General features: G+C 66.1%; 53 protein-coding genes and 1 tRNA gene (1 of these 54 running past the window's edge). 28 read left to right on the top strand and 26 right to left on the bottom strand.

Translation table 11 applies throughout. The features are described from left to right. On the top strand, window positions 1-564 hold the 3' portion of the coding sequence (locus SE92_RS17995; RefSeq protein WP_198172688.1) for a tetratricopeptide repeat protein. The gene continues 738 nt to the left of window position 1, outside the view; the window shows 564 of its 1,302 coding nt (coding positions 739-1,302); the start codon falls outside the window, past its left edge; the stop codon is at window positions 562-564. Between the two features lie 91 nt (window positions 565-655). After that, window positions 656-1,534 (top strand): DUF4231 domain-containing protein, encoded by an 879-nt coding sequence (locus SE92_RS17990; protein WP_063197083.1) that lies wholly within the window; start codon window positions 656-658, stop codon window positions 1,532-1,534. 475 nt (window positions 1,535-2,009) lie between these two features. Here the strand turns inward: SE92_RS17990 and SE92_RS17985 are convergent, their stop codons facing one another. The 3 genes from SE92_RS17985 to SE92_RS17975 all read right to left on the bottom strand — a co-directional run bounded on the left by SE92_RS17985 (window position 2,010) and on the right by SE92_RS17975 (window position 4,057). Further along, window positions 2,010-2,351: a hypothetical protein gene (locus SE92_RS17985; protein ID WP_063197081.1), complete on the bottom strand. Its 342-nt coding sequence runs from the start codon at window positions 2,349-2,351 to the stop codon at window positions 2,010-2,012. 119 nt (window positions 2,352-2,470) lie between these two features. Next, window positions 2,471-3,385, bottom strand: coding sequence for an OmpA family protein (locus SE92_RS17980; protein ID WP_063197079.1), 915 nt, complete (start codon window positions 3,383-3,385; stop codon window positions 2,471-2,473). Window positions 3,386-3,529: 144 nt separating this feature from the next. Continuing rightward, window positions 3,530-4,057: a hypothetical protein gene (locus tag SE92_RS17975; RefSeq protein ID WP_063197077.1), complete on the bottom strand. Its 528-nt coding sequence runs from the start codon at window positions 4,055-4,057 to the stop codon at window positions 3,530-3,532. 159 nt (window positions 4,058-4,216) lie between these two features. On the opposite strand from SE92_RS17975, the gene SE92_RS17970 reads away from it, so the two are divergent. Further along, a complete protein-coding gene (locus SE92_RS17970; protein WP_063203607.1) occupies window positions 4,217-5,023 on the top strand; it encodes a lytic murein transglycosylase in 807 nt (268 codons plus the stop codon). 40 nt (window positions 5,024-5,063) lie between these two features. Here SE92_RS17970 and SE92_RS17965 read toward each other — a convergent pair whose 3' ends face one another. Further along, window positions 5,064-5,894: an SDR family NAD(P)-dependent oxidoreductase gene (locus SE92_RS17965; protein ID WP_063197074.1), complete on the bottom strand. Its 831-nt coding sequence runs from the start codon at window positions 5,892-5,894 to the stop codon at window positions 5,064-5,066. A 119-nt stretch (window positions 5,895-6,013) separates the two neighbouring features. Between SE92_RS17965 and SE92_RS17960 the strand changes: the two genes are divergently transcribed. The 4 genes from SE92_RS17960 to SE92_RS17945 all read left to right on the top strand — a co-directional run bounded on the left by SE92_RS17960 (window position 6,014) and on the right by SE92_RS17945 (window position 9,597). Next, window positions 6,014-6,388: a response regulator gene (locus SE92_RS17960; RefSeq protein WP_063197072.1), complete on the top strand. Its 375-nt coding sequence runs from the start codon at window positions 6,014-6,016 to the stop codon at window positions 6,386-6,388. A gap of 53 nt (window positions 6,389-6,441) precedes the next feature. After that, window positions 6,442-7,053 (top strand): LysE family translocator, encoded by a 612-nt coding sequence (locus SE92_RS17955; protein WP_063197070.1) that lies wholly within the window; start codon window positions 6,442-6,444, stop codon window positions 7,051-7,053. Between the two features lie 570 nt (window positions 7,054-7,623). Continuing rightward, on the top strand, window positions 7,624-8,835 hold the full coding sequence (locus SE92_RS17950) for a GGDEF domain-containing protein (protein WP_063203606.1): 1,212 nt from the start codon (window positions 7,624-7,626) through the stop codon (window positions 8,833-8,835). 135 nt (window positions 8,836-8,970) lie between these two features. After that, window positions 8,971-9,597 carry a peptidoglycan recognition protein family protein gene (locus SE92_RS17945; RefSeq protein WP_063197068.1) on the top strand — a complete coding sequence of 209 codons (627 nt, stop codon included), beginning with the start codon at window positions 8,971-8,973 and terminating at the stop codon, window positions 9,595-9,597. 9 nt (window positions 9,598-9,606) lie between these two features. Here the strand turns inward: SE92_RS17945 and SE92_RS17940 are convergent, their stop codons facing one another. The 3 genes from SE92_RS17940 to SE92_RS17930 all read right to left on the bottom strand — a co-directional run bounded on the left by SE92_RS17940 (window position 9,607) and on the right by SE92_RS17930 (window position 12,301). Continuing rightward, entirely contained in the window at window positions 9,607-9,948 is a 342-nt protein-coding gene (locus SE92_RS17940) for a hypothetical protein (protein WP_063197065.1), read from the bottom strand. Between the two features lie 227 nt (window positions 9,949-10,175). Further along, complete coding sequence (rpoH, locus tag SE92_RS17935) at window positions 10,176-11,075, bottom strand: RNA polymerase sigma factor RpoH (RefSeq protein WP_018318222.1); 900 nt, start codon at window positions 11,073-11,075, stop codon at window positions 10,176-10,178. A gap of 218 nt (window positions 11,076-11,293) precedes the next feature. Further along, window positions 11,294-12,301: an RluA family pseudouridine synthase gene (locus SE92_RS17930; RefSeq protein WP_063197063.1), complete on the bottom strand. Its 1,008-nt coding sequence runs from the start codon at window positions 12,299-12,301 to the stop codon at window positions 11,294-11,296. Here SE92_RS17930 and SE92_RS17925 point away from each other — a divergent pair. The 3 genes from SE92_RS17925 to SE92_RS17915 all read left to right on the top strand — a co-directional run bounded on the left by SE92_RS17925 (window position 12,300) and on the right by SE92_RS17915 (window position 13,373). Then, entirely contained in the window at window positions 12,300-12,644 is a 345-nt protein-coding gene (locus tag SE92_RS17925) for a hypothetical protein (protein WP_063197060.1), read from the top strand. The genes SE92_RS17930 and SE92_RS17925 overlap by 2 nt on opposite strands. Window positions 12,645-12,701: 57 nt before the next feature. Then, window positions 12,702-12,776 (top strand) — tRNA-Glu (locus SE92_RS17920). A gap of 63 nt (window positions 12,777-12,839) precedes the next feature. Beyond that, window positions 12,840-13,373: a 2'-5' RNA ligase family protein gene (locus SE92_RS17915; protein ID WP_063197058.1), complete on the top strand. Its 534-nt coding sequence runs from the start codon at window positions 12,840-12,842 to the stop codon at window positions 13,371-13,373. A 60-nt stretch (window positions 13,374-13,433) separates the two neighbouring features. Here SE92_RS17915 and SE92_RS17910 read toward each other — a convergent pair whose 3' ends face one another. The 3 genes from SE92_RS17910 to SE92_RS17900 form a co-directional block, all read right to left on the bottom strand. Further along, window positions 13,434-14,459: an alpha/beta hydrolase gene (locus SE92_RS17910; RefSeq protein ID WP_157095536.1), complete on the bottom strand. Its 1,026-nt coding sequence runs from the start codon at window positions 14,457-14,459 to the stop codon at window positions 13,434-13,436. Window positions 14,460-14,579: 120 nt separating this feature from the next. Next, window positions 14,580-15,014, bottom strand: coding sequence for a hypothetical protein (locus SE92_RS17905; protein ID WP_063203604.1), 435 nt, complete (start codon window positions 15,012-15,014; stop codon window positions 14,580-14,582). Window positions 15,015-15,382: 368 nt separating this feature from the next. Further along, on the bottom strand, window positions 15,383-16,510 hold the full coding sequence (locus SE92_RS17900) for a hypothetical protein (RefSeq protein ID WP_063197056.1): 1,128 nt from the start codon (window positions 16,508-16,510) through the stop codon (window positions 15,383-15,385). A gap of 372 nt (window positions 16,511-16,882) precedes the next feature. Here SE92_RS17900 and SE92_RS17895 point away from each other — a divergent pair, with 372 nt between their 5' ends. Then, complete coding sequence (locus SE92_RS17895; protein ID WP_063197054.1) at window positions 16,883-18,373, top strand: amidohydrolase family protein; 1,491 nt, start codon at window positions 16,883-16,885, stop codon at window positions 18,371-18,373. Between the two features lie 3 nt (window positions 18,374-18,376). Beyond that, complete coding sequence (locus tag SE92_RS17890) at window positions 18,377-19,306, top strand: CobW family GTP-binding protein (RefSeq protein ID WP_063197052.1); 930 nt, start codon at window positions 18,377-18,379, stop codon at window positions 19,304-19,306. 64 nt (window positions 19,307-19,370) lie between these two features. On the opposite strand, the gene SE92_RS17885 is transcribed toward SE92_RS17890, so the two are convergent. The 3 genes from SE92_RS17885 to SE92_RS17875 all read right to left on the bottom strand — a co-directional run bounded on the left by SE92_RS17885 (window position 19,371) and on the right by SE92_RS17875 (window position 21,300). After that, window positions 19,371-20,195 (bottom strand): TIGR04222 domain-containing membrane protein, encoded by an 825-nt coding sequence (locus SE92_RS17885; protein WP_063197050.1) that lies wholly within the window; start codon window positions 20,193-20,195, stop codon window positions 19,371-19,373. A 4-nt stretch (window positions 20,196-20,199) separates the two neighbouring features. Continuing rightward, the gene (locus SE92_RS17880; protein ID WP_245324631.1) at window positions 20,200-20,754 is read right to left on the bottom strand and encodes a glycine-rich domain-containing protein; all 555 of its coding nucleotides are present in this window, start codon (window positions 20,752-20,754) and stop codon (window positions 20,200-20,202) included. Between the two features lie 168 nt (window positions 20,755-20,922). Next, on the bottom strand, window positions 20,923-21,300 hold the full coding sequence (locus SE92_RS17875) for a tautomerase family protein (protein ID WP_063203603.1): 378 nt from the start codon (window positions 21,298-21,300) through the stop codon (window positions 20,923-20,925). Window positions 21,301-21,457: 157 nt separating this feature from the next. Between SE92_RS17875 and SE92_RS17870 the strand changes: the two genes are divergently transcribed. Then, a complete protein-coding gene (locus SE92_RS17870) occupies window positions 21,458-22,057 on the top strand; it encodes a TetR/AcrR family transcriptional regulator (RefSeq protein ID WP_063197047.1) in 600 nt (199 codons plus the stop codon). A 3-nt stretch (window positions 22,058-22,060) separates the two neighbouring features. On the opposite strand, the gene SE92_RS17865 is transcribed toward SE92_RS17870, so the two are convergent. Continuing rightward, complete coding sequence (locus SE92_RS17865; protein WP_063197045.1) at window positions 22,061-22,534, bottom strand: hypothetical protein; 474 nt, start codon at window positions 22,532-22,534, stop codon at window positions 22,061-22,063. Between the two features lie 11 nt (window positions 22,535-22,545). Beyond that, entirely contained in the window at window positions 22,546-23,046 is a 501-nt protein-coding gene (locus SE92_RS17860) for a hypothetical protein (RefSeq protein WP_063197042.1), read from the bottom strand. A gap of 285 nt (window positions 23,047-23,331) precedes the next feature. On the opposite strand from SE92_RS17860, the gene SE92_RS17855 reads away from it, so the two are divergent. The 3 genes from SE92_RS17855 to SE92_RS17845 all read left to right on the top strand — a co-directional run bounded on the left by SE92_RS17855 (window position 23,332) and on the right by SE92_RS17845 (window position 30,463). Next, the gene (locus tag SE92_RS17855) at window positions 23,332-25,014 is read left to right on the top strand and encodes a methyl-accepting chemotaxis protein (protein WP_063197040.1); all 1,683 of its coding nucleotides are present in this window, start codon (window positions 23,332-23,334) and stop codon (window positions 25,012-25,014) included. Window positions 25,015-25,208: 194 nt separating this feature from the next. Continuing rightward, window positions 25,209-28,514 carry an acetyl-CoA carboxylase family protein gene (locus SE92_RS17850; RefSeq protein WP_063197038.1) on the top strand — a complete coding sequence of 1,102 codons (3,306 nt, stop codon included), beginning with the start codon at window positions 25,209-25,211 and terminating at the stop codon, window positions 28,512-28,514. Between the two features lie 95 nt (window positions 28,515-28,609). Beyond that, window positions 28,610-30,463 (top strand): sigma-54-dependent Fis family transcriptional regulator, encoded by a 1,854-nt coding sequence (locus tag SE92_RS17845; RefSeq protein ID WP_063197036.1) that lies wholly within the window; start codon window positions 28,610-28,612, stop codon window positions 30,461-30,463. Window positions 30,464-30,576: 113 nt separating this feature from the next. On the opposite strand, the gene SE92_RS17840 is transcribed toward SE92_RS17845, so the two are convergent. Further along, the gene (locus tag SE92_RS17840; RefSeq protein WP_063197034.1) at window positions 30,577-31,146 is read right to left on the bottom strand and encodes a flavin reductase family protein; all 570 of its coding nucleotides are present in this window, start codon (window positions 31,144-31,146) and stop codon (window positions 30,577-30,579) included. Between the two features lie 58 nt (window positions 31,147-31,204). Further along, window positions 31,205-32,302, bottom strand: a complete 1,098-nt coding sequence (locus SE92_RS17835) for an LLM class flavin-dependent oxidoreductase (protein WP_063197032.1) — start codon at window positions 32,300-32,302, stop codon at window positions 31,205-31,207. Between the two features lie 218 nt (window positions 32,303-32,520). Between SE92_RS17835 and SE92_RS17830 the strand changes: the two genes are divergently transcribed. The 3 genes from SE92_RS17830 (at window position 32,521) to poxB (ending at window position 35,898) form a co-directional block, all read left to right on the top strand. Beyond that, window positions 32,521-33,435: a 2-dehydro-3-deoxygalactonokinase gene (locus tag SE92_RS17830; RefSeq protein WP_063197031.1), complete on the top strand. Its 915-nt coding sequence runs from the start codon at window positions 32,521-32,523 to the stop codon at window positions 33,433-33,435. Between the two features lie 13 nt (window positions 33,436-33,448). Further along, a complete protein-coding gene (locus tag SE92_RS17825; protein WP_063197029.1) occupies window positions 33,449-34,081 on the top strand; it encodes a 2-dehydro-3-deoxy-6-phosphogalactonate aldolase in 633 nt (210 codons plus the stop codon). 80 nt (window positions 34,082-34,161) lie between these two features. Then, complete coding sequence (gene poxB, locus SE92_RS17820) at window positions 34,162-35,898, top strand: ubiquinone-dependent pyruvate dehydrogenase (protein ID WP_063197027.1); 1,737 nt, start codon at window positions 34,162-34,164, stop codon at window positions 35,896-35,898. A 63-nt stretch (window positions 35,899-35,961) separates the two neighbouring features. Here poxB and SE92_RS17815 read toward each other — a convergent pair whose 3' ends face one another. Both SE92_RS17815 and SE92_RS17810 read right to left on the bottom strand, forming a co-directional pair. Further along, entirely contained in the window at window positions 35,962-36,327 is a 366-nt protein-coding gene (locus SE92_RS17815) for a hypothetical protein (RefSeq protein ID WP_063197025.1), read from the bottom strand. 67 nt (window positions 36,328-36,394) lie between these two features. Then, window positions 36,395-37,303, bottom strand: coding sequence for a PaaI family thioesterase (locus tag SE92_RS17810; RefSeq protein ID WP_063197023.1), 909 nt, complete (start codon window positions 37,301-37,303; stop codon window positions 36,395-36,397). A 117-nt stretch (window positions 37,304-37,420) separates the two neighbouring features. Between SE92_RS17810 and SE92_RS36710 the strand changes: the two genes are divergently transcribed. After that, window positions 37,421-37,741: a hypothetical protein gene (locus SE92_RS36710; protein WP_063203602.1), complete on the top strand. Its 321-nt coding sequence runs from the start codon at window positions 37,421-37,423 to the stop codon at window positions 37,739-37,741. 165 nt (window positions 37,742-37,906) lie between these two features. Here SE92_RS36710 and SE92_RS17800 read toward each other — a convergent pair whose 3' ends face one another. Beyond that, a complete protein-coding gene (locus SE92_RS17800; RefSeq protein ID WP_063197021.1) occupies window positions 37,907-39,376 on the bottom strand; it encodes an amidase in 1,470 nt (489 codons plus the stop codon). A gap of 132 nt (window positions 39,377-39,508) precedes the next feature. Continuing rightward, window positions 39,509-40,621 (bottom strand): cyanuric acid amidohydrolase, encoded by a 1,113-nt coding sequence (gene atzD, locus SE92_RS17795; RefSeq protein WP_063197019.1) that lies wholly within the window; start codon window positions 40,619-40,621, stop codon window positions 39,509-39,511. 1,076 nt (window positions 40,622-41,697) lie between these two features. Between atzD and SE92_RS17790 the strand changes: the two genes are divergently transcribed. Then, window positions 41,698-44,034: a Tex family protein gene (locus SE92_RS17790; RefSeq protein ID WP_063197017.1), complete on the top strand. Its 2,337-nt coding sequence runs from the start codon at window positions 41,698-41,700 to the stop codon at window positions 44,032-44,034. 112 nt (window positions 44,035-44,146) lie between these two features. On the opposite strand, the gene SE92_RS17785 is transcribed toward SE92_RS17790, so the two are convergent. Together SE92_RS17785 and SE92_RS17780 are read right to left on the bottom strand one after the other, a co-directional pair. Next, window positions 44,147-44,518, bottom strand: a complete 372-nt coding sequence (locus SE92_RS17785) for a response regulator transcription factor (protein WP_063197015.1) — start codon at window positions 44,516-44,518, stop codon at window positions 44,147-44,149. Further along, entirely contained in the window at window positions 44,515-45,372 is an 858-nt protein-coding gene (locus SE92_RS17780) for a S1C family serine protease (RefSeq protein WP_063197013.1), read from the bottom strand. Before SE92_RS17780 ends, SE92_RS17785 begins: the two co-directional genes overlap by 4 nt. A 192-nt stretch (window positions 45,373-45,564) precedes the next feature. Here SE92_RS17780 and SE92_RS17775 point away from each other — a divergent pair, with 192 nt between their 5' ends. From SE92_RS17775 to SE92_RS17765, 3 genes are all read left to right on the top strand, one after another. Beyond that, the gene (locus SE92_RS17775) at window positions 45,565-46,530 is read left to right on the top strand and encodes a VOC family protein (RefSeq protein WP_063197011.1); all 966 of its coding nucleotides are present in this window, start codon (window positions 45,565-45,567) and stop codon (window positions 46,528-46,530) included. Window positions 46,531-46,592: 62 nt separating this feature from the next. After that, window positions 46,593-47,468 (top strand): dihydrodipicolinate synthase family protein, encoded by an 876-nt coding sequence (locus SE92_RS17770; protein ID WP_063203601.1) that lies wholly within the window; start codon window positions 46,593-46,595, stop codon window positions 47,466-47,468. A gap of 120 nt (window positions 47,469-47,588) precedes the next feature. Beyond that, window positions 47,589-49,913: a xanthine dehydrogenase family protein molybdopterin-binding subunit gene (locus tag SE92_RS17765; protein WP_063197009.1), complete on the top strand. Its 2,325-nt coding sequence runs from the start codon at window positions 47,589-47,591 to the stop codon at window positions 49,911-49,913. 257 nt (window positions 49,914-50,170) lie between these two features. On the opposite strand, the gene SE92_RS17760 is transcribed toward SE92_RS17765, so the two are convergent. From SE92_RS17760 to SE92_RS17750, 3 genes are read right to left on the bottom strand one after another with little or no spacing between them, the layout of a single operon-like run. After that, window positions 50,171-51,367, bottom strand: coding sequence for an acyl-CoA dehydrogenase family protein (locus tag SE92_RS17760; RefSeq protein WP_063197007.1), 1,197 nt, complete (start codon window positions 51,365-51,367; stop codon window positions 50,171-50,173). Between the two features lie 15 nt (window positions 51,368-51,382). After that, a complete protein-coding gene (locus SE92_RS17755; RefSeq protein ID WP_063197005.1) occupies window positions 51,383-52,522 on the bottom strand; it encodes an acyl-CoA dehydrogenase family protein in 1,140 nt (379 codons plus the stop codon). Window positions 52,523-52,526: 4 nt separating this feature from the next. Further along, window positions 52,527-53,381, bottom strand: coding sequence for an enoyl-CoA hydratase (locus SE92_RS17750; RefSeq protein WP_063197003.1), 855 nt, complete (start codon window positions 53,379-53,381; stop codon window positions 52,527-52,529). A gap of 175 nt (window positions 53,382-53,556) precedes the next feature. On the opposite strand from SE92_RS17750, the gene SE92_RS17745 reads away from it, so the two are divergent. The 4 genes from SE92_RS17745 to SE92_RS17730 form a co-directional block, all read left to right on the top strand. After that, window positions 53,557-54,165, top strand: coding sequence for a LemA family protein (locus tag SE92_RS17745; protein ID WP_063197001.1), 609 nt, complete (start codon window positions 53,557-53,559; stop codon window positions 54,163-54,165). Between the two features lie 138 nt (window positions 54,166-54,303). Continuing rightward, window positions 54,304-55,185, top strand: a complete 882-nt coding sequence (locus SE92_RS17740) for a TPM domain-containing protein (RefSeq protein WP_063196999.1) — start codon at window positions 54,304-54,306, stop codon at window positions 55,183-55,185. A 5-nt stretch (window positions 55,186-55,190) separates the two neighbouring features. Further along, window positions 55,191-55,688, top strand: coding sequence for a TPM domain-containing protein (locus SE92_RS17735; RefSeq protein WP_063196997.1), 498 nt, complete (start codon window positions 55,191-55,193; stop codon window positions 55,686-55,688). Window positions 55,689-55,927: 239 nt separating this feature from the next. Next, on the top strand, window positions 55,928-56,589 hold a 662-nt coding region (locus SE92_RS17730), incomplete at its 3' end, for a hypothetical protein (protein ID WP_063196995.1).

Here is a 56,589-nt window from a genome sequence, read left to right as displayed (position 1 = left end):
GAGAACAAGGTCGCGCAGATCGCCAAGCAGCCGCCACTCGATTCCGATCCGGCGCCCGGCGAAACATCCCTTCGCGAGGCGATCAGGCTCAACCCGAAGGGGTTTGACGCGCTCGCATCGCTCGGCGGAGTCCTCAGGCGCGCCAAGCGCCTTGCGCCCGCCCTTGCGGCCTACGAGGAATCGATGAAAGTCTCGGGCGGACATCCCTATCCGCTGCTCAACGCCCTGAAGCTGCGTGCGCAGATCAATGGCCGTCTTGCTCTGTCCGAGTCGGATCAGCTTGCCCTGGCGCGCGCGGCCCGCATCCGGGAGGCGCAATTGAAACAGGTGCCGCCATTCGACCGGCCCTGGTGCTATTTCGACCTCGCGGAGATCAAGCTCTACCAGGGAGATGCCGCCGCCTTTCTCCAGATAGCCAAGGATGGATTTGCCAATCTCGACACGGTGGACTCGCAGCGCAAGACCTTCATCGACGCTTTGCGCGGGCTGCTGCCCGTGGAGAGCGAGCTTCCGGGATTGAAGGCGGGCTTGGAGGAGCTGGAGAAGAAGCTGCCGTCGACGTGACCGAACACGCCTTCGCTCATCAAGGGCGACGTGCGCCGCCGATCGCGCCAATTGCCCGTGAGTTCAATGCAAACATCTTGGGGAGACGACGATGACCATCTTGGAGTCTGTTGCGGATAGTCAGGCCAAATGGTCGACCACCGCGAATGGCATGAAGTCGACGATCGATCGTGCGCGGTGGTGCGTGTTCGCCCTGTCGTCGCTCGGCGCGGTGTTGGCGTCCGTGGCGAGCCAGCTACCGGAAGGGAATGCCAATGCCCGCACCTGGGTCGCGATCACGGCTGCGATATGCCTCGCATTCGCGACCCTCTTCACGCAACGCCTGCTCGGCCCCGAGCGTATCACGGCCTGGGTTCGCTCTCGCGCCATCTCGGAACGCCTGAAGCGCGAGGCCTACCGCTACGCGACGAAAGCTGCGCCTTATGACGATCCGGCCAAGGCGGACGACGTTCTCCGTACCGAGCTGCAGAAGATCGATGAAGATGCCAAGGAATTGCTCGAGCAGCAGATCCCGGCCAAGGACCAGGGATCATCGCCGCGCGTTTTTCTCGGGCTCGACGAATATCTGGCGAGGCGGACCAGCAAGCAGATCGCGTTCTATGAGGACCGCGCCAAGACGTACCAATCAACGGCCTCGCAGCTCAGGTCCCTGGAGCTGGCCTTGGCGGGAGCGGCGACGTTGCTCACGGCCGTTGCCAGCGTTGTTGCCAAGCCCGTGATTCTGGGCGTCCACTTCGATTTCGCCGCGCTGACGGCGGTGCTCACGACGCTCGGCGGCGCCGTGATCGCCCATATCGAGGCGGAGCGTTACAGCTTTCTCGTGGTGACGTATCGCGCAACGGCATTGCAGCTGCAGCGGCGCGTGGACGGCGCGAAGGCACCGCTGTCGGACTTCGTCAACGACTGCGAAAATATCCTGTCGGCGGAGAACGCCTCCTGGATCGCGAAACAGACGAGACAGTCCAAGTGAGTTTGACGTTGAGGTGAGTTCGATGTTGAGGTGCGTTCGACGTTGAGGTGAGTTCGATGCTCAGGTGAGCTCGATGTCGACCTGCGCAAATCGCGCGGCCCTCAATAAACGGCGGGCCAAAGCCCGCCGTTTATTTTTGGTCTTCAGCGTCACCCGGGGCTGGCGGGGCGACAACCTAGAATAGAATTCTATAGAAGGCGCTTTGCGATGGCAAGGCAAATCGAGGCGGCGTTGATGTCGCAGCGAGCGCATCAGATATGCGTTGGTCGCGACGTGTGATGTGGAACCAGATCGAAGCAATTGTTTGGATTGTCAAACCACTTTGTTCATCTTGGCGATCCCGGTGACGCCGTGTGTCGCGCGCGTCGTGCGTGAAGGTGCGCGAGCCTGCATGTCTTCCCTGCGGCGTGCAGACAATGTGATGCAATGTGCCCTTGGTGTTCGCTTGGTGGGTTCCATCGTCACGGTGCGCGTCTCAATGCGCGCGCGGACGCTGCGTCACCTTCTGCACCGCGAGCCGCGATCCGTGTCCGCCGCCTTTGCCGCTGTCCTCCTTGCGCCCCTGCGCCATGATCGCGCTGCCCATCGCGGCGGAACCGAATGTGATGAGGAAGGAGGCGAGCAGCAGGACCAGCGCAATGCCCGGTGCGCGGTCGGCGAAGATCAGCTCGCGCAGATGTCCGGGATTGAGCCAGAGCAGTCCGCCGACCAGCAGCGTCGCGGCACAGGCGCCGATCGCAAGGTTGATGGCGAGCAGGCGGAACAGGGGAATGCGGAGCAGGGCGGGGCGGCTCGGCTTGTTCTGATGGTCGGGCATGGCCGGTTGCCTCGGACGTTGTCGCGCCGGGGATGACAGAGGAGATGGATGTCTGCGGCCATCCATCTCATGTCGTTCGTGCCGCGATATTGACCCGCATCAAACCCGGACGCAACGTTTCATGGCGCCACCAGCTCGACGCGCCGGTTGAGTGCACGGCCGGCATCCGTCGCGTTCGAGCCGACCGGCGCCAGCAATCCGACGCCGGCGGTGCGCAGGCGCGTCGGCACGATCCGAAAGTTCTTCACCAGCTCGGCGGCGACCGCCTCCGCGCGCCGCCTCGACAGATCGAGATTGTAGTCATAGGCGCCCTGGCTGTCGGTATGGCCGACGATGAAGACGCTGAGCTGCGGCTGGCTCGCCAGCAGCTTTGCGATCTGCTCCAGCGTCGGGCGGCTTTCCGGTTTCAGCACGGCCTTGTCGGTGTCGAAATAGATGCCGTAGAGCGCGATGTGGCCGGTCTCGCCAAGGCCCTTCGCCATCGCGGCGGCGTCGACCATCTTGTTCGTGATCGCCCCGAGCTCGGCGACGGTGACCTGCGCGGTGATGTCCTGGTTGTTCTGGCTGACGAGGACGCTGGCATAGGTCTCCCGTCCGCCCTCGGTCTTGCGGCCGGCGAAGTAGCGGTAGTTGAAGCCGTCGACCCACATCTGCGGCACCGGCAGCGTGTCGATGCTCTCGGTGAAGGGAATGCCGCCGCAGGTGTCGGTGTCGCAGGCGAGCAAGGTCTCGAAGCCGGCCTTGGCGAGCTGCGTTTCGAAATTCCGCGACACCTCCAGGATCGAGGGACCGGGATTGGTGCGATAGGCGATGCGGACGATGCGGCCCTCGAGCCGCCGGGCATCGGTCGGCTGACCGTCCCTGAAGCTCGCGGCCTGCATCCGCGTCGCGTCGAAGTCCTTCACGGCATAGCCGGTGATCACGCTGCCGGCGAACCGGCCGATGCCGGGATAGTCGCGGCTGCCGGCGACGTCCCGCGTCTGCGCGGAGGCGGGAACTGCGTGCAGGCAGAGCAGGGTGGTAATGACGAGCATTCCCGGGATGTTGTGCAGCGCGGACATCGGCACTCTCTGTCGGTTGCGGGGGAAGGGGCGCAAAGCGTTAGTCTCGCCCGCCGCCCCGCCGGTTCTAACCGACGGGCCATTCCCGATCCGATTGCCGCGGAATTGCCGTCTGCCTCACGCCGCCGGCGCGGCCTGGCCGGCGGCCGCGCGCTCCTGCGCGGCCTGCTGGCGCTCCATCATGCTTTGCCAGAGCGCCGCGATGCTCGTTTGCGTCTGCGGCGCGATCAGGCAATGGCCTTCATGGTCGAAGCCGCAGAACCGGGCCGACGGATCCTTCTTCACCTCGATCAGCGCCTGGTTGATCATCTCCAGGCACGTGAGCACCCCGCTGATATCGGGCAGGCGGGTGTGATGCAGGATATCCATCAGGCGGAACGTCATCACCGCGGGCTGGCCGAAGCTGATGCCGGGACGGCCGAGCTCGAGCAGCACGTTGACCGCCGGAAGCACGCCCCTGATGTGCTCAAGCACGCCGGCGACGTCCTCCACGCTGCAGGCGACGAGATGCGAGGCCTGGGGCGGGATCGTCACGGGCGCGCGCGGCGAAAGGCCAAGCGAACTGGTCACCTCCTGCTCGATCCACTGCCGTACCGCTGCGGGGGCGTTGCGAATCTGCTCGGCGGTCAAGGTAATTCCGGTCATGGCGCTTCTCCTGGGCGGCTCCTGCTCGCTGCAATCTAGGGAGCGGGGGCGTGAGACAGTTTGATGCGGATCAAGCCGGGTGCTTTGACGCTCGCTGCTTTCCCGGGCATGATCCGCGCGCTGCTTCGCGCCACGATTTTCTTCAAGGGATTGCTCCACATGCTGAGACTGCTTCTCGCCGCCGCGTCCGTCCTGTGTCTGGCCGGCGGAGCGGCGCAGGCCGCGCGCTGCGGCGGCGACTTCAACGCGTTCGTCGCCACCATGGCGCAGGAGGCCCAGGCCGCCGGCGTCTCGGCGAGCGTGACCAGCGCAGCGCTCAGTGGCGTGACTCCTGATGGCGCGGTGCTCGCCTTCGACCGGCGCCAGCGCCACACCTTCAACAAGAGTTTCGAGCAGTACGTCTCGACCCGCGTCGGTCCGGGCCGCATCAATGGCGGCCGCGCGCTGTTGCAGCGCCATGCCGCATTGCTCTCGCGCATCGAGCAGCAGTTCGGCGTGCCGCGCACTATCCTGGTCGCGATCTGGGGCCTGGAAAGCGATTTCGGCAAGGGCGACATCGGCAAGATGCCGGTGGTCCGCACGCTGGCGACGCTGGCGCATGATTGCCGCCGCACAGACCTTTTCCAGGGCGAGCTGCTCGCCGCGCTCAAGATCGTGCAGCGCGGCGACCTGCCGCTGCGCGATCTCATCGGCGCCTTTGCCGGCGAGATCGGCCAGACCCAGTTCCTGCCGTCGTCCTACATCAAATACGGCGTCGATTTCGACGGCGACGGCCATGTCGACCTCCGCCACAGCGTCCCTGACGTGCTGGCCTCGACCGCCAATTTGCTCCACACCAACGGCTTCAAGATGGGCCAGCCCTACGGCGAAGGCACCGCCAATTTCGAGGCGATGCGCGAGTGGAACAGGGCGGTGATCTACAGGAAGACCATCGGCTATTTCGCCGATCGGCTGGCGGGACAGTGACTTCACCCCTCCCCTGGAGGGGTGAAAGAGCAGGCAACGCTCACGTCCCCTTCGCCATCCTCTCCAGCTTCCGCTGCAGCGGCGCCCAGTAGGTCCCCGGGCGGAAGCGCTGCAAGAGGTCCATGAAGCGCGCGTCGTTGCCGATCAGGATGCGCGGCTCGTTCTTCTCGATGCCCCTGATGATGCGCCGCGCGGCATCCTTCGGCGTGGTTCTTGCCGCGGTCTCGAACCGCTCGATCGACTGCGCGCGGCGGGCATTGTCGGTGACGCCGACACCGGTGCGGGAGTTGCGCGCGATCGCGGTGGCGACGCCGCCGGGATGCACGACCGACAGCTTGACGGGACTGCCCGCAACGCTGAGTTCGTGCCGCACGCTCTCAGAAAAGCCGCGCACCGCGAATTTCGCCGCCGCATAGGCCGATTGTCCCGGCGGCGCGATGATGCCGAAGATCGAGGACAGGTTGACGATGTGCGCCTCGGGCCTCGTCTTCAGATGCGGCAGGAAGGCGCGCGTGCCGTGCACCACGCCCCAGAAATTGATGTCGAACAGCCAGTCCATCTGCGCCTGGTCGATCTCCTCGAACGAGCCCATCAGCGCCACGCCGGCATTGTTGACGACGATGCCGAGCGCGGGATGCGCCGCGGTCGCCTCCGCCGCGAATTGCGCGATGTCATCGGGCTCGCCGACGTCGACGCGATGCACGCTGACCCTGCGTGTTGCGCCGATCTCCGCAGCGAGCGTCTTCAGTCCGGCCTCGTCGCGATCAGCCAGCGCGAGATCGCAGCCGCGCTGCGCAAGCTCGATGGCCAGCGCGCGGCCGATGCCGCCGGCCGCTCCCGTGATGGCCGCAGCGCCCCGAATCCTCGTCATGTTCCCCCCGTCAAGCCCGGATCGTGGAACTATGCTTTACATTTTTTCAGAATGGAACCGAACCACCTGGGAATTTGCTCCTTAACCTACGTTACGAAAGCAAGCATTGGGAGACGCTCATGGGACAAGCGCAGCCATTTCGTGCAACTGCTCTGATCGTTGAGGACGACGCCATGCAGCGAGAGATGCTCAGTCTCCTGCTGGAAGAGAGCGGCTATCAGGTCATCCAGTGCGAAAGCGCCGAAGCCGCCGAGCGTGTGCTCGACAAGAGCGCCGGCGCGCTCTGCCTGATGATGACCGACGTGCAACTGGCCGGCCGTATGAACGGGGTCGAGCTGGCCCACGTCGCCAAGGATCGCAATCCCAAGCTCGACGTCGTCGTCACCTCCGGCCGTCCGCTGCGGCAGCCCTTGCCCGCGGGCGCAAAATTCTGGGCCAAGCCCTGGGCGCCGCTCGACGTCCTGCGCGAAGCCGAGATCGCGCAGCTGTCTTGAAGCGCCTGGACGGCCACCTTCCTCGCCGTGCGGCGGGCTGCTAAGGTCCGGCCATGTCCTGGTCCTTTCTGCTTACCTCGCTGATCGTCGTCGCCTCGCCCGGCACCGGCGTGCTCTATACGCTGGCCGCCGCGCTGACGCGCGGCTCGCGCGCCAGCGTCGCCGCGGCCTTCGGCTGCACGCTCGGGATCGTGCCGCACATGTGTGCGGCGATGCTGGGCCTCGCCGCGGTGCTCCACACCAGCGCGCTGGCCTTCGCCGCGCTGAAATGGGGCGGCGTGCTCTATTTGCTCTACATGTCCTGGCAGACGCTGCGCGAGAGCGGCGCGCTTTCGGTCGAAGGCAATATCAAGGAGCGTTCGAGCGGCCGCGTCATCGTGACAGGCTTTTTGATCAACATCCTCAATCCGAAGCTGTCGATCTTCTTCCTCGCCTTCCTGCCGCAGTTCATCGCCGTGGACGAGGCCCATGTGCTGGCGCGCATGCTGGAATTGAGCGGCGCCTTCATGGCGATGACCTTCGCGGTGTTCGTCGTCTACGGCCTCTGCGCCGCCTCCGTGCGCGAGCGCGTCATCTCCCGCCCGCGAGTCATGGCCTGGCTGCGCCGCAGTTTTGCGGCCGGCTTCGCCGCGCTCGGCGCCAAGCTGGCGTTCGCGGAGCGGTAGGTTCTCCGGCCAATAAAAAAGCGGGCCTCGCGCCCGCCACCTCTTACCCGACGCCCGGGCGGAGCGAGGCTCCACCCGGGCAAAGAACAAGCCTCGTTACTTCTTCTTCGCCTTCTTGGCCTTTTTCGCCTTCTTCTTCGTCGCCTTCTTCGCTTTCTTAGCCATAGGATCCTCTTCAGGGTTAATGGTGAAACGCGACACGAGGGATGCTCGGCGGAGGGCCAGCCTCGCAACATCCTCGACGACAAACTCAGCAGATTCGCAGGCGACTGCCCCGCGCAGTCACATCCCTGTCATCATGTTATCCACAGCTCAGATGCATTTTCGGGTGATTTCGGTCCGCGAATCCGCATCACGGGGTCGGCGATGCCTTTGCCGGCGACAGGCTTAACGATCCCCCAACAGCCCCGCGCCCTTCATGAATCCAAAACCAAAGCGGAACTTTCGAGGATCGCAGTGAGACTCCATTAAGCGCAATGGCCGCATCTTGTCCGCAAGAAAACGGGGATGGGTCATGGACGGACGGCTGCCAGGAACGGGGAGCGCGACGCTGCGCACGGCGCACGCGTCATGCTGAACGTACCGACATTGTGGACCGTCTTCGTCGTCAACTTCCTGGCGCTTGGCGTGATCTGGGCCTACGTGACGCGGTCCTATCCGAAGTTTGCCGCCGCGCGGTTCTGGATGGCGTCGTCCTTTGTCGGCGCAATCGGAGCGATGACGGCCCTGGCCCGCCTGTTCGTCGTGTCTCCCTTGCCGCTTCTGCTCGGCGCGGCCGGTGTGATCGCGGCGAGCTGCCTGGCGGCCATGGGCATTCAGCGCTTCTATGACCGCACCGTGTCGTGGCGCCTCTTGACGGGGACGGGAATCCTGAGCCTTGCCGGCGTCGCAGTGTTCATGGTCGGCGTCGAGCACATGCAGCTGCGCATGCTCAGCTACACGTTCGGCCAGGCCCTGCCGCTGGTGCTGGCGCTGCGTCTGCTGCTGTGGCCGCCGGAAGGCCAGGTCAGTCCGGGCGCCCGACTGTCCGGCCTCGTCATTCTCACCATCATTGCGATCCTCTTGGTCCGCACGCTGGGCAATCTGCTCGGTCACGATTTCTCGGCGCGCGCCGGCGGTCAGGTTCATGCCGTGATGGTGCTGGGCCTGCTGTTCCTGTCGATGACGCTCAATTTCGGCTTCCTGCTGATGGCGATGGACCGCCTGCGGGGCGAGGTTGCCGACCTCGCGCTGCTCGACGATCTCACGGGCGTCGCCAACCGGCGGCATCTGCTGCAGCGCCTGACCGAGGAATGCGCCCGCTCCGAGCGTAGCGGCGCGCCGTTCTCGCTGCTGGTGATCGATCTCGACGGCTTCAAGACCATCAACGACACCCACGGCCATGCCGCCGGCGATGCCTGCCTGAAGCACTTCACGCTGATGGCGCAGACGCGGCTGCGGCCCGGCGACATGCTCGCCCGCACCGGCGGCGACGAGTTCTGCGTCGTGCTGCCGTCCTCGTCCCTGCGTGAGGCGGCCATGATTGCCCGCCGCGTGCTCGAGGTCTGCCGCCGGGATGCCGAGGCCTGCACCGGCGACGAGATCCCGATCGCGATTTCGATCGGCGTCGCGCAGTGGGATCACGGCATCGGCGCGTTCCCGGACCGCCTGATGGCCAACGCCGACCACGCGCTCTACGCCGCCAAGAAGAACGGCAAGAACGACTTCGCCGTCTACGATCCGGCGCCGCCGCTCTCGCCCGAGCCGGTTGGCCGCGGCCAGGCCGCGCACAAATTCGCCTGAAACGCGATATGATCGGGATGAACCACCATCGCGTTTCAGGTCGTTGCTGGAGCATGATCCTTTCGAAAACCGCGGCGCACTTTTCCGGATCATGTTTTGGAGCCGTGCTAGATCAGGGTCCGTGATGGGATCCGCATGATGATTGCTCGCCTGCTCGTGGCCGCTGTCGCCGCACTGTTTCTGATCGTCCCCGCAACCGCTGACGATGCCGAACTGACGAAGCTCGCGCGCGCCTCCGGCACGCCCGACATTCCCGGCCTCAGAATCGTCTGGCTCGCGCCATGGGGGGACGTCCGCGACGCAAATCCCTGGCGCAACATCATCGTGCACCAGACCGAAGGCCCGGCGGGCTCGGCGCGCGGCGGCGCGCAGGCGCAGGCAAAGGCCCCGACGCGGCGCGGCGTCACGGTGTGGGTGGAGACCGACGGCACGGTCTATTGGGCGGTCGCAGAAAACCTGGTGCCGACCCATGGCGACGGCGCCAACCGCAACGACAACAAGTACATCGACAACAGCGCGACCTTCCGCCAGGTCGTGCGCGACAATTCGATCGGCGTCGAATTCGCCGGCAATTATCCCGACGTGACGACGGGCCCGACCGAAGCGCAGGTCGCGGCGTGGAAGATCCTCGTCAAGGTGCTGCGCGCGCGCTACGGCATCCCGCTCGATCATGTCTATGCGCACAACTGGATCGACTACAAGGACGCGCGCTATTGCGAAGGCTGCTGGCTTGCGACACTGGCGCGGACGTGGGGGGAGTGACGAGAGCAGTCACACCGGCTGCGACATCCAGTCGAATAGCCGCCGCATCAGGCCCGGCCGTCGCGGCACTTGCGGCGGCTCGTCCGCGGCCAGCACGCGTTTGAAGAAGTAATCCAGGAACACCATGTCGTTCGGCTCGGTGACGGTGAACTGCTCTTCGCCGAAGAACACGCTGTAGCTGAAGAAGAACGGGCCCATGATCGGGATCGTCGCGGTCGACGCGTAGTCCTTCGAGATCACGAATTCCGACGGCTCGAGCCCGTGCTCGCGCATCGCCTGCTCGACCAGCGGCAGCTTGCGCATGAACTGGGCGGAGAATCCGCCGACGGTGGATTGCAGGATGATCGCCACGGTGTCCGTCCAATCGATGCTGTCGGTCCGATCGTGTTGCGTCGGTCGACCGGCCGCGTGGGTTCAAGTCGGGACGGTTTTAGGACGGACGCGGAGCGGGGACTGTGAGCGTCGTCTCATTGGATGCGGAGTTGCACCCCGCATCACCCAGCCAACAAAAAAGCCGGCGTTGCCGCCGGCTTTCTGTCTTTTCGATCCGCCAATTTCTGGTGCTGTGAAAACCCCGCTTAATGCGCGGCTTCCAGCGCGGCCTGCTCGGCTCTTGCGATCGTGCCCTTGACCGCGGATTGCACCTTCTCGAAGGCGCGAACCTCGATCTGGCGGACGCGCTCGCGCGACACGCCGAACTCGGCAGCGAGGTCTTCCAGCGTCATCGGCTCATCGGCGAGGCGGCGGGCCTCGAAGATGCGGCGTTCGCGCGGGTTGAGCACGCCCATGGCGCCGTTCAGCGCGTCACGGCGTTCGTCATATTCCTCGTGCTCGGCCAGCATGGCTTCCTGGTTGGGCGTGTTGTCGACCAGCCAGTCCTGCCATTCGCCGGCTTCGCCGTCGTCGCGGATCGGTGCGTTGAGCGACGCGTCGCCACCGAGGCGGCGGTTCATGTCGATCACGTCCTGATCGGTGACGCCGAGACGCTTGGCAATGATCTTCACCTGGTCGGGGCGCAGATCGCCTTCGTCCAGCGCGTTGATCTTGCTCTTCGCCTTGCGCAGGTTGAAGAACAGCTTCTTCTGGTTCGCGGTGGTGCCCATCTTCACGAGCGACCAGGAACGCAGGATGTACTCTTGAATCGACGCCTTGATCCACCACATGGCGTAGGTGGCGAGACGGAATCCCTTCTCGGGTTCGAAACGCTTCACCGCCTGCATCAGGCCGACATTGCCCTCCGAGACGACCTCGGAAATCGGCAAGCCGTAGCCGCGATAGCCCATGGCGATCTTGGCCACGAGCCGGAGATGGCTGGTGACGAGTTGGTGCGCCGCGTCGCGATCGTCATGCTCGCGCCAACGCTTGGCGAGCATGTATTCCTGCTGGGGTTCCAGCATCGGGAACTTGCGGATCTCGGCGAGGTAACGAGATAAGCCGGATTCTCCATTGAGGACCGGCAGAGCAGCGGTACGGGCCATACTGAAGCCCTCCAAGGTTCAGGCCCCCGACAGCGGCGGGCCAGGCAGACGACCGCTGTGTTAAAGCCGGCCGTAGCTGCGATGTTCCGCGTTGGTCATTTCCAACGCAGGCGCAATATACCCCATGGAGGGTCAAAAAGGGAAGGATTGCTGACGTCACGTCCCCGTGTGGCAGCTATAACTTTTTGTAATGTAACGCTTTTCTTAAAGCTCCTGCGTCATTGCGCCGCTTTCAGCGCCGCTTGAAGGAGAAGCAAATCCTCCGGCAAAGGCGCCTCCCAGTGGAGTAATTCTCCGGTCCTTGGGTGCTCCAATACCAGCAAATAGGCATGCAGGGCTTGCCGGCCCAGCGCGGCCAGGGCTGCCTGCGATTCCGGGCCGAGCTGGTTCGCCTTGGTCTTGAAATGCGGGCCATAGACCGCATCGCCCATCAGGGGATGGCCGATATGGGCGAGGTGGACGCGGATCTGGTGGGTGCGTCCGGTCTCGAGCTCGCAGGCGAGCAGCGTCGCGATCGGCTTGCCGTCGCGCCCGCTAAAACTCTCCAGGATTTCCCAATGGGTCACCGCCTCGCGGCCGCCCTGGCGCACCGCCATCTTCTCGCGCGCATGCGGGTGGCGGTCGATCGGCGCATCGACGGTGCCGCGATGCCGGCCGGGCACGCCCCAGGCGAAGGCCATGTAGCCGCGGCGCATCTGGCCGGTGCGGCCATGGTCGGCGAATTGCGCTGTCAGCGAGGCATGGGCGAGGTCGTTCTTGGCGACGACCATCAACCCGGTCGTGTCCTTGTCGAGCCGGTGCACGATGCCGGGCCGGCGCACCCCGCCGATGCCGGAGAGCGAGGTGCCGCAATGGGCGATCAGCGCATTCACCAGCGTGCCGGTCTCGTGGCCGGCGGCGGGATGCACCACCAGCCCCTTGGGCTTGTTGAGAACGACGATGTCGTCGTCCTCGAACACGATATCGAGGGCGATATCCTCCCCCTTCGGCTCCGGCGGAGCCGCCTCCGGCACGTCGATTATGATCGTATCGCCGGATGCGACGTGATAAGCGGGGTCGCGGACCGCGGAGGCCTTCAGGTGTACTGCGCCCGCCAGGATCAGGGCTTTCAGCCTCGATCGCGACAGCTCCGGCAACCGCGCCGCCAGCACGCGGTCGAGCCGGGCCGAACCCTCGTCGCCGGCGACGACAACCTCCAACCTTTGCGCAGAGCCAGAATTTTCCATGACGACGTCTGATACCGCTGTTCCCGAACCGAGCCCCGAGCAGGCCGCGCTGTTCGCGCGGGTGCGGCGGATGATGCTGATCGCGGGGTTGACCACGGCGCTGGCGATCTGCGCCGTGCTGATCGCGGTGGGCTACCGCCTTTTCAAGTCGGAGGGAAGGGCGGCCGAGCCGGTCGGCGACGTCACCGCCACCCTGCCCAAGGGCGCCAAAATCATCTCGACTGGGGTTGCGGGCGACCGCCTCGTGATCACGCTGGATCTTAACGGGGTCACCGAGATCAGGACCTTCGATGCCCATACCCTGAAGCCGGCCGGACGGCTGAAATTCGCCAATGAGCCCTAAAAGGCCTGTCGGGGTCCTTGCGGCGAACAAATTTCGAGGCTATTGGCTAGCCCTCACGCTCCCTTCGTCTAGCGGTTAGGACGCGGCCCTCTCAAGGCTGAAACAGGGGTTCGATTCCCCTAGGGAGCGCCATTTGTCTTCAAGACAGTCTTTCCCTTGATCTCCACTTGATTATTCCGCCCTTTGGGTGAGCCTGTGGCATTGGCGATCAATATCCGGGCCGACAACGAGTCAGCAGGCGAGATCGAGCGGCTGTGGGATCAGGTTGCCGTGTTCGAGGCCGAGCCTTCGATGCGCGCCCTCGGCTATCGGCCACATTTCACATTCGCGATCTACGACGAGCCTGCGGTCGACGAGAAGGCCGTGTGGGACGTCATGCTGGCAGCTGTCGCCGGCGAGACGCAGTTGCGGATCGCATTCAACCGAATTCGCTGGTTCGAAGGTTCTCCGCTCGTCCTCTGGGCCGAGCCGGAGGCCGACGAAACCCTGGCTCGCATCCACCGCGCGATCAGCGCGGCCATCGATCCAGCGCATTGTCGTCCACATTATCGCCCCGGCGCCTGGACGCCCCATTGCACGCTCGGCACCGCCATTGCCGACGAACGGCGCGATGCTGCGCTTGCCTTTGCTCGGGCGTTTGATCGCCGCATCGAAGTGCTGTTCGACGTCGCGGATTGCGTTGTCTTTCCGCCCGTGCGGATCATCGCCGAGCGAAAGCTACCGGCGTAGCCGGTCATCGCTTCGGCGTGATTGATGGCCATGCATCGAACGCGTGCCGCACAGGCTCCCTCACGCCGTCGTGCCGTCGATCGACCGCCGGATCACCCGCTGCACCTCCGCGTTCGACAGGAACAAATCGTGGTTGATGATGCCCCAGCCTTCCGCGGACGCATCGACCACGCGGACGCCGAGCCGCGCGATGACCGCCTTCTCGGCGGCGCCGACCCTGGTCATGCCGCCTGCGAGCTGTCCCGACAGCGCCAATGCGCGATCGTTAGTCGCGGCGATCACGGTGATCTTGCCGGCGAGTGGGCCGATGCGCTGGACCGCCGACGAGAACACGTCCATGTCGATGTCGGGCGCGGCGAACACCACCGCGCCGATCTTGCTCGTGACCGTGTCGCCGTATCGCCCGTAGAGCTGACGCAGGCTCTCTAGCGTCAGCATGGTTCCCATGCTGTGCGCGACGATGTGCACGCGGCCCGGCCCCGGTGCCGACACCAGCGCCGAGAGCACGCGCTCGAATTCGTCGCGCGACCACATCGCGCTGTCGCGGTCATAGGCGTAGTCGAACAGTCCGGCCTTGGAGGGCCAGGCGAACACCATGGTCCGGCCGCGGAACCGGATCGCATCGGAGAGATAGGCGCCATCCAGCACCGCCGTCTCGAACGTCTGCTTGAAGCCGTGCACATAGATCAGCACGTCGCCTCCGCCGGCCTGGGTCGCGAGATCGCCGGCGTCGGCTGGCGCGGTTTCGAGCCGATCGAGACGCCAGCCGCCAAGTCCGACCGAGGCGAGAGACAGGCGGCTCTCATCGGGCGCCACCAGCTTGGCCCGCGCCACCGTCATGCTCGTCGCACGCTCCGGACCGAACCAGGGTTTGGCGCGAGCACCGTTCACGGGCTTGCGCGTGGTGGCGACGAGCAACGTGGGATCGACGGACAGCGACGATGCGTCATAACGCGCGCCGGTCGCACCGAGGCCGGCGCATCCGCCGAGCGCAAGGGCGCTGCCCGCCGACAGCAATCCGCCGAGGAAAGCGCGGCGCGAAGCAGAATGACGGGACGCAAATTGTGGAAGATGTCGGACGATCACACGGAACCTCAGGGAACTTGCCCACCGTAACGCCGCCCCCCTATCCCCTGAATGACAATGGGGGCGAGAAGACGGCGGGAGCCTCCTCGCGTACATCTTGGTGTTCGAGTGATTGCCCGGTCAGTCGACGATCTCGATGGAATGGACCTCGCACCAATCCCGCAATGCCCGCTTTGTCGCCCTGTTCCGATAGTCATGCCAAGCATCGATCGCTCCCCATCGAGAGAGGAGGTTCTTGAATTTCTGATAGGCGCCGCGCTTGCTGAAGATGTCGCGAACGTCGTCCAGGTCACTCGGCAGGTGCTCGCGGACGAAATCCAGCACAAGCGGCTTGCCGAGGCTGAGATCGCGCGAGTTCGGCATCGGCAGGTATTTGGTCTCGTCGTCGATATCGTCAGGCAGTTCGTCGTCTTCGAGCTCCTGCAGGCTGTCGTCGTCGAACTGGTAGTAGATTTTTCCTGTCTGCCTGCAGACGAAGGTGCGGCACCCACCCATGCCGCCGCTGGCGTCGGCGAACTCGAAAGCCTGAAGGATGTCTCCAAAGCGAACTGGCATGATCGGCTCCATCACGGCGAGCATACAGGGGGAAGCGGCCAAACAAAAACACAAGCACAGTTTGGGACGAAGTGCCGCCCGTCGGGCAAAACACCCCGATCCGCTGTCAACCCCTTCCGCCGAAAATATTCCACTTTACCGAAATTCGGATTTATCGTATGTATCGGCCATCCCAGCCCACCAAAGGGGCGGTCGTACGTCGTTTCGAGCGCGGGCTGGGAGTTGCGGTGGACGCGGGCGGCGTTAAAGGCGGAGCTTGCGCGTGCAGGGCGGGATGAACCTCGTGAGCACGCGTGGCCCGCAAAGACGAACGGCGCTGCTTGCGTACGGCGAAACCGTGTGGTCCTGGCCGTCGTTGCTATATCCGCTCACAGCAGCTCCAGCGCCTCGCGCGACGGGGCTATCGGCAGCCAGTGCGGGATGCGCCGCTTGGCGAGCCAGTAGGGCCGCCACAGCGACATCCAGCTTTCGCGGTCGAGCGGCGCCGTCCCCCAGTCACATTGCCTGATGTCGAGCTGCGACAGATCATGCCTGTGCAGCCATTGGCGGGCGGCCCACCACAATTCGCGCGAGACTTCGGTGTTGCCGGGGCCCTTGAGCTCGACGATGTTCGGCAGCGGATCGCGATGGCGGGAAATCCGCAACGTCGCAAGCCGCTCGCCGTCCTTCCGGATGCTCCAGAGGCGGGCTCGATTGTGTGCGAGGCTGCTGCCGAATGTCTTGAGGCAGTTCCGCATCGCTCTCGCCTCGTCGACGATGGCAGCCATCGAATCCAGCGGCGCGAAGTCGTAACCGGCCATCCGGCCGGGCCGCAGCCACATGTCGGCGATCGGTGTGCGGCCGAGATTGACCTGCAAGGCAACGATCGTTCGCCAATCGCTTGCGGCCGAACGTGCGGCATCGATGCGCATGTCCGGCGTCCACGGCCGCTCGATCAGGTCATGCCCCAGCGTCGTGGGCTGAGAGGAAAACCAGGCCCAGAGCCAGATCGGACGCAACCGCGCAGTCTTCACTCGCCCGGGCTCGCGGGTGAACTCGCGTGCGATCCATGCGGCCATCGGCTCATGCGCGATCTCGGCAGCATCGGCCACGAGCTGGAGCCATGCCGGCGCCAGCTTGGGAGAGCGCGGAAGGTAGTTCGCGATCCGCCGGCGAAACAGCTCGCCATCGGGCAATCGCGGGATCGGGCGCGCAAAGGCTTCCGGCGGCAGCTTGCGCAGCCACAGCGGAACGCCGGCGGCAATCGCCGCCTCCGCGAGCGGGCGGCCGTCAATTACGCCGGCAATCGCGCGCGCGGGATCGAGCCGGACCTGCGGAACGGCCAGCGCGAAGAGCAGCGCGGGAAAGCTTGCAGCAAGGTCCGCAAGGCGCGAGTGCCGCAAGGCCAAGGTGCGCACCGCGCCCTGGAAGCGCGGATGATAGCGCCGAAGCCTGCGTTCGAGCAGGTCGGAACGGCCGGCCGCCTGACGGGGGGCCAGCAGAACAAGGGATGTCATGCCAATAGATCTCGATCGCAGGCCAAAGGCTGCGGCAGATTCAATTTGAGATGGGGTCTTGAGATTTCACCCGGGGATCAATCCCGGGGGCGCATCAAATATCGTGCGTCGAACCCGGGAAGCGTGCTGTCGTAGACATGGTCGCCTCTAAAACGAAATTGCGCGCATCCCATAGCTCGGCATCGGCCGGATTGCAACCCGAGACTGCATTGTGTTGCTGCGGCCTCGCAACAGCGGCGCAGCAATATGCATGCTGCGTCGGCATTGGCGGAGGTGGTCGTTGTTGCCAAAATCTGCACTATGCGCCCCGCACCTCCGGAGCTGCTGCCGGGCCTTTGGAGATTTTGGCAATTTCCTTTTGGGAGTGACGATATGAGCGGCTTGGTGATCTCTGGCGGCCGGGTGGTGGATCCCGCGAGTGGGATGGACGCCGTCGGCGACGTGGCGGTGGTGGACGGCAGGATCGCCGCCGTCGGCACGGGCCTCGGCGGCGCCGAGCGGGTGATCGACGCCACCGGCCTTGTGGTCGCGCCCGGCTTCATCGATCTGCACGCGCACGGCCAGTCCATTCCGGCCGACCGCATGCAGGCCTTCGACGGCGTCACGACCACGCTGGATCTCGAGGCCGGCGTGCTGCCGGTCGCCTCCTGGTACGAGCGCCAGGCGCGAAAGGGCCGCGTGCTGAACTACGGCGCCGCCACCAATTGGGCGTTTGCCCGCATCGGTGCGATGACGGGCTCCAATGCCGAGAGCTCGCTGGAGGCGTTCGGCAACGCCATGCGCGACCGCCGCTGGATGGACAACGTCGCGACCGACGCCGAGGTCGCCGGCGTTCTCGAACGGCTTTCGCGCGGCCTCAACGAAGGCGGCATCGGCATCGGTATCCTCAATGCCTATGCGCCAGGCGCCGGCGTGCAGGAGCTGACCGCCGTCTGCCAGCTCGCGGCCTCGCAGAACGTGCCGACCTTCACCCACGTCGCCTTCATGTCGCGCATCGACCCCGAGAGCGCGGTGGAGGCCTATGTTCGCCTGATCGGCTATGCCGGCGCCACCGGCGCGCACATGCACATCTGCCATTTCAACTCGTCGAGCAAGACCGACGTCGAGCGCTGCCGCGCGCTGATCGAAAAGGCGCAAGCGCAGGGCCTGCCCATTACGGTCGAGGCCTATCCTTACGGCACCGGCTCCACCGTGCTGGCCGCCGCCTTCTTCAGCGACCCCGAATTCGTCGAGCGTAACGGCACCGGATACGATTCCGTGCAGCGCGTCACCGACGGCTATCGCTTCCACGACCGCGAGGAGCTGTTGAAGGCGCAAGCGGAAGAGCCGTCCTCGCTGGTGCTCTGGCACATCCTCGACACCGAGCACAACGCGCATCACCGCGACCTGCTCGACATGTCGGTGCTGTATCCCGGCGGCGCCATCGCCTCCGACGCGATGCCGTGGACGACGTCGGACGGCAAGACCTACACCGGCGATGCCTGGCCGCTGCCTGACGATGCCACCTCGCATCCGCGCTCGGCCGGCTGCTTCACCAAGTTCATCCGCGAATGGGTGCGCGAGCGCAAGACCGTGTCGCTGCTGGAAGGCGTGCGCAAATGCGCGCTGATCCCGGCGGAGATTTTGTCGCAGAGTACGCCCGCGATGCGCGCCAAGGGTCGGCTGGCGAAAGACGCCGATGCCGACATCGTCGTGTTCGACTACGAGAAGCTCTCCGATCGCGCCACCTTCACGGCGATGAACCGTCCGTCCGAAGGCGTGCGGCACCTCGTCGTCAGCGGCCAGCCGTTGATCAGCGACGGCATTCTCGATGTCGCGGCGCGGCCGGGAAAACCCGTGCGCCGTCCCGTCGCCGAGAGCTGACCGATGCCGGTCCCCATTCTGCTGGTCACGGGCTTTCTGGGGGCGGGCAAGACCACGGTGGTGAACCATCTGCTGGCGCATGCGCAAGGACGGCGCATCGCCGCCATCGTCAACGATTTCGGCGCCATCAACATCGATGCGGAATTGATCGCCGGCGCCACCGACGGCGTCGTCAGCCTCGCCAATGGCTGCATCTGCTGCTCGCTCGAAGGCGACCTGCTCCGCACGCTCTCGACGCTGTTGCGGCGCGATCCGAAGCCGGAATACATCGTGATCGAGACCAGCGGCGTCGCCGACCCCGCCGACATCGTGCGCAATCTGATGGACCCCGTGATCCTGCGCGAGGCGCCGCTGGAGACGGTGCTCTGCGTGATCGACGCCGGCACGCCGCCGTCAGCTCTGGACGACGCGCTCCAGCGCTCGCAACTGCGCGTCGCCGATATCATTGCGCTCAGCAAGCTCGATCTGGCGGACGAGGGCGCGGGCGTGCGGATGCGCGAGGCCCTCCGCGCCCAGCGTCTTCCCGCTGTGGTGGTCGATGCGCCACACGGCGCAATTCCGACCGCGCTGCTGTTTCCCGCGCATGTCGATCGCGCGCCCGCGCCGCGCGAGCCCGGGCCAAAGCGCCCGGCAGAAGAACGCTTCGAGACCTTGAGCTGGACCTCGGAGCACCCGCTCTCATTGCCGCGCCTGCAGCAGGCGATCGGCAAGCTGGCACCGAAGCTGGCGCGCGCAAAAGGCCTGTTCGAAACGGTCGAGAAGCCCGGGCACCAGATGGTGTTTCAGTTCGCCGCCGGCCGCGCCACGCTGGCCACGGGCGATGCGCCCGCACCGGGCGTGCCGCGCTCGCGGATCGTCTTCATCACGGAGCTCGGCGTGCTCTCGAAGGCCGAGCTCGACGCGATCATGGCGGCGTGCGTTGCGGATGACTGAGGTGACCGCCCTATCTCGATCCGTGCCGATCGTTTGTGCTCCCGGTCGGGCGGCGGCGCCTCGTTCAGCTGCAGCCGCCGCATCCGCCACCACCACCACCGCCGCCGCCTCCGCAACCCCCACCGCCGCCGTCGCCGCTGCTGCTCATCGTCTGCGACGCGCTATAGACGGAGGCGTGGGCGGTCCCCGTCAGGACGACAGCGCCCGTCAGCGCGACGGCGAGGAGCAGCTCGTTGTCGAGCGGCGCACGCGAGGCGCGCTCATGCGAGGCCTGATAGCCCTCGAGCACGTTGGTGCCAGCCCGCGTGCGTCGTGGCGCTGTAGCCAGCACGATACCGCCGACCACTGTGACCACGATCAGAAACACCAGAAAATCGACGGGATGATGCCGCGAGGAGCCTATCAAGGCCTTGGTGATCCCAAACACCACCAGCAGCCCGACGAAGGGCAGGACCGTCATGCGGAAGGACGCCATCTGCTCTTGGCTCGGGCAATAGCCGGACCGTTGCAGGCGTTGCTGGATGCGCTCGACAATCGGCTCGATCGCCGTCTGGAATTGCTGACGGGTCATGTCGGGTTGGAATTGCATTCGCAGCGGTTGCCCGACCAGGCTCGCCAGCGGTGCCTGGTCGATCACGTTGATCTTGCGGCCGTTGGGCTCGATGATGGCGCCGTTTTCGGAGGTGAGCCTGAACAGCGCGGCGTCACCGAGCCGGCGCGCACCCCCGGCGAGATAAGCCAGCTCAAGGATGCCCAGCCGGCCGCTCGGTTGCGCGCTCGGACCAATCTCCGACTTGAGGCGGAAGCCGAGCCAAAAGATCGTGAAGGCGAGAGCCAGATAGAGCGTGAGGAAAGGGCCGGCAGTCCAGTTGAAAGGATTCCAAATCATCGGTTCACCTCTTGGATAAACGTCGGATCCAGGCCGTCGGTCTTGGAAAGATCAGCCAGTGGCTGCGGTCCGTCACGTGATAGCGCGGACGTCCGAAGCGAAGATGCGTCGCGGGCCACAACTCGGCAGCCGGCGGCCCGAAGAATTGCTCGTGCAGCGCCAGCGTCTCGGCATATTGCTGGCGATAGACCATCTGCGCCTCGGGCCCGCCCGGTGTTGGATCATGATGCAGCGGTGCCCGGAGCGCCTGCCCGCACCAGATCGTCCAATAGTCGCGGGAGTAAATCAGGTGCTGATGCCAGACCTCGTCGACCACCTCGCTCGGCGTCACCGGCGCCGGCGAGACGATTGCGAGAAAGCAGAAGCGCCGATAGGCATCGATCGCCGCGCGGGCCTCGTCGAGGCGCCAGCCGTGATCGCGTGCGAGCCGGCGGGTGAAGTTCAGCGGGGTATCGGGTTCGAAATCATGCTGCGCAATGCGCTGCCACAGGGCCTGTCGCGGGGGTGTCCAAACCGGGGCGTTCGACTGCGGATCGACCTTGATGGGCGTCTCCTGCAACGAAAGATCCGAATGCTCTTCCATATACCGAGAATAGCATGGGCGACGGACCCGTACGAGGGGTTGAACGAGGACTTTCCGTCCCGATATAGAGGAGATGCCGGTAATGCCGGGCTTCAGCCCTCCGTCGGCCTCAACAGAGCGCCATCGCTTCCACGTCTTCGCGCCTCACGCAAACTGCGCGATGCCGTGTCCGACCGACCAGTTCTCCTTGGGCGCATCGAGCACGTTCACGAACACGTCTTCCGGCCGGATGCCCGGATTTGCCCCGAGACGATCGGCGATCTGGCGATACAGCGCCTTCTTCTGCTCGGGCGTGCGCGAGGCGAACACGGTGATCTGGATCATCAATGCGTCGTCGCTGCGCGCGACGCCGTAACCGGTGCCGCAGCGGAAGTTCGCAGGCTCGTGTTCGGTGATGGACATGAACGCGTCGTCCTCGGGCACGTCGAGCGCATCACGCATGGCGTGATAGAGGCCGTCGAGTATAGCCTGCCGGTAGGCTTCGGACTTGCCGGCGCGCATTGCGATGTGAAGCAGAGGCATGAGCAGGTCCCTTTGCATGCGGGCTCGATCCGGCGGCGCTGGTCGCCTCGCCGGTTCGTCCGATCGACGGAACGGACTATCAATCCCGTCTGGTTTTTGACACGATGTCGATAATGCATGTTTTTGACACAGCGTCAAATACATCGGGGAGCAAAGTTTGAGACCGCGCGAGTTCGATCACGACGAGGTGCTGCGCATCGCGTTCGACCAGTTCTGGCGCAACGGCGTGCGCGGCACCTCGCTGTCCGACATCGCGCGCGATGCCGGCGTGCAGCGCGGCAGTCTCTACAATGCCTTCGGCAGCAAGGAGGCGCTGTTCCTGCAGGCCTATGAACGCTATGCGGAGGATTATCTCGCCGCGCTGCAAAAGGCGCTCGGCGCGGGCAGCTTGCGCAAGCGCATCACTGCGTTCTTCGACCTCACCATCACCAATTTCCGCTCCGGCACGCCGCCGCGCGGCTGTCCGACGACGCGTGGGCTGATGGAGCTCGGCGCCGCCGAAGGCGAGGGGCTCGATGACGACGCGCGGCAGGCCTTTGCAAACCTCATCGCGCGCATCACCGCGCTTGTTCAGGACACGTTGTCGGCAGGCGCGGCGCGCGGCGAGTTCGACGGCAATGCCGCGGCCGCGGCGCTGCACATCGTCACCGTGACGCGCGGCCTTGCCGTGCTCGAACGTGCCTTCGGCGACGAGCCGCAATTGCGCAAGATCGCCGCGCATACCATCGATCTCGTGCTCGGCAAGAAAGGCGGCTAGGTGTCAGCACGAGGCCAGCGCGTTGACCGCCCGCGTTGCCGCAGCTTCCTTGCCGGAGCTGACGAACTGGCCGACGATGGATTCGATCTCGCCCGGCTGCGTGCGGCGCGCCACCGCGAGCAATCGCATCAATTCGGCCTCGTCCTTCGACAAGCGCCGGCACGACGGCGGCATGAAGCACAGCTCGCAGGGCCGGCCGCTGCGCAGGATCCTGACGAGGGCGGCGGCGCGGGCCACCAGCAGCGGACTGTCGGAGATGCCCGGCGCCTCGTCGGCAAAGCGATAGGCCGCTTCCCAGCAATCGGACGCGCCGGTCGTATAGGCTGCGCCGATGAACCGGAACAGCGACAGCGCGACGCGGCAGAAATCATCGTAGCTGTCGACCAAGGGGCGCGCCGCAAGCGCGGCCTGCAGCGGACAGAGCCGCATCTGGCCGGCGTCCGGCGTCGCCGCAGAACCGCAGACATCCGGGTTCATGAACGACCTCGTCAATGCAATGTCGGGCTTCCGACCAGCCAGCTTTTCATCGCCATGGTCCGGCCATGGTCGATGGACCGCACCCGCCGGTCAGGCAGGATGAGACCCGCCATGCGGAAGATCGTCGCCAGGCCCCGCACGGGCGCGAGCGCCCAATCGGCGCCGACCGGCGGAAGCCAGCTCTCGAATTGCTCGCGCACGACGTCGATGCGATCCTGTTGGGCCGCGGCAATGGCGTGCAGAATTCCGTGCTCGCTCTCGGACATGCGCGGACAGGTCGGGCAGTGCACCTCGATGGCCGTATGGGCCGTGCAGGCGAAGATCTCGACGATCGATTCCAGCGAGAGCACGGCATCGCCGACGCGGAAATGGTCGTACACCTCCTGGATGTCGGCGGCGTTCGGAACGGCGCCGCCGCTGCGCGCCTTGGCGCGAAATCCCCAGATGAAGAGCCGTTCCGCCGCGCAGAGTGCGGGAAGGTCGAGCGACGCTGATGATGTCGATGAATGCATGAAGCCTCTCGCCCTTGGCTGCGCTCACGCCACAGCTGGCGCTGATTGTCTGCATCGATCGTTCGGCCAGAGCCCTCTGCAAGTCAACGCGCGGAAGGGCGATATCGAGGTGTTCTAGATTTGAAGAGGTTTACATTGGGATGCGGGACCGTGTCGGCGGAATGCGAAAGCGGTGGGCGGCCGCAGGCCTCCGTGTGGGCCCTTTGCGGAACCCGAATGCTTAAAGCTTTGCTAAGGGGATCGGGATAAATTGGCATATCTGTACCGCCAATTTTGCGAGCCCCGATGTTTTTCTCCCGCATCAGTTTCAAGCTGGTTCTCATTGTCGGCATCAGCCTGCTCGGCATGATCGCGCTGGCCCCGATCGCGCTGTCGACGCTGCGCGCGCAGATGGTCGCCGATCGCCAGGCCAAGACGCAGCACATGGTCGATGTCGGTTACGGCATCCTCGCGCACTATCAGAAGCTGGAGAGCGAAGGAAAACTCCCGCGCGAGCAGGCACAGGCGGCTGCCATGGCCGAAATCAAGAGCTTGCGTTACGACAAGGTCGAGTATTTCTGGATCAACGACATGACCCCCAAGATGGTCATGCATCCGATCAAGCCCGAGCTCGACGGCAAGGATCTCTCCGGCATGAAGGATCCTGCCGGCAATGCGCTGTTCATGGGCTTCGTCGACGTCGTCAAGAAGCAGGGCGCGGGCTTCTACGGCTACCTCTGGCCGAAGCCCGGCTTCGACCAGCCGGTCGGGAAAATCTCCTATGTGAAGGGCTTTGCGCCCTGGGGCTGGATCATCGGCACCGGCATCTATCTCGACGACGTCGACGCTGTCTTCCGCCAGGCCGCGACGACGTTCGGCTATGTCTGTCTGGCCGTGCTGGTCCTGGTGCTGGGCGCCTCGTTCCTGATCGGCCGCAGCGTGACCCGGCCACTCGCAAGGATCACCGCGCTGACCGAGCGGCTTGCCGCCGGCGACAGCGCGTTCGAGGTGCCCTATACCGACCACAACAACGAGGTCGGCGGGCTCGCCAAGGCGCTGGCCGTGTTCAAGGACAACGCATCGGCGGTCAGCCGGATGCATGACGAGCAGCAGGAGCTGAAGCAGCGGGCCGACGGCGAGAAGCGCAAGGCGATGGCCGATCTCGCCGGCAAGTTCGAGGCGAGCGTCCAGGCCGTCGTCCGCGACGTCTTCAACGAGGCGCGCGCGATGCAGCAGGCCGCGCAAGGCATGTCGGAGACCGCGAACAAGGCGAGCGACCGCGCGAGCATCGTCGCATCCGCCTGCCAGCAGGCCTCGGACAACGTGCAGACGGTGGCCTCCGCCGCCGGCGAATTGTCGTCCTCGATATCGGAGATCAGCCAGCGCGTCGCGCAGGCCGCGACCGTGGCCGACAAGGCCGCCGCCGACGGACAGCGCACCAACGACACCGTGCAGGGGCTGGCCGCGGCCGCGCACAAGATCGGCGAGGTCATCGACCTCATCAACCAGATCGCCTCGCAGACCAATCTGCTCGCGCTCAACGCCACCATCGAGGCGGCGCGCGCCGGTGAAGCCGGCAAGGGCTTTGCGGTGGTCGCGAGCGAAGTGAAATCGCTGGCGAGCCAGACCGCGAAGGCCACCGACGAGATCGGCGCGCAGATCACCGCGATCCAGGCCGAGACCAATCAGGTCGTCGGCAACATCGAGAGCATCCGCGCCACCATCATGGAGGTCAACGAAATCTCCTCCTCGATCGCCGCCGCCGTCGAGGAGCAGGGCGCAGCCACGCAGGCGATCGCCCGCAGCGTGCAGGAGGCAGCCTCCGGCACCGACCAGGTCTCGCAAAACATCTCCGGCGTCACCGACGCCACCGCGGCGACCGGCCAGGCCGCCGGCCTCGTGCTGCAATCGAGCGGCCGCTTGACGCAGAAGCTGCAAGCGCTCGAAAACGAGGTCAGCACCTTCGTCGCGGGCGTGCGGGCGGCCTGATCGTCGCCGACGCGGTCTGCCGCGGCGCGGATAATTCGCCGCGCCGCCGCGCGTGCAGCGCGTCGAAATTCCGGCCGGCGGGAGCGGTCATCGCGGCCGGTGTTCTCGCCCTTGACGGCTGCGGCTAAAGTGAAGAAGCAGGATCATCGAACCTGCCGACCCGCGCCTTGCCGCGTGGGCATGGAGACCGCCGCATGTCGTTCAAAAAGCTCCTGATCGCCAATCGCGGCGAGATCGCCATCCGTATCGCGCGCGCTGCGGCCGATGCCGGCATCGCGACGGTCGCGATCCATCCCGCCGACGATGCGCTGTCGCTGCACGTGCGCGTGGCCGATGATGCCGTCGAAATCCCCGGCCGCGGCGCCCGGGCCTATCTCGACATCGAGGCGGTGGTGAAAGCGGCGAAGGCGGCCGGCTGCGACGCCGTGCATCCGGGCTATGGCTTTCTCAGCGAGAACGCGGCATTCGCCAGGGCTTGCGCCGATGGCGGCCTGACCTTCGTCGGCCCAAAGCCGGCCGCGCTCGAATTGTTCGGCGACAAGGTCGCGGCACGGCAATTGGCAAAGCGTTGCGGCGTCCCCATCATCGCCGGCACCAGCGGGCCGTCCACCCTCGAAGAGATCACCGCGTTCTTCACCTCGCTCGGCAGCCATGCGGCGATCGTGATCAAGGCAATGGCCGGCGGCGGCGGGCGCGGCATGCGCGTGGTGGAGAGCGCATCCGAGCTCGCGGAGGCCTATGCGCGCTGCCAATCCGAGGCCAAGGCCGCGTTCGGCTTCGACGGCGTCTATGCCGAGCGGCTGATCCGGCAGGCGCGCCATATCGAGGTGCAGATCATCGGCGACAAGCACGGCGCGATCTCCCATCTCTGGGAGCGCGAATGCACCATCCAGCGTCGCCACCAGAAGCTGATCGAGGTCGCGCCAAGTCCCTCGCTGAGCGATCCCCTGCGCGGTCGCATCATCGATGCGGCGAAGCAGCTTGCGACGGCAGCCTCTTACGACAATCTCGGCACGTTCGAATTCCTGGTCGACGGCACCGCCGAGGACAGCTTTGCCTTCATCGAGGCGAATCCGCGGCTGCAGGTCGAGCACACCGTGACGGAAGAGGTGCTCGGGCTCGATCTCGTGCGCGCCCAACTCGCGGTCGCCGCGGGCGCGACGCTGGCTTCGCTCGGCCTCGCGCAAGGGTCGATCCCGAAGCCGCGCGGCCATGCCATGCAGCTTCGCGTCAACATGGAGACGTTGGACGAGACGGGCGCGACGCATCCGACCGGTGGCGCGCTCGCCGTGTTCGAGCCGCCGTCGGGGCCCGGCGTGCGCGTCGATAGTTTTGGTTACGCCGGCTACAAGACCAGCGCGGCCTTCGACTCGCTGCTGGCGAAGGTCATCGTGCATACGCCGGGCGAAGCCTGGCACGACGTGGTCGCCAAGGCCTCGCGCGCCTTGCGCGAATTCCGGATCGACGGCGTCGTCACCAACATCGCCTTCCTCCAGGCGGTGCTGGCGCATCCCGATTTCAGGACCAATCGGATCGCGACCGATTTCATCGATCGCAACATCGCAAAGCTCGTCGAGGCCGCCGATGGCGCGGCCAAGCCGCTCTACTTTGCGGCGGCCGAGCGAAGCGGCGCGCACGCCGCTGAGTCCCACGTCGCGCAGATCGTGCCCGAAGGCACGGTCATGGTCGCGGCACCCTTGCAGGGAACTATCGTCACCATCCAGGTGAAGGAAGGCGAGATCGTGCGCCCCGGCCAGCAGCTCGCCGTGATCGAGTCCATGAAGATGGAGCATCTCGTGATGGCCGAGCAGGGCGGGCGGGTCATGAAGCTCGTGGCCGGCGACGGCGTCACGCTCCTGCACGGCGAGCCGATCCTGTATCTGGAACCGCTCGACGTCGCGGCCGACCAAACGGCCGCGGAAGCCGACATCGATCTCGACCACATCCGCGCCGACCTTGCCGAGCTGATCGCGCGCCAGGCCAACACGCTGGATGCGAACCGTCCGTCATCGGTCGAGCGCCGCCGCAACACCAACCAGCGCACCGCGCGCGAAAACGTCGCGCAGCTCGTCGACGAAGGCTCGTTCATGGAGTACGGCAGCCTGGCGATCGCGGCACAGCGGCGCCGGCGCAAGCTCGACGATCTCATCAAGAACACGCCGGCCGACGGCCTCGTCATGGGCGTCGCCACGGTCAATGGCGAGAAGTTCGGGCCCGAAGGCGCGCGCTGCATCGTCGTGGCCTATGACTACACCGTGCTCGCGGGCACGCAGGGCCACATGAACCACAAGAAGATCGACCGCATGCTGACGCTGGCGGAAGACTGGCGCGTGCCGCTGGTGTTTTACGCCGAGGGCGGCGGCGGCCGGCCCGGCGACACCGACCGGCTCGGCATGACCGGGCTCGACGGCCCGTCCTTCGTGCAATTCGCAAGGCTCTCCGGCCTCGTGCCTGTCGTCGGCGTGGTCTCCGGCTATTGTTTCGCCGGCAACGCCGCGATGCTCGGCTGCTGCGACGTCATCATTGCGACCAGGAACGCCTCGATCGGCATGGGCGGTCCCGCCATGATCGAAGGCGGCGGGCTCGGCGTCTATCATCCGGCCGAGGTCGGCCCGGTCTCGTTCCAGTCGCCGAACGGCGTCATCGACATCCTGGTCGAGGACGAGGAAGAGGCGACGTCCGTCGCGCAAAAATACCTGTCCTATTTCCAGGGCGCGGTGACGGAGTGGGAGGCCGCCGACCAGCGCCTGCTGCGCCGCGCCATCCCCGAGAACCGCCTGCGAGTCTACGACATCCGCAGCGTGATCGACCTCGTCGCCGACAAGGACAGCGTGCTGGAGTTGCGCCGCGACTACGGCGTCGGCATGATCACCGCGCTGATCCGCATCGAAGGCAAGCCGTTCGGCCTGATCGCCAACAACCCGCGCCATCTCGGCGGTGCCATCGATGCCGATGCCGGCGACAAGGCCGCGCGCTTCCTGCAGCTCTGCGATGCCTTCGATCTGCCCATCGTCTCGCTCTGCGACACGCCCGGCTTCATGGTCGGACCCGAAGCCGAGAAGACCGCGATCGTGCGCCACGTCTCGCGCATGTTCGTGACCGGCGCGAGCCTCACCGTGCCGCTGTTCGGCATCGTGCTGCGCAAGGGCTATGGCTTAGGGGCACAGTCGATGATCGGCGGCGGCTTCCACGCCTCGTTCTTCACGGCGGCCTGGCCGACCGGCGAGTTCGGCGGCATGGGCCTGGAGGGCTATGTCCGCCTCGGCTTCCGCAAGGAGATGGAGGCGATCGCCGATCCCGAGGAGCGCGAGACCTATTACCGCAACAAGGTCGCCGAGCTCTACGCGAACGGCAAAGCCGTCTCGATCGCCTCGGTGTTCGAGATCGACAACGTCATCGACCCCGCCGAGACGCGGCGCTGGATCATGGCAGGGCTCCGTTCGGTGCCGAAGCCGCCGGCCAGGGCGGGGAAAAAGCGGCCGTGTATCGACACGTGGTGAGGGCGGTGCAGCAATAGCTCCTTTCCTGTTCCCGATTGACATCCCCGCCTGTGGTGCCAGACTTTGCACAATAATACAGGGTGGAGACGTCCGCGATGGCGAGCCTTTCGGCCTCGAACCATGTCGCCCGTGTCTTGTCCGTCGCCAATCATGTGGCCGACGTCGATGCCTCCTCGCGCATTGCCAATTCCTGGCGGCGCTCCCTGATCAGCCACAAGCTCGATCCCGCCCGCCGGGGACCGCCGCAGACGCTCACCGAAGCCGAGGTTCGGCATGTCGCCGAACCGATGGAGCAGACGATCCGGCTCGCCACGTCCGAGCTCGAGGATCTCGCGCGCGTGCTGCGGGACGCGGGCTATTGCGTCAATCTCGCTGATGCCAACGCGACCATGCTGTTCAGCCGCTTGCCGGGCGAGGCCGACACCGAGATCTTCCTGCGCTGGAAGGTCTATACCGGCTCGAATTTTTCGGAGGCCCAGGAAGGCACCAACGGGCTCGGCACCTGCCTTGCCGAGCAAAAGCCGATCCTGGTTCATCGCGACGAGCATTTTCGCGAGCAATGGGGCATCTTCTCCTGTGCGGTGACGCCGCTGTTCGATCAGGTCGGCCGCATCGCCGGCGCCGTCAACATCACCTCGTGTCGTGATGACCTCAGCCGCGCCGCGCACCAGCTCGCGCTCGCGGTCGCGATACAGGCGACGCGCCGCATCGAGGGCGCGATCTTTCGCGACCATTTCCGCGATGCCTGGATCGCCACCGTGCCGGGCGATGGCGGCAGCGGCCTCGTCGCCTATGACGACGATCGCCGCGTCGTCGGCGCCTGCCGGTCCGCGCGCGCCCTGCTGGGCCTCACCGACGGCCTGATCGCGTCCGGCATCGACCTGTCGCGCTACGTCAAGTTCGATCACCACGCCGCGCGCGAGGAGGGCGACATCGTCCAGCTGCGCCGCGCCGACGGCAGTCCTTTGGGACAGGGGCAGATCGCGCCGCCGCAGCGCGCGCGGCCGCTTGCCAGGCGCCGCGATCCGCCCGTCGATCGTTTTGACGCGCTGCACCGGCTCGCCGGCGGCGATCCCGGCTTGATCGGAAGCGTGAAACGGCTGAAGCGCATCGGCGACCACAATCTGCCGGTGCTGCTGCAGGGCGAGACCGGCGTCGGCAAGGACGTGTTCGCGCGTGCCATTCACGCCGCAAGCAACCGGGCGCGCAACAATTATGTGGCGCTGAATTGCGCGGCGATGCCCGAGAGCCTGATCGACGCCGAGCTGTTCGGCTACGAGGCCGGCGCTTTCACGGGCGCGCGCCGCGACGGCTCGAAGGGCCTGATCGTGCAGGCCGACGGTGGCACGCTGTTCCTCGACGAGATCGGCGACATGCCGATCGCGCTGCAGACGCGCCTGCTGCGCGTCCTGGAAAACCGCGAGGTCTGGCCGCTCGGCGCGCTCAAACCCGTGGCCGTCGACATCCGCCTGATCAGCGCCACCCACCGCGACCTCGGCCGCATGGCCGAGGAGGGCGCCTTCCGCGCCGATCTCTACTTCCGCCTGCGCGGCATCGCGGTGCGGCTGCCGGCCCTGCGCGAGCGCGCCGATCGCGACGATATCATCCGCCAGATCGCGCGCGAAGAGGCGCCGAATTGCCGCTTGTCGGATGAAGCCTGGGCGCGGCTCTCGGCCTATTCGTATCCCGGCAACATGCGCCAGCTCCGTCATGTATTGCGGCTCGCCGGCTGCACGGCGGAGGATGGGGTGATCACGGATGCGGATCTCGATCTGCCGCCGTTCGGCGGCAGGGCGGAGCCTGATCTCGAAGCAGCCGAGCGCGCCACGATCGTCGACGCGCTGCGCAAGCATGGTGGCCGCGTGACGGAAGCCGCACGCGCGCTGAAGCTCAGCCGCGCGACGCTGTACCGGAAGATCAAACAGCTGAAGATCGAGACGGCGCAGTAGTGTCGAGTATCGTAGGGTGGGCAAAGCGAAGCGTGCCCACGCATTTTTGCGATCGAGAGAGATGGTGGGCACGGCGCAAGTGCGCCTTTGCCCACCCTACAAAGTCGCCGCCTTCACGAAAAATCCGTCCAGCTCAGATGCCGCGAGTCGAGATCGCCAACCGTGACGGTGCCGCGCATCTCCCGCGGCGTGTGGAAGCTGCTGCGGAGATAGATCAGCGGGGTCGCTTCCGCGCCGTGCGACACCCCTCGCACTTCGCCGACGAAGATCGAATGCGTCTTCGTCTCGAATTCCTGCGCCAGCACGCAATCGAATGCGGCAACCGCATCCGTCAGCACCGGGGCGCCGGTGGCGCCGCGGGTCCATTGCCCGAAGGCAAAGCGGTCGTCGCCGTTGACGCCCTTCTGGCCGCTGAAGGTGAGCGCGAGCAGCGCGTGGTCCTCGTGCAGGAAGTTGATGGCGAAGGCGCCTTCCTCGCGGATCCGCGCATGCGCGCTGGCGTTGCGGTTGACGCAGACGATCAGCGAGGGCGGCGAGTCCGACAACGAGCAGGCCGAGGTCACCGTCAGCCCCGTGCGCTTGCCGTGCTCGGCGCCGACCGTGACCAGGGCGACCGCGCCGGCGCATTGGCGCATCGCCTGCTTGAAATCCTTGGCGTCGAGAGGTTTGGCGTCCACCGTCACGCGGAAATCTCCGAAATGAATGCGGGTGCGGCACGATCGCGCCGCACCCGCGTCTCCGTCAAGCTGCCTTCTTCGCGGAGCCGAGATGCGCAAGGCGCGGCATCACCTCGTTCTTGAGCAGCGAGAGCGAGTGGTGCCAGGCTTCGGCCTTGTGCTTGTAGTCGAAACCGAACACGCAGAGCACGCCGAAGCCGCCGACCTCGTCGTAGATCTTCTCGATCTTCTCGGCGACGGTCGAAGGCGAGCCGACGATCCAGTTCCGCTTGGCGCAATATTCGACCGTGACGTCGCTGTCCGGCACGTCGGGCGCGTGCTTCAGATAATCCTTGAAGCCGAAATGGCCGAGCAGCGGCAGGAAGTACTCGCCCATCATCCGGCCCATCATGTCGCCGGTCGAGAGCCGCCAGGCCTCCTCGTCGGTGTCGGCGACGAAGACTTCGCGCACCAGCCGCCAGTCCGCGCGGTTCGGCTTGCGCCCGGTCTTGGCCGCGCCGATCTCCACGGAGTCCCAGTGGCTGCCGACATAGGCCGGGTTGAGGTTGAGGCTCATCGGGATGAAGCCGCGCTCGCCCGCGAGCTTCAGCGTGTCCGAGTTCTTCGACAGGCCCGCGACGCCGATCGGCGGATGCGGCGCCTGCAACGGCTTGATGTGGGGTTTCAGGAAGTCGAACATGGTGTCCGGCTTGGACACCGTCCAGAACTTGCCCTTGTAGGTCCAGGGCGCGGGATCGCTCCACATCTTCAGGATGATCTCCAGCGCCTCGCGGGTCATGTCGCGGTTCTGCCCGCTCATGCCGTCGACGTTGAACATCGCCCAGTCGCTCGGCAGGCCTGAGGCGGCGACGCCGAAATTGAGCCTTCCCTCGGAGAGATGGTCGAGCATCGCGACGCGGTTGGCGAGCTCGGCCGGATGATGATAGGGCAGCAGGAAGCCGCCCGGCCCGATGCGAAGCTTCTTGGTCTGCATCAAGGCCTGCGCGATCAACAGGTCCGGCGTGGGGTTGGGTTCCCAGGGTGCGGTGTGGTGCTCGCCGATCCAGGCTTCCTGATAGCCGAGCTCGTCGAGCCAGCGCATGACCTGCAGGTCCCAGTCGTGTCCTTCCTTCAGGCCGCACTCCGGCGGGTGCGAAGGCATCGTGAAATAGCCGATCTCCATGGGTTTCCTCATCTGATGTTGACGCGTCTTGTTGCGCGTTCGGGGCTTGAACGGCACTGTTTCAGCAAGCGGTGTGCCAGCGTGCTTCGCGCTCCAGACCCGCGAGAAAAGGCTGGTTTGGGCCGGCAATTGCCGATATCCCGGGGCGGATTTGCGCCGACGCCGTCTCATTGTCGCGAGACGGCGTCTTGTCGATGAGACGAAGGATACGCACCACGATGACCGAACCCGCTTATGTCGCGGTGGACTGGGGCACCAGCAGCTTTCGCCTGTGGCTGGTCGATCGTGGCGGCCGGGTGCTGGCCGAGCGCCGCAGCGATGAAGGCATGCTGGCGGCGGCGAAGACCGGCTTTCCTGCCGTGCTGCAATCGCATCTCGCGGCGGTAGAGGCGCCGGATCATCTGCCGGTTCTGGTTTGCGGCATGGCCGGCGCCAAGACCGGCTGGGTCGAAGCCGGCTATGTCGATACGCCGGCGCCGCTCGCGGCTATCCTGAAACAGGCCGTGCGTGTCCCCGCGCAAGCGCGCGACATCCGCATCCTGCCCGGCATCGCGCAACGCGACGTGAGCGCGCCCGACGTCATGCGCGGTGAGGAAACGCAGCTGCTCGGCGCGCTCGGCTTTGAGGCCGCCGGCGAGGCGCTGGTCTGCATGCCCGGCACGCATTCGAAATGGGTGCGGGTCAAGGGCGGCATCGTCGAAGGTTTCTCCACCTTCATGACCGGGGAGCTGTTCAGCGTGGTCTCGCGCGAGACGATCCTGTCGCTCGCGGTCGCGGGCGCTGACGAGGCCGAGGATGTCGCGAGCTTCAAGGCGGCGGTCAAGGCTGCCCATGCAGCGCCGGCCTTCGCCGCCAATCTGTTGTTCACGGCACGCTCGCGCCAGCTGTTGTTTGGCGGCACGCCCGCTGCGGCGCGCGAGACGCTGTCGGGCACGCTGATCGGCGTCGAGCTGGCGGCCGGGCTCTCCGGCGCCGTGCCGCAAGCCGGCGTCACGCTGATCGCCTCGGGGCGGCTCGCGATGCTGTATCGCCACGCCTTCGACGCCTTGTCTGTTACCGTGCATCCGGTCGATGCGGATGAAGCGGTCCGCCGCGGCCTGTCGATGGCTTCTGCCGCGATTTGGACGACATAGAAGGATCTTCGAGATGACCGTTCCGTTTCCGCCGATGCAGCGGCCGCTGGTCGCGATCCTGCGTGGCATCAAGCCCGAGGAGACCGAGGCCATCGTCGGCGTCTTGATCGAGGCCGGCATGACCGCGATCGAGATCCCGCTGAACTCGCCCGATCCGTTCCGCTCCATCGCGACGGCTGTGAAGCTCGCGCCGTCGGGCGTGCTGATCGGCGCCGGCACGGTGCTGGCCACCGCGGATGTCGATCGCCTCAACGACGTCGGCGGCAGGCTGATGGTCTCGCCGAATATCGACACGCAGGTGCTCGTGCGCGCGCATCAATACGCCATGGTGACGCTGCCCGGCGTGTTCTCGCCGACCGAGGCGTTGCTGGCCGCGCGCTCCGGCGCATCGGGATTGAAGTTCTTTCCGGCGAGCGTGTTAGGTGCCGCCGGCATCGCCGCGATCAAGGCGGTGCTGCCATCAGGCGTGATGATCGCCGCGGTCGGCGGCGTCTCCGACCAGAACTTTGCCGACTACATCAAGGGCGGCGTGACCGCGTTCGGGCTGGGCTCCAGCCTCTACAAGCCCGGCATGAGCGCCGCCGACGTCGCGGCGCGCGCGAAGGCGACGATCGCGGCCTACGATCGGGCGATTGCGAAAGACTGAGCCGGCAATAAACAAGCCGTGATGCCGTCACCGTCGCGCGTTATCCTATCTTGCTGAACCAGCGAGATCAGGAGACCGACATGACGATCAACAACGTAGCCGATCTGTTCGTGGCAACGCTCGAACAGGCCGGCGTCAAGCGCATCTACGGCATTGTCGGCGACAGCCTGAACGCTCTGACCGAGGCATTGCGCCGCCGCGGCACGATCGAATGGGTCCATGTCCGCCACGAGGAGGTCGCGGCTTTCGCGGCGGCCGGCGAAGCGGAGATGACCGGCAGCCTTGCGGTGTGCGCGGGCTCCTGCGGTCCCGGCAATCTGCACCTGATCAACGGCCTGTTCGACGCGCATCGCAGCCGCGTTCCCGTGCTGGCGATCGCGGCGCAGATCCCGACGGCCGAGATCGGCGGCGGCTATTTCCAGGAGACCCATCCGCAAAACCTGTTCCGCGAATGCAGCCATTATTGCGAGCTGGTCTCCGACCCCAGCCAGCTTCCCTTCGTGCTGGAGAACGCGATCCGCGCGGCGGTGGGACTGCGCGGTGTCGCCGTCGTCGCCATGCCCGGTGACGTCGCCTTCCGCAGCCCGCCGAAGCGCGCCTTGTCGACGACGCGCGGCCTCAGCGTGGCGGCGCCCAGGGTCGTGCCGCAGGCCGATGAGCTCAAGGCGCTCGCCGATCTCCTCAACGGCGCCGAGCGCGTCACCCTGTTCTGCGGTCGCGGCTGCGCCGGCGCGCACGCGCCCTTGATGCAGCTCGCCGAGACGCTGAAGAGCCCGATCGTGCATGCGCTCGGCGGCAAGGAGCATGTCGAATACGACAATCCCTACGACGTCGGCATGACCGGCTTCATCGGTTTCTCCTCGGGCTATGCCGCCATGCATGCCTGCGACACGCTGGTGATGCTCGGGACCGATTTTCCCTACAAGCAGTTCTTCCCCACCGATGCGAAGGTCGCGCAGATCGACATCCGCCCGGAAAATCTCGGGCGGCGCTGCAAGATCGATCTCGGCCTCGTCGGCGACGTCAAGCTCACCATCGAGGCGCTGCTGCCGCTGCTGAAGGCGAAGACGCAGCGCAAGCATCTCGACGACGCCGTCGCGCATTACAAGAAGGCGCGCGAGGGCCTGGACTCGCTCGCCAAGGGCACGCCCGGAAGTAAGCCGATCCATCCGCAATATCTCGCAAAAGTCGTCAGCGACCACGCCTCGGATGACGCAGTCTTCACCGCCGACGTCGGCACGCCCACAGTGTGGGCCGCGCGCTATCTCGGCATGAACGGCCGCCGCCGGCTGATCGGCTCCTTCGTTCACGGCTCGATGGCCAACGCGATGCCGCAGGCGATCGGCGCGCAGGCTTCGCAGCCTGGCCGCCAGGTCATCTCGCTGTCCGGCGACGGCGGCTTCACCATGCTGATGGGCGATCTGATCACGCTTACGCAAGAGAAGCTGCCGGTGAAGGTGGTCGTGTTCAACAACGGCGTGCTCGGCTTCGTCGCGCTGGAGATGAAGGCCGCGGGCTTCGTCGACACCAATGTCGACCTGAAGAATCCCGACTTCGCGGCGATGGCGCGCGCGATGGGCATCTTCGCCAGGCGCGTCGAGGATCCCGGCGAGCTCCCCGGCGCGGTGAAGGAGATGCTGGCGCATGACGGGCCGGCGCTGCTCGACGTCGTCACTGCCAAGCAGGAACTGTCGATGCCGCCGACCATCACGGCCGAGCAGGTCAAGGGCTTCAGCCTCTGGGTGCTGCGCGCGGTGATGAACGGCCGCGGCGACGAGGTGCTCGACCTTGCGAAGACGAATTTGCTGCCAAGGTGATTTCGTCGAGCGGCCCGGTTTCACCTCTCCCGAAGGGGAGAGGTGGACATCTGCGGCACGGCCTCAGCCCCGCTTCACCGAAGGCGCGGGCAGCCGCTGCTCACGGCGCTGGAGGCGTTGCCAGTGCAGCACGCCGCCGATCAGCAGCGCCGGCACGAACCCGAGCACGATCAGGAAATGCGGCAGCTGCGCCGGTGAGATGAAGGCGATGGCGATGTCCGAGATCAGCCAGAGCGCCGCGAACATCACCGCGAAGTCGGTCCGCGGACAGCGCAAATAGTAGAACACGGCGGTGGTGACGATGGCGGGGCCGATCGCAACCGCGATCATGACCGCGTTCAGCTCCTTCGGCGTCAACGCGTCGAGCATCATCGCGGCCAGCAGCCAGAGCGCGGCGAACATGGCGACGATGTCGAGCGGATGCCGCAATCCAATACCTCTCGCAGGAACGCGCTATCGTTGTGGCCGGAGCCGCGGCCGTCAAGTCAAAATGCGCTCATTCCTCGTCATGTCCCGGCGTCGGGCGCAGCATGAAATGACCGAAAGCGGTGGCGATCGGCTTCTCCGCATCGTCCTGCCAGGCGCGTGCCTCGAAGGCGACGATGCGGCGGCCCTGCTTCACGATCGAGACGTTGGCGAACGTGTCGAGCGCCCGGCCGGAGCGCAAATAATTGACGGTGAGCCCGATCGGCTTGGGCGGCGCGGCCGTGGCGAGCTCGCGCCCGACTCCGATGACGGCGGTGGTTTCGAGGAAGGCGCCGGTCATGCCGCCATGGATCGCGGGCAGGATCGGATTGCCGATGATCTTTGGTGAGAACGGCATCGTCAGCGTGCCATCGTCGTTGACGCGGATGCCGAGCCAGCGCGCAAAGGGGCTGCGTGCGAACGGCCCGTCCGGATCCTCCGGCGCCTCCAGCGCCGCTATGTCCAGCGCACTCATCCTGCGATCGGCGAGCATGTTGGTGCGGTTGGCGCCGACCATGAAGCAGGCGGTCGCGGTCGCCACCGGATCGTCCTCGGATTCCTGATAGGCGGTGGAGCGCACGAAGGCGATCGAGCGCGTGGTACGGTAGCAGACCGAATGCGCCTTGATGTCGAGGCCCGGCGTCGCCGGCTTCTGATAGTCGATGCGCAGGTCGAGCGTCGCGATCGCGCGCGTGCCGTCGAGCGCAAGCTGCACCGCCATGCCGCAGCTCTCGTCCAGCATCGCGGTGACGACGCCGCCATGCAGCACGCCGGTCTCGGTGTCGCCGACGAAGACGGGCCGGTAGGGCAGGCTGGACCAGGCCTCGGCAGGCGCGAAACGGTCGAGCTGCAGTCCGCTGATATGGCCGTAGTCGGAGCGGCGGCCCTTGATCGCCTCGGCGAGTTCCTCGAATGGCAGCGTGGTCGGATTGGTGCTCATGGGGACGTTCTAGACCAGTGTCGGGCGCCGCGCAAAACCCCTGAATGGGCCTCGACAGGGCGGGCCAAAGCACCGATGGTGGGCGCTTCGTTCGTCGTTGAGCTGCAAGGAGCGCCCATGGCCGACCCCGAAACGCCCGCCGCCAATCAGGGGCCCGTCACCATTTCGAGCTCCAGCTCGGAGCGCGCCCCGATCATCTATTTCGACGGTGCGTCCTGCTTCGGCCATCACAACGGCGCGATCCAGATCGAGCTCGCCGCGAACCTCCTGATGCCGGTCGGCGCCGCCGTCAGGGTCGACGTGGTCCAGACCGCGCACTTACGTTGCAGCGTGGCCGCCGCGCTGGCGCTGCGCGAAGCGCTCGACAAGGCGCTGGCGATGTACAAGCAGGGCCAGCAGCAGCCGGTGGCGGAGGAGATTCCGGCGGTGAAGAACTGAGCTAGGCATTTTTTGACGATTGGGCGCGTAGCCCGGATGGAGCGAAGCGTAATCCGGGAGTCTTTGTCGCCGTTCCCCGGATTACGCGGAGCCTGTCATCGGGCGGCGCTTTGCGCCGACCCGTTGGCTCCATCCGGGCTACAAGGCTACCTGACCGGCTTCGCCTCAGCTCACATGCACCTTCGGCTTCTTGCCACCATTCCACTTGCCGTCGAGCGCGCGCTCGATCTGGGCGGCGAGCTGCAGCAGCAGGCCGTCACCCGCCTGCTTCGCGATCGCCTGGATGCCAAGCGGCAGGCCGTGGTCTTGCATGGCCATCGGCATCGAGATCGCGGGCATGCCGCAGAGATTGGCAAGCGGGGTGAAGGCGAAGAAGCGCCAGAGATTTTCGAACCAGTCGCGCACATCAGGATTGTCTGAGATGGTGAGATATTCCCTGGTGCCGACCTTCGGTGTCGGCAGCGCGGTGATCGGCGTCAGGATGACGTCCCACTGCTCGAAGAAGGCGCCGAAGCCGCGCGACGTCGTGTTGAACACGCCCTGCATCTTCGCGCGCTCGGCGAAGGTCGTGTGCCGGCCGGCTTCCCAGATCCGGATATTCATCGGCTCGATCAGATCTTCCGGCGGGCTCGTGAGCCCGCGCGCGGCGAGCATGTTGGAGATCACCACCGCGAAGTTCGAGATGTAGCAGGTGGTCTGTGCCTCGAAGGCGGCGGGCAGGTCGATCTCCGGCAGCGCATAGTCGACGTGATGGCCGAGGCCTTCGAGGAAACGGCCGGCCTTCTCCAGCTCGGCTGCGAGCTCCGGCGTTGCGGTGTAATTGCCCCAACTGTGCGACAGCGCGATGCGAAGCTTGCCCGGATCGCGCTTGATCATCTCGGTATAAGGCTGCGCCGTGGTCCAGAATGGCATGAACTCGCCGGGCGCAGGTCCCCTGGCATGATCGACGAACGCGGCGGTGTCGCGCACGCTGCGCGACTGGCAGCCCTGGATCGAGACGAGCCCGGTGAGGTCCGACATGTGCGGCGCCAGTGAGAATACGCCGCGCGAGACTTTCAAACCGATATTGCCGTTGACGCCGGCGGGAATGCGGATCGAGCCGCCGCCGTCGGTGGCATGCGCGATCGGCACCACGCCGGCGGCGACCATCGCCGCGCTGCCTGCGGACGATCCGCACGTGGTGTAGTCGGTATTCCAGGGATTGCGGGTGACGTAGACCGCGGGATTGTCGGCCGAGGAGCACACGCCGAATTCCGGCGTCGTGGTGCGGCCGATCAGATTGAGACCGGCCTGGCGGAATTTACCGGTGAGGAAGGTATCGGCCGCGGCACGATTGCCGCGCATCAGCAGCGAGCCCATCTCCTGCAGCCGGCCCTTCATGGTCGGCCCGAGATCCTTCATCAGGAAGGGCAGGCCGGCGAACGGACCTGCGAGATTGGCGCCGTCCTTGGCGGGATCGGCGATGACGTCCTCGAACAGCTCGACCACGCCGGACAGGGCCGGATTGACCTTGGCGACGCCCGCGGCCGCCTGGCGCGCCAATTCCTTCGCCGTCAGCTCGCCCTTGCGGACACGCCCCGCCAGCGCGACGCCATCGTGCTGCGCCCATTCGTTCCAGGTCATCGGCAAAGTCATGTGGTCCAAACCCCTTCGTGCGGCGCCACCTTAGTTTCGCACAGGAACACTTTAATCAACTGATTCAGGGCGAAGGGCAGGGTTGCGTCGGATGGAGAGGTCGGCTGCAAACCCGTGTTACATGCGCACGCATCAACTCGAGAGCTTTGCGATGACGGCAATGGGTCCGCCGCCGGCCGGCCCTTGATGTTCGGCGCCGCCGGAAACATAGACCACCCCGGTGCCGGCAAGGCCTGCGATCAAGCCGCCGACCGCCGCGCGGGCATGGCGTGTCGAGCTGATGTCGGTATCTTCCAGCATGGTGTGACGGAAGCCGCGCACGCTGCCATCGGGCGAAGCCTCGGCCTTGGCGAAGATGTTGACGAGCTCGCGACCTGCTTCTGCACGCGGCGCGATTCCAAGCCCGACGCTCTGCAACGCAGATACCACCGCGGGCGCATCGATTGCATCGTTCATCACGGCATGCCCGATCACGAACTCGCTGGCTGAAATGTCCGAATTTCCGAGCACGATGACGACGTTGTGCATCAGCTCGATTCCGGACGAGGTCGAGGCGACCTTCGAGAAAAGATCATAACGCCGCAGCACGTCCTCATCGCGAATGTCGGATGTGACCTCGCCAAGTGCGACCGCAACCCCGAGCGCGGAGGCGCCGCGCGAATAGGCCATCGAGCTGTAAGCGCTGATCGTCGCGGTCTTGTTGCCGCGCGCGGCGGCCGCCTCCACGCGCTCGCTGGTGAGCAGCGGGCATTTGATCTGCACGAAATGGACGTCAGCGGGATCGGCGATGCCGGCATCCGCCATCGCGGCCTTCACGGCCTTGGCGGTCTCATTGATCTGCGCGGAACGGCCAAGCTCCTCGGGCAGGAAATCGCGGGTCTGCGCCATGCCGATGCTCAGGCGCCTGCCGGAGATGCCGGCGAGCGGCCTCCCGATCTCCTCGCGCGTAAACACCGTGATGTGCGGGCTGAGCACGCCCTCGGTGCCGCCCGACATCACGAACGCGATGCGCTGCTCCACCTCATGTGGCGTCAGGCCGAGCCGTGGCGCCAGCGCCGCGCAGAGGGCGGTGACGGCATACTCACGGGTAAAGTCGTTGACGCCGCCATTGCCTTCAGTCTTGCCGAGGACGGCGAGTATCTCGTTTGGATCGATGGCGCCGGCATCGATCATTTTCATGAGGCCGGAAACGTCGCCGGGTCCCCTGGTGGCGATCCTGATGACGCCGACCGATGTGGTCCGCATGGATGGTCCTCGTGGGCAGTTCGGTGGTCCGGCGAGCCAACCAGCCGTGGAACCGGGGCGCATGTCAAGCCGCAAGCTCCATCGCCGCCACGAGGGCTTGCGTTACCGGCGGGCAAAACACACGAGCGCTGGGTCAATCAATGCCGGTCGAAATATTCTACTTTACCGAAATTCGGTTTCGGCGTATGTGTCGTCCATCCTGATCCGGCGAAAGGGGCGGTCGTACGTCGTTTCGAACCGCGGATCGGGGAGCGGTGGACGCGGCAGCGTCGTGCACGAGAGGCGGAGCAGGGCGGGAGACCCCCGTGAGATCCGGCCGCGTGCGGACGAACGGCGCTGAAGCGTACGGCCAAATCGCGTGGTCCTGGCTGTCGTTGCTACAGTCAAGCCTTGCGGAGGTGCGTGGAGCCCAACCGGGCAAAGCGCACCGTCAATTCGCGAGGACGAGGGAGGCCAAAGGAAAAGTCGGCTCCCGGGAGAGCGCGCCATACGCCGTCAAACATCGCGCAGGGAAGGCCGGACGTTCCGGCTTCACCTGTCATCCGTTGTGCATTGCGTGTGCATTCTCATCGCACGACGGACAAGCGGGTGCCAGCCGGCGCCCGGCCTTCCCTGCGCCCTTTCGCGATAAGGGCGTGAAGAGGACAGTAAAACTCGGGCGAAACAAGCCGCGAGGAGGAGAAGGCATGTCTGCGAGTCAAAATCACCGACAGGGCAGGGTGGGCAAAGCGCAAGCGTGCCCACGCGTCTCGTGCCCCGGACGCAGCGCAGCGGCCCCGGCGATGCGAAGCATCGTTCGGGCTGGTGCGCTGCAGAGCCGGGGCCCATGTCGCCGCATGCCGTGCCGCTTTTGGGTCTCGGCTCTGCGCAGCAGCGTAAGAACGCTGCAGCGCGTCCGGGACACGAGAGCAGCACGTCCCCATGAATGTGGCGAGATCGCATCATCTCGACAAAAAAATCCCCTGTCGACGATGCTGCTTCGTACCTTGATGAATCGACCCCGGTTGGTCCATAAGCGGCGTCCCGTGGCCGGTGGTTCGCCGCCGCGTTGCGTGCTTGGATAGAGGAATTCTCGCGTGGCAAATATCAACCAGAAAATTGCGCAGGAGCTTGGGGTTCGGGCCGAGCAGGTCGAGGCGGCGGTGACGCTGCTCGACGGCGGCGCCACGGTTCCCTTCATCGCCCGCTACCGCAAGGAAGCGACCGGTGCGCTCGACGACGCGCAATTGCGTACCCTGGAGGAGCGCCTGGTTTACTTGCGCGAGCTCGAAGACCGCCGCAAGGCCATCCTCGAATCAGTGCGCGAGCAGGGCAAGCTCGATGCCGCGCTGGAAGCCTCGATCATGGCGGCCGACAGCAAGGCCCGCCTCGAGGACATCTACCTGCCATTCAAGCCGAAGCGCCGCACCAAGGCTGAGATCGCCAAGGAAGCCGGCCTCGAGCCGCTCGCCAATCAGCTGATGGCCGAGCCCGGCAACGATCCGAAGGTCGTGGCCGAAGGCTTCGTCAACGCCGAGAAGGGCGTTGCGGATACGACAGCTGCGCTCGACGGCGCCCGCGCCATCCTGGTCGAGCGTTTCGACGAGGACGCCGATCTGATCGGCGCGCTGCGCGAGGAGATGTGGACCAATGCGCGCATGGCCTCCAAGGTCCGCGACGGCAAGAAGACCGAGGGCGAGAAGTTCGCCGACTATTTCGATTTCTCGGAGCCTCTGACCAAGCTGCCCTCGCACCGCATCCTCGCGATGTTCCGCGGCGAGAAGGAAGAGATCCTCGATCTGCAGATCCAGGCGGAGGAAGCGCCGCCTGCCGGCGTGCCGGGCGCCTATGAGCTGAAGATCATGAAGCGGTTCGGCATCGCCGACCTCAAGCGCCCCGGCGACCGCTGGCTGATCGACACCGTGCGCTGGGCCTGGCGCACCAAGATCCAGGTGCATCTCAACATCGACCTGCGCATGCGGCTGTGGAACGCGGCGGAGACCGAGGCAGTGCGCGTGTTCGCCTCGAACTTGCGAGACCTGCTGCTGGCCGCGCCGGCCGGCACCCGCGTCACCATGGGGCTCGATCCCGGCTACCGCACCGGCGTCAAGGTCGCCGTCACCGATGCGACCGGCAAGGTCGTCGATACCGCGGTGATCTATCCGCACGAGCCGCAGCGGCAGTGGAACGAGTCGCTCGCGACGCTCGGCCGGCTCGCGATGAAGCACAAGGTCGAGCTGATCGCGATCGGCAACGGCACCGCCTCGCGCGAGACCGACAAGCTCGCAGGCGATCTCGTCAAGGGTCTGGCCGAGCTGAAGATGTCCAAGATCGTGGTGTCGGAGGCCGGCGCGTCGGTCTATTCGGCGTCCGCCTTCGCTTCGGAAGAGCTGCCGGGTCTCGACGTCACGCTGCGCGGCGCCGTCTCGATCGCGCGTCGTCTGCAGGACCCGCTCGCCGAGCTCGTCAAGATCGAGCCCAAGGCGATCGGCGTCGGTCAGTATCAGCACGATCTCGGCCAGGCCAAGCTCGCCAAGTCGCTCGACGCGGTGGTCGAAGATTGCGTGAACGCGGTCGGCGTCGACGTCAACACCGCCTCGGCGCCGCTGCTCGCGCGCGTGTCGGGCGTCGGCTCCGGTCTGGCCCAGAGCATCGTGGCGCACCGCGACGCCAACGGCCCGTTCAAGTCGCGCAAGGCGCTGAAGGAGGTGCCGCGGCTCGGCCCGAAGGCGTTCGAGCAGTGCGCGGGCTTCCTGCGCATCCTCGGCGGCGAGGATCCGCTCGATGCGTCCGGTGTGCATCCGGAAGCCTATCCGGTGGTGCGCCGCATCCTCGCGGCGACCAAGAGCGACATCAAGGCGCTGATCGGCTCCAGCGAGATCGTGCGCACCTTGAAGCCGAAGGATTTCGTCGACGAGACCTTCGGCCTGCCGACCGTCACCGACATCTTGAAGGAATTGGAAAAGCCCGGCCGCGATCCGCGTCCGGCGTTCAAGGCCGCGGTGTTCAAGGAGGGCGTCGAGGAGATCAAGGACCTCAAGAAGGGCATGATCCTCGAGGGCACCGTGACCAACGTCGCCGCGTTCGGCGCCTTCGTCGACATCGGCGTGCACCAGGACGGCCTCGTGCACATCTCGGCGATGTCAAAGACCTACATCAAGGACCCGCGCGAGGTGGTGAAGCCGGGCGACATCGTCAAGGTAAAGGTGCTGGACTTCGAGGTCGCGCGCAAGCGCATCTCGCTGACCTTGCGTCTGGACGACGAAGTCGGTGCCAAGAAGGACGCTCCCGGCATGCAGCGCGACAATAGCGCGCGCAACGCCAACCGCATGACCTCCTCGGCCCCGCGCAAGCAGGAGTCGTCTTCCGGCGGCGGCGCCCTCGCCGAAGCGCTGCGCAGGGCCGCGGAAAAGAACAACGGCAAGCGGGTGTGAGTGCGTCGTAGCCCGCATGGAGCGAAGCGGAATGCGGGGACCGTCCCGGATTGCGCTTCGCTCCATCCAGGCTACGCGACCTATTGGGTGGCTCGACCCGTCGCCGTCGGCACTACAGCTCGATCACGCCGCGTCGCGCCGCATGCGCCACCGCATCGGTGCGACCGGTGGCATCGAGCTTGTCCAGCAGCGAGCCGACATGGAATTTGACGGTGTGCACGGAGATGCCGAGCCGGCGGGCGATCATCTTGTTGGAGGCGCCCTCGGCCATCAGCGCCAGCACGTCGAGCTCGCGCTGCGTCAGCGCGATGTCGTCGGGTATGATGCGCGGATCGCGGGCGACGATCGTCGCCGCGGCTGCCTCGCCGGGCCCGGCAAGGCGAAGCCCGTCGACATGGCCGAGCAGCACCGCCAGGCGATCGGCGAGGGCGGGATCGTCTATCTCCAGTGCGAGCACGATCTCCGGTGCCTTGTCCTCGCTCACGCCTCCGGCCTCTCGCCGACCGTGACCTTGAAGCTGACCGGCTCGCCGCCCCGGCGCGCCGCGATCTCGACCACCGCGCCGACGCTCGCCGGCCCCAGCGTTCGCGACAGCGCACGCACGCCCGACAGTTTCTGGTCGTTGACCGCGACGATCACGTCGCCCTGGCGGATGCCGGCCGTGGCCGACGGCCCGGCCTTGTCGACGTTCATCACCATCGCGCCGACGCCGTCGTCGAGCCGGACCGGCTGCAGCCCGAGGCCGAGATAGCCGCGCGCGATGCGGCCGCGCGTCTCGAGCTGGGCCGCAACGCGTTCGATCGTCGCGGTCGGGATCACCAGCACGCGCCGCGGACCAAGCACGGCCATGCCGAACGCCGCTCCCGAAGCATCGAGCGCAAGGCCGCCCTGCTGGGCGGGACGCAGACGAACGTCGAGCTCGATCCGCGCGTCGATCTCGCCGCCGCGCAGGGAGCGCCAGCCGCTCCCGGAGGCCGACACCATCCCGAGCGCCGCGCTCGGCGTGTCGCGGTTGGTGGCAACCACGACCGCCAAGGCGCCAAGCGGCGGCACGGCTGCGGCGAGCTTGACCGGGGCCGTGGCGACGTCGGCACGCAGCAGTGCGATGTCGGTGGTGTGGTCGCGGCCCACGATCGTGGCGGCGACCCGGCTGCCATCGGCAAGGCCGATCTCGACCTCGCCCTCGTCGGCCAGCGCCTCGTCGGCGGTGACGATCAGGCCGCTTTTCCAGACGAAGCCGGTCGCGCGGGAGCGATGCGAATGGACGGACACGACAGAGGGCGCGGTGCGCGCCACCAATTCCGCGAGCGCGGACGACAGCGAGGTAAGGTCGGTCATGGTCAGCTCCTGTAAGTTGTCCTCAATCTGGGATGTCACGGGCGATTGCGAAACTGGCCGGGTGGCCAGGACAGGGAGGGGCGCTCCTGGGATCACGGCCGACGAACATGTGATTGGGAGCGTCTCACGGGAACGTGTAGCAATCGGCCGATTGCGTTCTATCGCCTCAAGCATTTCAGCGAGCCTCCACCGATGACCATCGACCTCACCCGCCGGACCCTGCTGCAACTCGCCGGCGCGACCTCGCTCGCGATGGCCGCCGCGGCTGCGGCGCGTGCCGAGGGCGCACCGCAGGGCGGCGGGCCGACCTATGCCAGCCGCACGCCGATGCGGGTCGGCATGGTGACGCTGCGGGTGAAGAACCTCGACAAGGTTGCCGATTACTACCGCGACGTGATCGGTCTCACCGTGATGGAGCGCTCGGCCGCCGCCGCAAGGCTCGGTACATCGGGCATCACGCTGCTGGTGCTGGAGGCCCGCCCCGATGCGGCCATCGAGCCGCGCAACGCCGCCGGCCTCTACCACACCGCTTTCCTGATGCCGACCCGCAAGGACCTGGCGCGCTGGCTGGTGCACGCCGCCTCGCACCGCGTGAAGCTGTCGGGCTTTGCCGATCATCTCGTCAGCGAGTCCGTTTATCTCGACGACCCCGAAGGCAACGGCATCGAGGTCTATGCCGACCGCGATCCCTCGCAATGGCAATGGAGCGAGGGCAGCGTGAAGATGGCGAGCGACGAACTCAACATTCCCGATTTGCTGTCGCTGACCAACCCGCGGGTGCCCGACTACGCCAAGGCGCCGGACGGCATGCGCGTCGGCCACATGCATCTGCGCGTCGGCGATCTCGCGCAGGCCGGCAACTTCTATCACGGCACCATCGGCCTCGATCCGACCCGCAGCCGCAGTGGCGCGGCGTTCCTGTCGTCGGGCCGCTATCACCATCACCTCGGCATGAACGTCTGGCAGAGCGAGGGCGCGGGCCTGCGCGACGATCAGATGACCGGCCTTGCCTGGTTCTCGCTGGTGACGGACAAGCCGGACATTCTCGCCGCCCAGGAGCAGCGCCTGCGCAAGGGAGGCGTGCAGGTGACGGCGCTTGCGGGCGGCGTCGAGGCCGTCGATCCCTGGGGCACGCGGGTGCGCCTGCTCAGGGTTTGATCGCCGGAGCGAGCGTTGGTAAGACCGGTCAGGCGCAAACCAGCTCCGGGGCCCTCACCGACATGTCCGAATTCCACGGCGTCTTCCCCTATCTCGTTTCTCCCGTCGATGCCGACGGCAGCGTGCGCACCGAAGTGCTCGCCAAGCTCTGCGACGATCTGATCGGCGCCGGCGTGCACGGCTTGACGCCGCTCGGCTCGACCGGCGAATTCGCCTATCTCAATGCCGCGCAACGGACGGCGATCGTCCAGACCACGATCGAAGCCGCGAAAGGCCGGGTGCCTGTCATTGCCGGCGTCGCCTCGACCTCGACGGCGGATGCGGTGGCGCAGGCGAAGGCCTATCAGAAGCTCGGCGCCGACGGCATCCTGGCGATCCTGGAAGCGTATTTTCCGCTGAGTGACGCGCAGGTCGAATCCTACTTCCGCGCCATCGCGGATGCCGTCGACATCCCCGTCGTCATCTACACCAATCCGCAATTCCAGCGCTCCGACCTCACGCTCGACACCATTGCGCGGCTCGCCGAGCATCCGCGCATCGGCTACATCAAGGACGCCTCGACCAACACCGGCCGGCTGCTCTCGATCATGAACCGGTGCGGCGATTCCCTGCGCGTGTTCTCGGCCTCCGCCCACATCCCGGCCGCGGTGATGCTGATCGGCGGCCTCGGCTGGATGGCGGGCCCGGCCTGCATCATCCCGCGCCAGAGCGTCAAGCTCTACGAGCTCGGCAAGGCCGGCCGCTGGGACGAGGCCATGGCGCTGCAACGCCGGCTGTGGCGCATCAACGAGGCCTTCGCCCGCTTCAACCTCGCCGCCTGCATCAAGGCCGGACTTTCGATCCAGGGCTACGACGTCGGCGATCCCGTCCCGCCCCAGGCCCCGCTGGCGGCGGATGCGCGCAAGGTGGTCGAGGCGGCGTTGAACGAGTTGGCATAGCCGCTACCCCGGCATGACAAATCCGGCGGGTTTTCCGCCCAAAACCGCGGCTGGCATGCCTCTGCTCGATCCGCTAAAAGGCTGCCCGTAATTTCGAAAAGACCCTGAGGACCCCACGGAATGAACATTCTTCCCGGCAATTTGCGTTTCGGAGCGGGGCAGCCCGTCAAGCGTTTGGAAGACCAGCGGCTGCTGACCGGGAAGGGGCAATTCATCGACGACAAGCCGCAGGACGGCGCGCTGTGGTTGTATGTGCTGCGGTCGCCGCATGCCCACGCCAGAATCGTCTCGATCGACACCAGCGCCGCAGCGTCGATGCCGGGCGTTGCCGCGATCTACACCGGCGCCGACCTCGTCAAGGACGATATCGGCAGCATCCCGACCCTGAGCATCTTCAAGCGCCCGGACGGCAAGCCGATGACGGTGCCGCCGCGCCGGCTGCTCGCCCACGAGGTCGTGCGCTATGCCGGCGAGGCTGTCGCCGCGGTAGTGGCATCCTCGCGCACTGAGGCACAGACCGCGGCCGAGGCGATCGTCGTCGAATACGACGTGCAGCCCGCGGTGGTCGATCCGGTCGAGGCCGTCAAGCCCGGCGCGCCCGTGGTGTGGCCGGAGGCGCCCGACAACATCGTCGGCGCGATGTCCTACGGCGATGCCGCCAAGGTGGACGAGGCCTTCGCCAAGGCCGCGCACACGGTCGAGCTCGATCTCGTCAGCCAGCGCCTCGTGCCTTCCGCGATGGAGCCGCGCTCGACCATCGCCGAGATCGACAAGAAGTCCGGCCGCCTCCTGCTGCACGTGCAGTCGCAGACTCCCGCCTCGACCCGCGACGTGCTGGCCGAAGCCGTGCTCAAGCGTCCGAAGGACAGCGTCCGCGTGCTGGTCGGCGATATCGGCGGCGGCTTTGGCCAGAAGACCAATCTCTATCCCGAGGACGGCATCGTCGCCTATGCCGCGACCAAGCTGAACAAGAAGATCCGCTGGCGCGGCGATCGCACCGACGAATTCGTCGGCGGCACCCACGGCCGCGATCTCACCTCGACCGCCTCCTTCGCGCTGGACGAGAAGGGCAAGGTGCTGGCCTATCGCGTCAAGTCGATCGGCTGCACCGGCGCCTATTCTTCCGGTGCGGCGAACATCATCCCGCTGGTGCTCGGGCCCTTCGTGCAGACCGGCGTCTACGATTTGCCGCTGGTGCATTTCGAGGTGAAGTCGGTGATGACCCACACCGCACCGGTCGGGGCGTATCGTGGCGCCGGCCGTCCCGAGGCGGTGTTCATCGTCGAGCGACTGTTCGACGCCGCGGCGCGAAAGATCGGCATGGATCCGCGCGCGATCCGCAAAGCCAACTACATCAAGCCGGCGCAGCTGCCCTACACCAATGCGGCCGGCCAGGTCTACGATTCCGGCGCCTTCGCGCACATGCTCGACCGCGCCGTGAAGCTCGCCGATTGGGACGGCTTTGCCGCGCGCAAGAAGGCGGCGAAGAAGAAGGGCCTGCTCTACGGCCGCGGTCTCACCTCCTACATCGAATGGACCGGCGGCCGCGCCCACACCGAGAAGGTCAGCCTGCACGCGACCTCGCAGGGGCGCGTCGTGCTGCATTCCGGCACCATGGCGATGGGGCAGGGGCTGCAGACCACCTACACCCAGATGATCTCCGACACGCTCGGCATCGCCATAGACAAGATCGACGTGGTCCAGGGCGACACCGATCTGGCGCAGGGCTTTGGCAGCGTCGGCTCGCGCTCGCTGTTCGTCGGCGGCACGGCGGTTGCGGTCTCCTCCAACGATCTGATTCAGAAGGCGCGCGAGAAGGCGGCGAATGTGCTGGAGACCTCGATCGAGGACATCGAGTACCAGGGCGGCATGCTCACCGTGGTCGGCACCGACCGCCGCATCAGCCTGTTCGATCTCGCCGAGAAGGAGAGCGGCGCCAAGCTCAGCGTCGATTCCGAAGGTGAGGTCGACGGCCCGAGCTGGCCGAACGGCACGCATATCTGTGAGGTCGAGATCGACCCCGAGACCGGTGTCTCGAAGGTGGTGCGCTACACCACCGTCGACGACGTCGGCGTCGCCGTGAACCCGATGCTGGTCACCGGGCAGATCCATGGCGGCGTGGCGCAAGGCATCGGCCAGGCGCTGTATGAGGGCGTGTCCTACGATGCCGACGGCCAGCTCCTCACCGCGAGCTACCAGGACTATTGCATCCCGCGCGCCGACGACGTGCCGCCGATCGTGGTGACGCTGGACGATTCCGCGCCCTGCCGCACCAACCCGCTCGGCGCCAAGGGCTGCGGCGAATCCGGCGCCATCGGCGGCCCTCCTTGCGTCACCAACGGCGTGATGGACGCGCTCGCCGAGCTCGGCATCACCCAGCTGAATACACCCTTGACGCCGCAGAAGGTGTGGAAGGCGATCAAGGACGCGAAGGCGGCGGGGTAAGCGCAGCACGTTGTTGCGCGAGCCGTCACGACAAATTCAGTCGTCGTCCCGGGGCGCCGGCAACTCCGAGTCCCCGCAACCACCTCTCCCTGTGGTTATGGGTCCCCGCGTTCGCGGGGACGACAGCGGAGATTGGAGCGCGAGAGTTCGCAAAATACTCCGTGACGTAGCCCGGATGGAGCGAAGCGAAATCCGGTAGCGCTGCCTCGCGGAAACACCATCCCGGATTGCGCTTCGCTCCATCCGGGCTACGCGCGCTAAATCCCCAGCATCATCTTCGCGATGATGTCGCGCTGGATCTCCGAGGTGCCGCCGAAAATCGTGTAGGCGCGGCCGTTGAGATATTCCGGGACCACCGTCAGCATCTCCTCCGGCGTCGGCGGCTCGTGGTTGAGCTTGTAGAGCGGACGCATCGGCTCGACGGCGAGGGCGTCATGGCCGATCACGTCGACGCCGAGGCGCGTGACGGCTTGCCTGATCTCGCTGTTGCGCAGCTTCAGGATCGACGACACCGCGCCGGGGTTTTGCCCGGTCTGCAGCGCCGAGAGCACGCGCAGCTCCGTCATCTCCAGCGCGTCGATGTCGATCTCGACCTCGGAGATGCGGCTGGCAATATCGGGGCTGTCGATCGCGCGGCCCGTCAAATCGGATTCGGCAAGATCAGAGATCGCCTTCAACCCCTCGCGCAGCTTCGCCGACGCGATGCCCGAGCCGCGCTCGAACTCGAGCAGATATTTGCCGTAGGTCCAGCCCTTGCCCTCGTCGCCGACGCGGTTGGCCACGGGCACGCGGACGTCGTCGAAGAACACCTGGTTGACCTCGTGGTCGCCGCCGATGGTGAGGATGGGCCGCGTGGTGATGCCGGGCGTCTTCATGTCGATCAGGATGAAGCTGATGCCGTCCTGCTGACGCTCGCCGTCGCTGGTGCGCACCAGCGCGAACATGCGGTTGGCGTGGTGGGCGTGCGTGGTCCAGATTTTGGTGCCGTTGATGATGTAGTCGTCGCCGTCGCGTACCGCGCGCGTCTTCAGCGAGGACAGGTCGGAGCCGGAGCCCGGCTCGGAATAGCCCTGGCACCAATAATCCTCGCCGGAGAGGATCCGTGGCAGATAAAAGTTCTTCTGCTCGGGGCTGCCAAAGCCGATGATGACGGGCCCGACCATCTTCACGCCCATCACGTTGACATTGGGCACGCCGGCCCGCGCGCATTCGGTCTCGAAGATCCAGCGCTGCGCCGGCGTCCAGGCCGGTCCGCCGTGTTCGATCGGCCAGCCCGGCGCGCCCCAGCCGTTGGCGTGCAGCGCGCGCTGCCAGGCCATGCCGATATCGGGGTCGGAGAACACCGACGGCGTCAGCGCGGTCGCGCGCTTCATCTCATCGGTGAGATTTTTGGCGATGAAGCTGCGCACCTCGCTCTGGAAGGCGCGTTCTTCGGCATTGAAGGTGAGGTCCATGAGGCTCTCCCGGTGTCAGGCTTTGCGGCCGAGCTCGGCGTGGCGGGCATAATGGTGCGCGCTGCCGCCGAACAGCGTGTCGAAGGCGACGAGGCGCTTGAAATAGGCGCCGACCTCGAGCTCCTCGGTGACGCCCATGCCGCCGTGAAGCTGGATCGACTGCTCGCCGACGAAGCGCGCGCATTTGCCGATTTTGGCCTTCGCGCCTGACGCCGCCCGGGCCCGTTCGGTCGGCGCGGCATCCATCTTCAACGCCGCCCGCAGCGCCATCGATCGCGCTTCGTCCACCTGCATCGCCATGTCGGCAAGGCGGTGGCGGATCACCTGGTTGGCGGAGAGCGGCCGGCCGAATTGTTTGCGGATCTTGGTGTAGTCCAGCGTGGTCTCCAGCAGCGTCTGCATGATGCCGACGGCCTCCGCCCCCAGCGCGGCCATGGCGCGATCGACCGCCCATTCGATCGCCGGCAGCGCGTCGTGGCCGTCGCCGAGCAGGGCGTCTTCCGGCAGATGCACGTCGGACAATTCGATGTTGCAGGCGCGTCCGCCGCCGAGGCGCGCGTAGTCGGACATCGCGAGGCCGTCGGCCGTCGCCGCCAGCACGAACAGGCCGATCCGTCCCGATGGGCCGTGATGGTCGTGGATCAGCGCGGAGACGATGATCTCGTCGGCGGCATGGCCGTCGAGCACGGCGATCTTGCTGCCGGACAGCCGCCAGCCTTGCGCGGTCTTGGTCGCTGACGTCGCGACCTTGGCGAGGTCGAACCGTGCCGCGCGCTCGGAATGCGCAAAGGCGAGCTTCAGCGATCCGTCGGCGACCTTGGGCAGGCTCGCCTGCTTCTGCTCGGCCGTGCCGCATCTGTCGAGCAGCCCGGCACCGAGCACGACCGTCGCGACATAGGGCTCCGACACCAGCCCGCGGCCGAACGCTTCCATCAAAATGCCGATCTCGACCGCGCCGCCGCCGAGCCCGTCGAACTCTTCGGGAAGCGGCAGCGCCAGCCAGCCGAGCTCGGCGAACTGCTTCCACACCGCGGGGCTGAAGCCGAGCGGATCGTTCGCCATCTTGCGGCGGTGATCGGCATTGTAGCTGCCGGCCACGAAACGCTCCGCGCTCTCGCGCAGCAGCTTCTGCTCGTCACTGAGATTGAGGTCCATGGTTCTACTCCGCGGCCGCCGGCGGCTTGCGCACGGAGGGATGCAGGCCGGAGGGATCGACGATCATGCCGAACTCCTGAAGATTGTGGGCGTGGCAGAGCTGATGCAGCGCAAACGCCTGGTCGATCGCGGCCGGTTGGCCCATCACGTCGACCGAGCGGTTGACGGCTTCCTTGGTCATCTTCAGCGCGAAGGATGGCTTTGCCGCGATCCGGCGCGCCAGCTCCAGCACGCGTGATGACAGCTCGGCCCGCGGCACGACCTGGTTGACCATGCCGAGCTGGTGCGCCTCCTGCGCGCTCCAGCTGTCGGCGGTGAAGAGGAACTCCTTGGCCTTGCGCGGGCCCAGCTCCCAGGGATGTACGAACCATTCGACGCCGCAGACGCCCATGGTGACGACGGGGTCGCAGAACTGCGCATCGTCGCTGGCGACGATGAGGTCGCAGGCCCAGGCCAGCATTAGTCCGCCGGCGATGCATTTGCCGTGCACCTCGGCGACGGTGGGCTTGGCAAGGTTGCGCCAGCGCCGGGTGATCTGGAGATAAATTTCCTGCTCGCGCGCGAAGCGGCCGTGGGCGTTGGGCTCGGCAAAACCGCCCCAATTTCCGATCGGCGGGAAATCGACGCCGGCGGTGTTCTTGCCGCCGGGGCGCAAATCATGGCCGGAGGAGAAGTGCGGGCCGTTACCCGCGAGGATGATGACCTTGACCGCATCGTCCTGCACCGCCGCGTCGAAGGCGGCGTTGAGATCATAGGTCATCTGCAGGTTCTGCGCGTTGCGCGCCTCGGGCCGGTTCATCACGACCCTTGTGATCGCGGGCTCGGGCCGCTCCACGAGGATGGTCTCGAACGAGGTCATCGCGCTTCCCCCAGTTCTGTCTTAATTGTTTCGTCGAGTTGACTATGTCGGTCAGGGATAGGCAAGAGGCTTGCGTCAGTCGGCTGCTTTTCGCGCCTTGGGAGGGATGCAAGATGTCTGGCGCCTTGCGGGTCGCATCTGGTAGTTTGCGCCGGATTCCACCGGGAGAAATTTGATGCGCAAGATCCTGACCGTGCTGGCGGCGCTGGCCTCGCTGAGCCTCACCAATTGCGGCTACAACGCGATCCAGAGCGAGGACGAGCAGATCAAGGCCAACTGGTCCGAGGTCGTGAACCAGTATCAGCGCCGCGCCGACCTCGTGCCCAATCTCGTCAATTCGGTGAAGGGCTTTGCGCAGCAGGAAAAGGACGTGCTGCTCGGCGTCACCAATGCGCGCGCCAAGGTCGGCAGCATCCAGGCAACGCCCGAGGTGCTGAACGACCCCGCCGCCTTCCAGAAGTTCCAGGCCGCCCAGGGCGAGTTGTCCAGCGCGCTGTCGCGGCTTCTGGTGGTGACCGAGAACTATCCCCAGCTCAAGTCGGACGCGCTCTTCAAGGATTTGATGTCGCAGCTCGAGGGCACCGAGAACCGCATCACGGTGGCGCGCAACCGCTACATCAAGTCGGTGCAGGACTATAACGTCACCATCCGCTCCTTCCCGAGCAATCTCACCGCGATGATGTTCGGCTACAAGGAGAAGCCGAATTTCTCGGTCGCGAACGAAAAGGAAATCTCGACCGCGCCGAAGGTGGATTTCAATCCGGCGCCGGCACCGTCGAAGTAAGCTCGCGTCGTCTTGCGAATGCGCCAGGCTCCACCCACCGCTGTCATTCCCCGCGAAGGCGGGGAATCCAGTACGCCGCGGCTTCTCCGCATCCCGCTGGCGTCTCTGGAATACTGGATCGCCCGGTCAAGCCGGGCGATGACAGCGAGCTTATGGCTGGCTATCGCGCTCTTCCTCGCCTTCGCGCTCCCCGTCCTCGCCGATGTCGCCGTCCCCGAGCTCACCGGGCGCGTCGTCGACCAGACCGGCACGCTCTCCAGCAGCGACGTCGCGGCGCTGTCGCAAAAGCTGCGCGACTTCGAGAACCGCAAGGGCAGCCAGATCGCCGTCCTGATCGTGCCGACCACGCAGCCCGAGACGATCGAGCAGTTCTCGATCCGCGTCGCGGAGGCCTGGAAAATCGGCCGCAAGAAGATCGACGACGGCGCCATCCTCGTCGTCGCCAAGAACGACCGGCATTTGCGCATCGAGGTCGGCTACGGTCTCGAAGGCGCGCTCACCGATGTCACCTCGCGGCGGATCATCGACGAGATCATCACGCCGAAATTCAGGAGCGGCGATTTCGCCGGCGGCATCTCCGATGGCGTCGAGCGCATGGTGCGGGTGATCGACGGCGAGCCCTTGCCGGTTCCCTCTCCGACCGTGAGCTTCGGCAGTCTCGATGACCTTGCACCGCTGTTCATCGTCACGCTGTTTGTCTCGGTGGGCATCGGCGGCGCCTTCCGCGCCGCGCTCGGACGGCTGCTCGGATCATTGGCGACGGGAGGCATCATTGCGACCTTGACCTGGTTCATTCTCGGGTCCGTCGGCCTTGCCCTCGCGCTGGGTGGTCTCGGCTTCGTCATCGGCTTCGTCGCCGACCTGTTTTCGGCGATCACGCCCGGCACCGGCCGCTCGCGCGGCGGCTCGTGGTCGAGCGGCTCGTCGTCGGGCGGCTGGAGCAGCGGTTCGTCCAGCAGCGGCGGCTTCAGCGGCGGTGGCGGCAGTTTTGGCGGCGGCGGCGCCTCGGGGAGCTGGTAGCGGTCATGAGCATCAAGCGCATTGCGACGCACCTCGTGCAGCATCATTGGCGGGCAAAGCAGGTCTTTCCGGCAGCCGTGCTCGACCGCATCGAGCAGGCGATCAAGCAGGGTGAAGCCACCCATTCGGGCCAGGTTCGATTCGTGGTCGAAGGCGCCCTCGACGGCGCGCCGCTGTTCCGTAACCAGCCGGCCCGCGCGCGCGCACTCGACGTGTTCTCGCACTTACGCATCTGGGACACCGCGCACAACAACGGCGTGCTGATCTATCTCCTGCTCGCCGACCGCGACGTCGAGATCGTGGCCGATCGCGGCATTCATGCCAAGGTCGGTGCCGAAGGCTGGGAGCGCATCTGCCGCGCGATGGAGGCCGAGTTCAGGTCGGGCCAGTTCGAGCGCGGTGTGATCGACGGCATCGCGGCGGTGTCGCGCGAGCTGGCGCGGCATTTTCCGCCGCAGGGCTCGCAGAGCAACGAGCTGCCGGATGCGCCCGTCGTGATGTGACGGACGGGCGATAATCAAACTCCGGCATTGCGAGAGCGCCCGCATTCCGCCGCCGTTCATCTTGCCCCGGTTACAAATTGTTTCACGCTCGCCACACCGGTTCCATCTTCCCGGCTCAATTCAGCCCCTGATGACTTCCTAAAATTTCGGTAAGCGGGTCCGCAGGTAAGGAATTCGCAAGCAATGAAAGTTACCAAAAGGTCAACCCCGACTGGAGTATTTGAGCCGTGAGCGAACCAATGCCCGATCAGGCTGCCCAAAGGACTGGCGAACAGGCCGGCGTCGAAGCTGCTGCGACCGCGCCGCACGTCGTCGAAGCCGCTGGGATCGAGGCCCCCTCGATTGCCCCGGACCACGAGGCGCCGCCCAAAGCGGATCCCGTCAAGCCGGATTCGGTGAAGGTGGAGCCGCCGAAGATCGAGGCCTCCAAAATCGAGCTGTCGAAGCTCGAAGCCAAAGCCGAGACCAAGCCCGAGCCGAAGCCCGGCAAGCTCATCGTCATGGCGCCCTCGGAGCGCAACTGGGACCGCGAGGGTTTTGCCCCCCATGTGAAGCCGGACGAGCCGCGCGAGGCCGGCGGCAAGCGGCGCCTGTCGGCGATGGCCGCGGTGGTGGCGATTGCCGCGAGCGTCGGCGCCATCAGCGGTGCGCTTGCGACCGCCGGCATGATGCATTTCGCGAGCCCGGCCGAGGCGCCGGTGCAAGTCGCTGACACCAGCGCGCTGGATGCTTCGGTCGCGCGGATCGATGCCGATCTCGTCGCGCTGAAGGCCAATGTCGAGCACAGCACGAAGACTGGCGTCAGCCAGTTCAATCGCGCCAACGACCGCCTCGATAAGCTCGAGAAAGCCCAGGCCGAACCGCTGGCGAAGATCGCTAAGCTGTCGGAGACCGTCGACAA

Source organism: Bradyrhizobium sp. AT1 (genome assembly GCF_001590795.1).
Classification (GTDB): Bacteria; Pseudomonadota; Alphaproteobacteria; order Rhizobiales; family Xanthobacteraceae; genus Bradyrhizobium.
This window is presented reverse-complemented; position numbering and strand designations above follow the sequence as displayed.

Coding starts and splice junctions, on each gene's coding strand:
- SE92_RS17990 (WP_063197083.1), top strand. CDS start 656: ATGACCATCTTGGAGTCTGTTGCGGATAGTCAGGCCAAATGGTCGACC.
- SE92_RS17985 (WP_063197081.1), bottom strand. CDS start 2,351: ATGCCCGACCATCAGAACAAGCCGAGCCGCCCCGCCCTGCTCCGCATT.
- SE92_RS17980 (WP_063197079.1), bottom strand. CDS start 3,385: ATGCTCGTCATTACCACCCTGCTCTGCCTGCACGCAGTTCCCGCCTCC.
- SE92_RS17975 (WP_063197077.1), bottom strand. CDS start 4,057: ATGACCGGAATTACCTTGACCGCCGAGCAGATTCGCAACGCCCCCGCA.
- SE92_RS17970 (WP_063203607.1), top strand. CDS start 4,217: ATGCTGAGACTGCTTCTCGCCGCCGCGTCCGTCCTGTGTCTGGCCGGC.
- SE92_RS17965 (WP_063197074.1), bottom strand. CDS start 5,894: ATGACGAGGATTCGGGGCGCTGCGGCCATCACGGGAGCGGCCGGCGGC.
- SE92_RS17960 (WP_063197072.1), top strand. CDS start 6,014: ATGGGACAAGCGCAGCCATTTCGTGCAACTGCTCTGATCGTTGAGGAC.
- SE92_RS17955 (WP_063197070.1), top strand. CDS start 6,442: ATGTCCTGGTCCTTTCTGCTTACCTCGCTGATCGTCGTCGCCTCGCCC.
- SE92_RS17950 (WP_063203606.1), top strand. CDS start 7,624: ATGCTGAACGTACCGACATTGTGGACCGTCTTCGTCGTCAACTTCCTG.
- SE92_RS17945 (WP_063197068.1), top strand. CDS start 8,971: ATGATGATTGCTCGCCTGCTCGTGGCCGCTGTCGCCGCACTGTTTCTG.
- rpoH (WP_018318222.1), bottom strand. CDS start 11,075: ATGGCCCGTACCGCTGCTCTGCCGGTCCTCAATGGAGAATCCGGCTTA.
- SE92_RS17925 (WP_063197060.1), top strand. CDS start 12,300: ATGACGACGTCTGATACCGCTGTTCCCGAACCGAGCCCCGAGCAGGCC.
- SE92_RS17930 (WP_063197063.1), bottom strand. CDS start 12,301: ATGGAAAATTCTGGCTCTGCGCAAAGGTTGGAGGTTGTCGTCGCCGGC.
- SE92_RS17905 (WP_063203604.1), bottom strand. CDS start 15,014: ATGCCAGTTCGCTTTGGAGACATCCTTCAGGCTTTCGAGTTCGCCGAC.
- SE92_RS17900 (WP_063197056.1), bottom strand. CDS start 16,510: ATGACATCCCTTGTTCTGCTGGCCCCCCGTCAGGCGGCCGGCCGTTCC.
- SE92_RS17895 (WP_063197054.1), top strand. CDS start 16,883: ATGAGCGGCTTGGTGATCTCTGGCGGCCGGGTGGTGGATCCCGCGAGT.
- SE92_RS17890 (WP_063197052.1), top strand. CDS start 18,377: ATGCCGGTCCCCATTCTGCTGGTCACGGGCTTTCTGGGGGCGGGCAAG.
- SE92_RS17885 (WP_063197050.1), bottom strand. CDS start 20,195: ATGATTTGGAATCCTTTCAACTGGACTGCCGGCCCTTTCCTCACGCTC.
- SE92_RS17875 (WP_063203603.1), bottom strand. CDS start 21,300: ATGCCTCTGCTTCACATCGCAATGCGCGCCGGCAAGTCCGAAGCCTAC.
- SE92_RS17865 (WP_063197045.1), bottom strand. CDS start 22,534: ATGAACCCGGATGTCTGCGGTTCTGCGGCGACGCCGGACGCCGGCCAG.
- SE92_RS17860 (WP_063197042.1), bottom strand. CDS start 23,046: ATGCATTCATCGACATCATCAGCGTCGCTCGACCTTCCCGCACTCTGC.
- SE92_RS17855 (WP_063197040.1), top strand. CDS start 23,332: ATGTTTTTCTCCCGCATCAGTTTCAAGCTGGTTCTCATTGTCGGCATC.
- SE92_RS17850 (WP_063197038.1), top strand. CDS start 25,209: ATGTCGTTCAAAAAGCTCCTGATCGCCAATCGCGGCGAGATCGCCATC.
- SE92_RS17845 (WP_063197036.1), top strand. CDS start 28,610: ATGGCGAGCCTTTCGGCCTCGAACCATGTCGCCCGTGTCTTGTCCGTC.
- SE92_RS17835 (WP_063197032.1), bottom strand. CDS start 32,302: ATGGAGATCGGCTATTTCACGATGCCTTCGCACCCGCCGGAGTGCGGC.
- SE92_RS17830 (WP_063197031.1), top strand. CDS start 32,521: ATGACCGAACCCGCTTATGTCGCGGTGGACTGGGGCACCAGCAGCTTT.
- SE92_RS17825 (WP_063197029.1), top strand. CDS start 33,449: ATGACCGTTCCGTTTCCGCCGATGCAGCGGCCGCTGGTCGCGATCCTG.
- poxB (WP_063197027.1), top strand. CDS start 34,162: ATGACGATCAACAACGTAGCCGATCTGTTCGTGGCAACGCTCGAACAG.
- SE92_RS17810 (WP_063197023.1), bottom strand. CDS start 37,303: ATGAGCACCAATCCGACCACGCTGCCATTCGAGGAACTCGCCGAGGCG.
- SE92_RS36710 (WP_063203602.1), top strand. CDS start 37,421: ATGGCCGACCCCGAAACGCCCGCCGCCAATCAGGGGCCCGTCACCATT.
- SE92_RS17800 (WP_063197021.1), bottom strand. CDS start 39,376: ATGACTTTGCCGATGACCTGGAACGAATGGGCGCAGCACGATGGCGTC.
- atzD (WP_063197019.1), bottom strand. CDS start 40,621: ATGCGGACCACATCGGTCGGCGTCATCAGGATCGCCACCAGGGGACCC.
- SE92_RS17780 (WP_063197013.1), bottom strand. CDS start 45,372: ATGACCGACCTTACCTCGCTGTCGTCCGCGCTCGCGGAATTGGTGGCG.
- SE92_RS17775 (WP_063197011.1), top strand. CDS start 45,565: ATGACCATCGACCTCACCCGCCGGACCCTGCTGCAACTCGCCGGCGCG.
- SE92_RS17770 (WP_063203601.1), top strand. CDS start 46,593: ATGTCCGAATTCCACGGCGTCTTCCCCTATCTCGTTTCTCCCGTCGAT.
- SE92_RS17765 (WP_063197009.1), top strand. CDS start 47,589: ATGAACATTCTTCCCGGCAATTTGCGTTTCGGAGCGGGGCAGCCCGTC.
- SE92_RS17760 (WP_063197007.1), bottom strand. CDS start 51,367: ATGGACCTCACCTTCAATGCCGAAGAACGCGCCTTCCAGAGCGAGGTG.
- SE92_RS17755 (WP_063197005.1), bottom strand. CDS start 52,522: ATGGACCTCAATCTCAGTGACGAGCAGAAGCTGCTGCGCGAGAGCGCG.
- SE92_RS17750 (WP_063197003.1), bottom strand. CDS start 53,381: ATGACCTCGTTCGAGACCATCCTCGTGGAGCGGCCCGAGCCCGCGATC.
- SE92_RS17745 (WP_063197001.1), top strand. CDS start 53,557: ATGCGCAAGATCCTGACCGTGCTGGCGGCGCTGGCCTCGCTGAGCCTC.
- SE92_RS17740 (WP_063196999.1), top strand. CDS start 54,304: ATGACAGCGAGCTTATGGCTGGCTATCGCGCTCTTCCTCGCCTTCGCG.
- SE92_RS17735 (WP_063196997.1), top strand. CDS start 55,191: ATGAGCATCAAGCGCATTGCGACGCACCTCGTGCAGCATCATTGGCGG.